The sequence below is a fragment of the Mesorhizobium sp. LSJC269B00 genome, from assembly GCF_000502815.1.
Taxonomy (GTDB): Bacteria; Pseudomonadota; Alphaproteobacteria; order Rhizobiales; family Rhizobiaceae; genus Mesorhizobium.
Genome location: NZ_AYVN01000004.1, coordinates 344,571 through 400,857, shown reverse-complemented (window position 1 = coordinate 400,857; position 56,287 = coordinate 344,571). Strand labels below are relative to the sequence as shown.

Genomic DNA, 56,287 nt, shown 5'->3' with positions numbered 1-56,287 from the left:
CGGAAATGCCGCTGAAAAGCTTCGACGACGATTTCGGTCTGGCGGTCGAAGACACCTGATATCTCGACGCCATAGCCATAGAGCGCCAGCATAGACTGCAGTGCCTCGATCTGGGCGCCGGTATCGCCGGCTTTCAGCACCGCGCCGCGCCGGACCGGCGCCGCAGGCACGAGATGGCCGACCCCGGCCGCAAACAGCGCATTCCAGGGGAATTTCTCGCCCGGGTCGATCTTGCGCCCCGGCGCGATGTCGGAATGGGCAAGCACCCTTTGCGCCGTAATGGAATGGCGTTCGATGATACCAAGGCAAAGCCCGATCACCGCTTCCACCTGCCGCTTGGGAAAGGCCGAATAGCCGAGCGAATGGCCGGGATTGACGATTTCGATGCCGACCGAACAGGAGTTGATGTCGCGACGACCGAACCAGGAACTTGCACCGGCATGCCAGGCGCGGTCGCTTTCGCGCACCATCTGGATGATGCGGCCATCCTCATGGACGAGGTAGTGCGACGAGACTTCGCTTGCGGGGTTGCACAACCAGGCTTCCGCGGCAGCACCAGTCGCCATGCCGGTATAGTGCAGCACGATCATGTCGGGCCTGAGCGTTTCGCGCCGCGGGCCGAAATTCGGCGATACCCTGACCTCCGCGCTTGGCTCGTCGGGCGAGAAGCCGGTCATGCGTGCCTGAGGCCCCGCTCGATCATTTCATAGGCCGCGTTGATCGCCGCGACCCTGGTCGTTGCAATCTTGATGAATTCCTGCGGCAAGCCGCGCGCGATCAGCCGGTCCGGATGATTGTCGGAGACCAGCTTGCGGTATCGTTTCCTGACCTCCTCGAACGGCTTGCCGCGCTCAATGCCGAGCACGATATAGGGATCGCCGGCGCCGAGATTGACGTGCCTGGCCATGATGGCCTCGTAGTGCACCTCGTCGATGCGGAAAATCTCGGCAATACGGTGCAGGAAAATCCCTTCGCGCTCATGCACCAGCCCATCCGCCTTGGCGATATGGAACAGACCGTCGAGTATGTCTTCCAGCATGACGCAGTTCGAATGGCCCGAGCCGCACATCTGCGCCATACTCTCGGCATAGGTCTCGAACCCGGCGACGTCGCGCTTGGCCAGATCGTAAAGCCGCGCCACATTGCGGGTCTGTTCTCGCGGCACCTCGAATATTTCCTGGAACGCGCGAACCTCGTCCTGGGTGACGATGCCATCGGCCTTGGCCATCTTGGCTGACAGCGCAATCATCGCCACAGAGAAGGCAACACGCCGGCGCAGATCAGCGTCACCGGAGAAAACCGTGCGCACGGCCTCAACCACATCGGCTACGCCGGACGTGGCTGAAGATGAAACGCGGGTGATGAAGTCGCCGAGGCGATCCCAAATCGACATGAGCGCTTATTAGGGCCGCCGGCCATTGCTATCAAGCCAAGACAGCGCCGCAGAGTGGACCGAATTTACGCAAGCAACCGACGCGCCAGATCCCAAACCGTAGGAAAGAGCCGGTTCAAGGCCCTTGAGCCCCGAATCGACCTAAACGCAGGAAGGCCGGCGCGAAGCCGGCCTCCTCTCTCGTCACGTCAAAGTGACCGGGACTGCTGCTACTGCGCGGGGGCAGGAGCAGGTGTTGCCGGAGCCGGTTCTGCAGGCTTCGGTGCATCCGGCGTCGCCGGCTTCATGGGCTCGGCGGCTGGCGGATTGGTGCTCTGGGTGGTGGTGTTATCCGTACCGCTGTCGCTGCAGGCGGCAACGCCGAACAGGGCCAGGGCGGAAACGGAAGCAAGAATGAGCTTTTTCATGACATCTCTCCTTCAACACACGCTCACGTTGCGGTGAACGGTCGAAGGCAAAATGCATCAAACGGCCATGAGTTTCGTAACGTTGCGTTTCCTGATGTAACATCCGCGCACTACCGATTGCGGGCCGGGCGATGCCGAACTAACAGTCTGGACCCAAATGCAATGCCGGAGTTCTGCGTGGACAAGAAATGGGATTTTTGGATCGACCGCGGCGGCACCTTTACCGACGTGATCGGACGTGATCCGCAAGGCGGTTTGCATCCCAGGAAATTCCTGTCGGAAAATCCCGAAGCCTATCCCGACGCGGCCATAGCCGGCATCCGCGAGCTTCTGGGGCTGAAATCCGGCACCGCTATTCCTCCGGGCCTGGTCGGTGACGTCAAGATGGGTACCACCGTTGCCACGAATGCGCTGCTGGAGCGCAAGGGCGACCGTGTGCTTTTGCTCATCACCAAGGGCTTTCGCGACGCGCTGAAGATCGCCTATCAGGCGCGGCCGGACATCTTCGCCAAGGAGATCATCCTTCCCGAACAGCTCTACGAGCGAGTCATCGAGATCGACGAGCGTGTGCGCGCCAATGGCGAGGTCGAGCGCTTGCTCGACATCGCCGCCTGCCGGCCCGCCATCGAACAGGCGAAGGCCGACGGCATCGATGCGGTGGCCATCGTCTTCATGCATGCCTGGAAATATCCCGACCACGAGAAGGCGGTGGCGAAAGTCTGCCGCAAGATCGGCTTCAGCCAAGTCTCGGTCAGCCATGAAGTCTCGCCGCTGATCAAACTGGTCGGCCGCGGCGACACCACCGTGGTCGATGCCTATCTGTCGCCGATCCTGTCGCGCTATGTGCAAAGGGTGGCGGGAGAACTGGGCGCGACGCCAATCTCCCCACTTGTGGGGGGTGAGGAGCGGTCGGCCAAAGGCCGAGAAAAAGCCAACGATTTGGCTTTTTCAGCGACGAACGCCCGGAGCCATAGCGAAGGGCAGTCGGCAAAGCCGACAGAGGGGGTTCTCTCAGGAGGCACCACCAAAGCGTCGAGCACTGCCGCGGCGACCCCACCCGGCGGCTTCGCCGCCACCCTCCCCTCGAGGGGGAGGGAGAACCCTCGCCTGATGTTCATGATGTCGTCGGGCGGGCTTACCGCCGCCGACATGTTTCAGGGCAAGGACGCGCTGCTGTCCGGCCCGGCCGGCGGTGTCGTCGGCATGGTCGAGACGGCGAAACTCGCCGGATTCGAGAAAGTCATCGGTTTCGACATGGGCGGCACCTCGACCGACGTCGCCCATTATGACGGCGAGTATGAGCGCGCCTTCGACACCGAGGTCGCCGGCGTGCGCATCCGTGCGCCGATGATGCGCATCCATACCGTCGCTGCCGGCGGCGGCTCGATCCTGCACTACGAAGCCGGCCGTTTCCGCGCCGGCCCGGATTCCGCCGGCGCCAATCCTGGCCCCGCCGCCTACCGGCGCGGCGGCCCGCTGGCCGTCACCGACGCCAATGTCATGCTGGGCAAGCTGCAGCCCGATTTCTTCCCGGCAATTTTCGGCCCAGGCCAGGACCAGCCGCTCGATGTGGCCGCCGTGCGCAAAAAATTCGATGCGCTGGCCGTCGAAATCGGCGATGGCCGCACGCCGGAAGCCGTCGCCGAAGGCTTCGTCACCATCGCGGTGGAAAACATGGCCAATGCCATCAAGAAGATCTCCGTGCAGCGCGGCTATGACGTCACTGAATATCTCTTGAACTGTTTTGGCGGCGCCGGCGGCCAGCATGCCTGCCTGGTTGCCGACGCGCTCGGCATGGAGGCGGTACTGATCCACCCCTTCTCCGGTCTGCTCTCAGCCTATGGTATCGGCCTGTCGTCGGTTTTCGCGTCGCGCCAGCAGGCGCTCCTGAAGCCGCTTGCCGAAGAATCCAGGACCCAGATGGGCAGCCTCATCGGCACGTTGAAAAAAGCCGTCATCGCCGAATTGGTAGCGCAAGGCATCGCCGAGGACAAGATTGCGGCAAAGCCGGTGCTGCACATCCGCTATGACGGCACCGACACCACGCTGCCGGTGAATTTCGAAGGCGACTCGATCTTCCAGGCCAGGCGCGATTTCGAAATCGCCCACAAGGCGCAGTTCGGGTTCGTCTATGATGACAAGCCGATGATCGTCGAGACCGTTGGCGTGGAAGGCGCCGAGATCGTCGAGACCACGGCCGAAGCCGTTGCGCCCGCCGGACCGGCAAGGGTTGAAGCGGGTGCGTCCGGAACGCGGCGCATCTACACCGAGGGCCGCTGGCATGAGGCCGGCATCCATCGTCGCGAAAATCTGCGCCCATCCAACCTGATCGCAGGCCCCGCTTTGATCATCGAGCCGAACCAGACCATCGTCGTCGAGCCGGGCTGGCGGGCCGAAATCACCAACCTCAATCACGTCGTCATCCGCCGCACCGAACGGAAAGTTCGCACGGCTGCCCTCGGTACCGAAGCCGATCCGGTGATGCTGGAGGTCTTCAACAACCTCTTCATGTCGATCGCCGAACAGATGGGCGTTACGCTGCAGAACACCGCCTATTCCGTCAACATCAAGGAAAGGCTGGATTTCTCCTGCGCCGTCTTCGACCGCCACGGCGCGCTGGTCGCCAACGCGCCGCACATGCCGGTGCATCTCGGCTCAATGGATCGCTCAGTCGAAACCATCATCCGGCTGAACTCCGGCGACATCCACCCCGGCGACGTCTTTGCGCTGAACGCACCTTACAATGGCGGCACGCATCTGCCCGACATCACCGTGGTGACGCCGGTGTTTTCCCTCCCCCTTGAGGGGAGGGTGGCCGCGCAGCGGCCGGGTGGGGTCCTCTCAGAAGGCACCACAAGAGCGTCGAGCACTGCCGCAACGACCCCCTCCGGCGGCTCCGCCGCCACCTCCCCCTCAAGGGGGGAGGAAGTAATCTTCTACGTAGCCTCACGCGGCCATCATGCCGATATCGGCGGCACTGCCCCCGGCTCGATGACGCCGCTTGCCACCACGGTCGACGAGGAAGGCGTGCTGTTCGACAATTTCCGCGTCGTCGATCGCGGAAAATTCCGCGAGGCGGAGCTGCAAACGCTGCTCACCGACCACCCCTACCCCGCCCGCAACCCGCACCAGAACATCGCCGACCTAAAGGCGCAGATCGCCGCCAATGAAAAGGGCGTGGCGGAACTGCGCAAAATGGTCTCCCATTTCGGCCTCGATGTCGTCGAGGCCTATATGGGCCATGTCCAGGACAATGCCGCCGAAAGCGTGCGCCGCGTGCTGGAAAGGCTGCCTAACAGCTCGCAGTATGAATACCCGACCGACACCGGCCAGGTGATCAAGGTGAAGATCACGGTCGACCGGCAAAAGAGCGAAGCGACCGTCGACTTCACCGGCACCTCGCCTGTCATGAAGAACAATTTCAACGCGCCCGAGCCCGTCGCCCGCGCCGCCGTGCTCTATGCCTTCCGCGTCATGGTCGAGGACATGATCCCGATGAATGCCGGGTGCCTCAGGCCCATCAACATCATCATCCCCGACGGCTCGATGCTGAAGCCGGCCTACCCCGCAGCAGTCGTCGCCGGCAATGTCGAGACCTCGCAGCATGTCACCAACGCGCTGTTCGGAGCCATGGGCGCCATGGCCAATGCGCAAGGCACGATGAACAACCTGACCTTCGGCAACAAGCAGTACCAGTATTACGAGACGATCTGCTCCGGTTCGCCGGCCGGACAGATGAACTCCGGCCGCGGCTTTGCCGGCACATCCGGCGTCCACACCCACATGACCAATTCGCGCCTGACCGACCCGGAGGTGCTGGAATTGCGCTTTCCCGTGCTGCTCGAGGATTTTCACATTCGCGAAGGCTCCGGCGGCAAAGGCAAATGGGATGCCGGTGACGGCACCAGGCGCACCATCCGTTTCCTCGAAAAGATGGAATGCGCCATCCTGTCCTCGCACCGCAACCGCCCGCCGCAAGGCCTCGACGGCGGCGGTGACGGCGAGGTCGGCTCGACCAAGGTCCGCCGCCAGGACGGCAGCGTCGAGACGCTGAAGGCCTGCGACCAGACCGTGCTCGACGCCGGCGACGCCGTCATCCTGACGACGCCGACACCCGGGGGATTTGGCAAGGCCTGAACTCGCGTCAACAGGCTGTCACCCGCCTGTCATGCCCCTGAGTTACCCGCTTGCGGCAAAGCAAATGGGGAATCACTTTGCCATGACGGACGTCTCCTCGGATCTCGTTTTTCGCCGCGGCAAGGAAGTTGGAAAAGCCGTCTACCAGAACCGCCCGCTGTCGAAGGCCGGCATCTCGGAGCGGCTGTTCGCCCTCTTGTTTTCCGGTCTCGTCTATCCGCAGATCTGGGAAGACCCTGAAGTCGACATGGAGGCCATGCAGCTTGGCCAGGGTCACCGCGTCGTCACCATAGCGTCGGGCGGCTGCAACATCCTCGCCTACCTCACCCGCTCGCCTGAACGCGTCGATGCGGTCGACCTCAACGCCGCCCACATCGCCTTGAACCGGATGAAGCTGGAGGCGGTGCGGCATCTGCCCTCGCAGGGCGATCTGTTCCGTTTCTTCGGCGCCGCCGGCACCAGCCACAATTCGCAAGCCTATGACCGCTTCATCGCGCCGCATCTCGACCCGGTCAGCCGCCACTATTGGGAGCGTCGCAGCTGGCCCGGCCGCCGGCGCATCACCGTCTTCGACCGCAATTTCTACCAGACCGGCCTGCTCGGCCTGTTCATCGCCATGGGCCACCGCATCGCCAAATTCTTCGGCGTCGATCCCGCCGGTATCATGGCGTCGAAGAGCCTCGCCGACCAGCGCCGCTTCTTCAACGAAGAGCTGGCGCCGGTCTTCGACAAGAAGCTGTTGCGCTGGGCTACCTCGCGCAAGGCTTCGCTGTTCGGCCTCGGCATTCCGCCGGCGCAGTACGATTCGCTGATCACCTCGGGCGATGGTTCGATGGCCAGCGTGCTGAAGGCCCGGCTGGAAAAGCTCGCTTGCGATTTTCCGCTGAAGAACAACTACTTCGCTTGGCAAGCCTTCGCCCGTCGCTATCCCAATCCGGGTGAGGCCGCCCTGCCCGCCTATCTAGAAGAGGCCAACTACAAGGCGATCCGCAACAATGTCGATCGCGTCGGCATCCACCACGCCAATCTGATCGAATTTCTGGCCGGCAAGGACGCAGGCACCGTCGACCGTTTCGTCCTGCTCGACGCGCAGGACTGGATGACGAACGACCAGCTCAATGCCCTTTGGTCGGAGATCACCCGCACCGCCTCGGTCGGCGCCCGAGTCATCTTCCGTACCGCCGCCGAGCCCAGCCTGCTGCCGGGCCGCGTCTCGATCTCGCTGCTCGACCAGTGGACCTACAAGGACGAGGCCTCGCGCGACTGTTCGGCCCGCGACCGCTCGGCCATCTATGGCGGCTTCCACCTCTATGTGAAGCGCGCGGCATGAGCGCGAGCGAGCTGCCGGCCGACCATGCCGAACTGATGGACGGCGTCTATCGCTGGCAACGCCATATCTACGACCTGACCCGCAAATACTATCTGCTTGGCCGCGACCAGATGATAGTCGGGCTGGATGTGCCGGCGAATGGCAGAGTGCTCGAACTTGGCTGCGGCACCGGCCGCAACATCGCGCTTGCCGCCCGCCGCTATCCCGACGCCCGCCTCTACGGCCTCGACATCTCGGCCGAGATGCTGGAGACGGCGAGCAAGGCGATCGGCCCCGAAGGCCTGTCCGGCCGCGTCGTGCTGGCGCGCGGCGACGCCACCGATTTCGACGCCAAGACGCTGTTCGGCGTCGAGCGCTTCGACCGCATCTTCGTGTCCTATTCGCTGTCGATGATCCCCGGTTGGGAAAAGACGGTTTCAGCAGCCCTTGCGGCACTCGCGCCCGGCGGCTCGCTGCATGTCGTCGATTTCGGCCAGCAGGAAGGCTTGCCCAACTGGTTCCGGACATTGCTGCGCGGCTGGCTCAAGAAATTCCATGTCACGCCACGTGAATCATTGCGCGAAGTCTTGGAATCGGAATCTCGGCGAACCGGCGCAAGCTTCTGTTTCCGCGCGCTTTATCGCGGCTATGCCTGGCTGGCGGTCGTCAAGATCGCGCACTCTTACCTCCCCCTCGATGGGGGAGGTCGCGCCGAAGGCGCGGGTGGGGGTGAAGTGCCAGGCACCCCGCCCCGACGCTACGCGCCGACCCTCCCCATCAAAGGGAGGGTAAAGAGAGCTAGCGCAGTGCCTTCATCAGCGCGCCGACCATCACCTGCGGCCGGTAGCCGAGCTTGGCCGGCGTCAATCCCAGCCGCACCACCACCAGTTGCTCCGACGGGATGATGGCGACCGTCTGGCCGTCATGGCCCTCCATCCAGTAGGTATCGTTGGGCAGGCCGGCGGCGACGCCGGCGCCGGGATTTCCTTCGTCGCCGGGGGCTTCGATCCAAAGTTGCCCCTTGCCGTAGACTTTCGAGGCCGGTGCCGGTTCGCGCATCCAGTCGACGAAACCGGCCGGCAGGATCTGGTTGCCGTTCCAGAGGCCGCCCTGCAGCAGGAATTGGCCGAACCGCGCCCAGTCATGCCCCGTGGCATAGAGGTAGGATGAGCCGACAAAGGTACCCTCCTCGTCGGTTTCGAGCACCGCGCTTTGCATGCCGAGCGGCCCGAACAGCGCTGTCCTTGGCCACATCAGCGCCTTGTCCTTGTCGCCGATAGCATCCTGCCACAGCCGCGACAGCATCACCGCCGTGCCGCTCGAATAGGAAAAGACCTTGCCGACGTCGCCGGTCAGCGGCTTGGCCTCGGCGAAGCCCGCCATATCGGGTTCGAGGTAGAGCATGCGCGTCACATCGGCGACGTCGCCATAATCCTCGTTGAACTCGAGCCCGCTCGACATCGCCATCATATCGGCAAGGCTGATGGCGGCGCGCCCGTCCGCCTTCCATGAGCCGAACAGGCCCTGATTGGTCACCGCCATCTTGCCGTCCTTGACCAGCGTGCCGACGAGCGCGGCGTTGACTGTCTTGGTCATAGACCAGCCGAGCAGCGGCGTTTTCGCCGAAAAGCCGTCGCCATAACGCTCCGCAACAATGCGGCCATTTTTGACCACCACCACGGCGCGCATGCCGATGCCGGTCATCGCCGCACCGTCGAGGATCTTGTTGATTTCGGGATTTTGCGAGGCATCGACTCGATCTCCCTCGGGCCACAGATCGCCCTTGGTGGCCGCCGACGCCTCGGCAGGGATTGACGTGCGCCGTGCCTTGCCGACGTCGCCATCGGGAACCGAGGCGCAACCCAGGCCGGCGCGCGCAACGGCAACGCTCTTGCCGAGGAAGCCAAGCAGCCCGGCCGAGACGGTCCCCCTGTTCTTGTCGACCGACACCTTCATCAGCCTGAGCAGCGGATGGCCGGGCGCCTGCACGTCGATGGCCAGCACCTCATTGGGATCACGGCCGGCGATAAAAACATTCGAGCAGACAATCTTGGCGGAATAGCCGGAACCGACGCGGATCAGGTCGGGCGGAGCGATGTAGAGCCAGGCAAACAGCGCGGCTATCGCTAGCACGACCAGGCCGAGCAGCCATTTGATGATCTTCACGGCGATCCGCATCTTTCCGTCCCTGCTTTTCGGCTGCCCGTGGCTTGCGGCCCGATTTATGTCATCGATTTGCCGCCATTGCTTCCGCAAAATCGGTGTTCTTGTCGAGCGCCGTCAACCTGTTATCAACCATGATCGGCGATCACTGGTGCATGTCGCCCAAAAGTGCGCAGCGGTTTTGGAACAACGACATGCACAAAAATAGCGTATCAGGCGATGCTGTGGGGCCATCGCCTGAGGGGCACCTGCAACGACAACCCAACAGCGACCGGCTGATTCCGGCTCGGGAAATGCGATGCGCCGTTTCGCGGCCCTCATCACGTTGACGCTGCTGGCCGCCTGCTCGACCGCCGGCGATCTCGTGCCCTCGATGTCGCCATCCAGCAGCCCGACGGTTGCCGTGCGCGCACCGCGTTTCGAAGACTCCAAGCCGCATGAATGGGATAGCGGCGCGCCCTGGAACTATGCCGTTCACGGCACCGACGTCTCCAAATACCAGACCTCGGTCGACTGGCCGACGGCCAAGGCCAGCGGCATCTCCTTCGCCTTCATCAAGGCGACCGAGGGCGGCGACCGTTTCGACGAGTATTTCAACGAGCATTGGTCGCGCACCAAGGCCAATGGCATTCCGCGCGCGGCCTACCATTTCTTCTATTTCTGCACGCCTGCCGCCACCCAGGCGCGCTGGTTCATCCAGAACGTGCCCATCGACCGCTCGGCCATGCCGCCGGTGCTCGACATGGAGTGGAACCCGCAATCGCCGACCTGCCGGCTGCGCCCGGATTCGGCGACGGTGCGGGCCGAAATGACCACCTTTCTCGAGATGATCGAGCGGCACTACGGCAAGAAGCCGATCATCTACACCTCGGTCGACTTCTTCGACGATAACGACCTTTCGACCTTCCGCGGCTATCCCTACTGGCTGCGCTCGGTGGCCGGCCACCCCCGCCAGAAGTACGGCAGCCACCCTTTCACCTTCTGGCAATACACCGGAACCGGTATCGTTCCCGGCATGACCGGCAAGTCCGATATCAACGTCTTCAACGGCACTGAGGCAGCCTGGAAAAAGTGGCTGCGGCAGAACACCCGTTGACACCGGCTCTGCCGCCTGCTTTTCGACGTCCCATGCGCACCTACCTGCAACCACTGGGATATTTACGCCGGAAACGATCGAAGAGCCGCCTGCGCTCCGGGCTGCTCGCGGCTCTGCTGCTCGGCGCTACGGCGATGCCGGCGGGGGCGCAGGAATGCGGCGGCGACTTCGAAACCTGGAAGCAAGGCGTGGCGGCGGAAGCCAAGGCAGCCGGTGTCGGCGCTGTCGGCCTTGACGCGCTGGAAGCCGCCACCATCGACGACAAGGTGCTGGCGCGTGACCGCGCCCAGGGCGTCTTCGCCCAGACTTTCATCCAGTTCTCCAACCGCATGATCTCGGCCTACCGGCTGAAGCAGGGCGCGGCCAACCTGAAGAAATACGCCGAAATCTTTGCGCGCGCCGACCAGCAGTTCGGTGTCCAGGCGCCGATCATCACCGCCTTCTGGGGGCTGGAGACCGATTTCGGCGCCGTACAGGGCGATTTCCACACGCTGAGCGCCTTGGTGACGCTGTCGCATGACTGCCGCCGCCCGCAGCTGTTTCGGCCGCAACTGGTGCCGCTGTTGACGCTGATCGATCGCGGCGTCGTTCCGGCCGACGTCACCGGCGCCTGGGCCGGCGAGATCGGCCAGACCCAGATCCTGCCTTCCGATTATCTCGCGCGCGGAGTCGACGGCGACGGCGACGGCATCGTCGACCTCAGGCGCAGCGTACCCGACGTGATCATGACCACGGCCAACAAGGTGCTGTCGCGCGGCTGGAAACGCGACCAGCCCTGGATCGAGGAAGTGCGCGTGCCCGAGGACATGCCCTGGGAGCAGACCGGCCGCACCAACAAGTTGCCGCTGTCGCAATGGGCCGCCTGGGGCGTCACCAATCCCGATGGCACGCCGCTGATCGACAATGGCCTGAAGGCCGGCCTGGCGCTGCCGATGGGCCGCAAAGGTCCGGCCTTCCTCGCCTACGACAATTTCGACGTCTATCTCGAATGGAACCAGTCCTTCACCTACGCGCTAACCGCCGCCAACTTCGCCAGCCGGCTGGCCGGGGCAAAGCAGTTCGACCCGCGCAATCCCGAAACCGGGCTCAATGGCGACCAGATGAAGGAATTGCAGACTAAGCTCGAAGCCAGGGGCTATGACGTCGGCACCGTCGACGGCATTCTGGGCACCAACACCCGCGAAGCCATCCGCAAGGAACAGATGCGGCTCGGCATGCCGGTAGACGGCTGGCCGACGCCGGAGCTTTTGGGGAAACTGTGAGTAGAATCTGCCCAAGCTGGGTTCCTTATTCCCTACTCCTTGCCCGGAAGAAGTCGATAAATGCCCGCAAAGCCGGGGGGACGTGCCTCGAACTCGGGTGATACAGGAAGAAGCCTGGAAAGCTGGGCGACCAGGGCTCTAGAAATCTCATCAGCCTGCCCGCATCGATCCAGGACTGGACCTGATAGTCGATCATGTAGGCAACGCCTGCTCCACCCAGCGCCGCGTTCAGCATCAGCTCGGTGTCGTTGACAGTCAGGCTGCCCTCGACGGCGATTTCCAGAGACCGTTTGCCGCGCGCGAACTCCCATCGATAGAGGCTGCCGCCACCAGGCCACTGGAATTTTATGCATTGGTGCTGATGCAACTCCTGCGGATGGCGCGGTATGGCCCGATTTTCGAGATAGACGGGAGCGGCCACCGCCGCCATCTGCAAATCCCCGCTCAGTTTCACTGCCACCATGTCCTTCTCCAGCCGCTCGCCAAGCCTGATTCCGGCATCGAACCGTCCTCGAACAATGTCGGTCAGCGTATCGTCGACGATGACGGTCAGCGCGATATCAGGATAGGCGCGTTGGAAGTCGCCAAGGATCGGGCCGATGAACCGCACCGCGGCAACACGCGGCACGTTTATTCGTAGCGAACCCGCCGGTCGATCACGCGCGGCATGAATGTCCGCTACGGCGCCCTCTAGCTCTTCGAACGCAACGGCAAGGCGCGCAAACAGCGTCTCGCCGGCACCAGTGGGTGAAACACTACGCGTCGTGCGATTCAGCAACCTGACGCCGATGCGAGCCTCCAGTTGCCGGATCGACTGGCTGAGCGCCGGCGGGGAAACACGCAGCCGGGCGGCGGCGCGGACGAAACTACGCTCTTCCACGATTGCGGCAAATGCCTTGAGCTCGGCGAATTCAGAACCGCGCATTGTGTATCCCTAGATTAACAAGCTAGTCAGATAATAGGCCATTATCTGATCAGTTTCATGGCCCTATTTCTCGACTAGCGGACCCGTCGGATGAAACCGGCACGGGCCTGAATGATTGAAGGAAACGTATCATGGCCAAGTCCTTGCAAGGCAAAACCGCACTCGTCACCGGCAGTTCGCGCGGCATTGGGCGAGCCATCGCCGAAGGCCTCGCCTCCAAGGGCGCTGCCGTCGTCGTCAACTATGTCGGCAACCACGAAGCCGCTGACGAGGTCGTGGCCGCCATCGCCGGCAAGGGAGGAAAGGCGATCGCCGTCCAGGCCGACATATCAAGCGTCTCGGATATTCATCGCCTGTTTGACGAGGCTGAGAGTGAGTTCGGCGCGATCGACATCGTGGTTGCCAATGTAGGCGTCGCCGTCATCAAGCCTCTGACCGAGGCAACCGAAGCCGATTTCGACCATGTCTTCGGCACCAATGCCAAGGGCACGTTCTTCGTGCTTCAGGAAGCAGCGCGCCGTGTGCGAAACGGCGGCCGCATCATCGCGGTCTCCACCGGCGGCACCAAGATGTTCTTCACGCAAACGGCGCTCTATCTCGGCAGCAAGGGCGCCGTCGAACAATTCGTTCGTGTGCTCTCGCGTGAACTCGGACCGCGCGGCATCACCGTGAATGCGCTGTCGCCTGGCTTCACCGACACGGACCTGCTTCCCGAGCGCGATCGTGCCGTGGCGGCCGGCATGTCTCCATTTGGCAGGATCGGCGCGCCCCGCGACGTTGCCGATGTTGCGGTCTTCCTGGCCAGCGACGAGGCCCGCTGGCTGACCGGCGAGAATATCCAGGCCGGTGGCGGGGTCGCTTAGTCCGCCATCGTCTCCAGGCTGGCGAATCCCTGCGGCGCATCGCCTTCATCGAAGGGTGTCGTCACCTCGACAAATGTGTCGGGATAAAAACCGTTGAAGCGGGTTCTCAGCGACAGCGAATAGGCGCCGATATGGCCGATCTCGATCCAGTCGCCGGTGTCGACGGTTTCCGGCAGCCAGAACGGCCGCGACAGGATGTCTACGGAATCGCAGGTCGCGCCGCAGACCTTGAACGGCACGATGTTCTTCTCCTCGCCATTGCGCGAACGGATCGCCGGATCGGGGATGAAGCGGGCCGGCAGTGTGATCTTGCCGGTCCAAGAATCCGACAGCGACGCCCAGATGCCGTCATTGATGTAGAGCCGCTTGCCCTTGCGCAGCAGCACCCGCACGATCAGCGACAGGCAGCGCGCCACGATCACCCGGCCGGGCTCGGCCACCAACGGGATCTGGTCGAACTGGTATTCCCTCAGGTCGCCCGACAGCCGCGACATGATCTGGCCGAGCGACGGCATCTCGATCTGCTTGCGATTGGGGTCATGGCCGTACTCGGCGGGAAAGCCGCCGCCGACATCGAGCCCCGCAATGTCGAAGGTCAGCCGGTTGCGCACCCAATCGGCGGAGGCCAGCGCCCGTTCATAGGTGTCGGGATCCTCGATCTGGCTGCCGACATGGAAGCACAGGCCGACCTTGTAGCCGGTGCGGTTGAGCCGCTCGGCGAGTTCCACCGCATAGGCCGGCCCGGCGCCGAATTTCTTCGACAGTTCATAGGCCGCCGAACCCTTGGTCTGGATTCGCACGAACACGCTGATGGAGCCCGGATCGATGTCAAGCGCCCGCACCACCCGCGTCAGCTTGGTGATCTCGTCCTCATGGTCGAGCGAAATGACCCGGATGGCGTATTTTTCCAGCGCAAGCTTGATGTCCGACTGCGCCTTGACCGGATGCATGTAGAGCATCTCGGCGTCGGGTGAGACGGCGCGCACTGCGGCGAACTCGCCGGGCGAGGCCACATCGAAGGCGGTGACGCCGGCTTCGACCAGCGCCTTCAGCACGATCTGCTCGCCATTGGTCTTGACTGCGTAGGCGGTCTTGCCGGGAAACATGCCCATGAACTGTTTGGCATCCGCCTTCAGCACCTGCGGGCGAAAGCAGTAGACCTGATCGTCCGGCCGAAGCGCCAGCGCCGCCTCGCGGGCATTCTCGAATCGCTGCATGGACGAATCCCCTGACTTCTCGGCTGCGCACAATTAATCCAAGCTAGCGGCCAAAGAAAACAATTCTGTGTCTGGCGGGCACTGACCCAGCGGCGCATCCTCCTGGCAGCACTGTTGTCAGCAATCAGGTTTCGGGTGGCTCTTGTCGCCGGACCCGATATGCCTTCTGCCTGAGTGGCTGGCATTGATGCCGCGGGGAAGGACGTTCACGATGGCAATAGCCACGACAGCCGTGCAGCGCGGACCGATGACGCTGAGGGACTGGGGACAGCTTCTGCTGCTCGGCGCCATCTGGGGCGGCTCGTTCTTCTTTGCCCGCATCGCCGTTGCCGAAATGCACCCGCTGGTGCTGGTGCTGTTTCGCGTTGCCATTGCGGCCATTGCACTGCAGCTCTATCTCGGCATTCGCGGTCCGTCCTTCCGCCTCGCCTTCCCGCATGCCGGCCTGTTTTTCCTTTTGGCGCTCGCCAACAATGTCGTCCCGTTCTCGCTGATCTTTGCCGGCCAGACCGCGCTTGGCGCCGGCGTCGCCTCGGTGCTCAACGCGACGACGCCGTTCTGGACGCTGATCCTCGCCAACGCGCTGACAGCGGACGAAAAGCTCTCCTGGAACAAGCTTGCCGGCATCGGGCTCGGCATCGCCGGCACCGCTGTCATGATCGGCCCCGGCCTGCTGGCCGGGCTCGGCGGCCCGGTCTGGGCGAAATTCGCGCTGATCGGCGCCTCGCTGTCTTACGCCGTCGCGCTGATGATTGCCCGCCGCTTCAAGGGCGTGCCCTCGCCGGTCATCGCCACCGGACAATTGACGGCGTCGACCATCATCATGATCCCGGTGGTGCTGCTCACCTATGGCCCGGCCGGCCTGTTCTCGGCCTCGCCGCCGGTCTGGACGGCGGTGCTGGCGCTGGCGCTGCTCTCCACCGCCTTCGCCTACATCCTCTATTTCAACCTCGTCGCCTCGGCCGGCGCCACCAACGCCTCGCTGGTCACGCTCATCGTCCCGGCCAGCGCCATCCTGCTCGGCCTCCTGTTCCTCGGCGAGCGGCTCGCTCTGTTCGAGTTCTGCGGCATGGCACTGATCGCGCTTGGCCTGGTGACGATCGACGGGCGGTTGTTTGGTCGGCGCTAATGCCCGTCGACCAAAAGTGCGCAGCGGTTTTGGAACAACGACGCGCTTTAGGTCTGGTAGCGCTGCCATGCCTCGCTTTCGTCACAGCCACGTCACAATTTATTCACAGGCTACCAGCGGGTTTTGCCGAAGAGTTTCAATGCCTAACGCCAGGTGGCAGGTCGCAAATTCCACAATCGCGTCGCATTGCAGCATATTTTCCGCTTGCCTGTGGCACAAATGCCCCTAGACTCCACCCATAGCTCTTGAAGAGGAGACTATGACATGGGACTTACGAGGCCAATCAACGCATTGATGATCTGTGCTGCATTTGCCTTCATTGGCGCCCTTATCATAGGTGTTCTTCCGTAACCGCCGGAGCGGAAGAACAGCAGCAATAGCCCACAAATTCGAAAGGCCGGGTGTTTCGCCCGGCCTTTTGCATTTCAGATTTCATACCACGATGAAGCTCAGGCGGCGGCGGATCCAGCTGCCTCTGTTTCGTGGGAGCGGATGCCGATCATATGGCAGATGGCAAACACCAGGTCGGCCCGGTTCATGGTGTAGAAATGGAAGTCGCTGACGCCGCGCTCGACGAGATCGAGCACCTGCTCGGCCGCCACGGCAGACGCCACGAGCGCATGCGTCTGCGGATCGTTGTGCAGCCCTTCGAAACGCTCGGCCAGCCATGCCGGCACCAGCGCGCCGCAGCGCGCCGAGAAATTGGCGACCTGGGTGAAATTGTGCACCGGCAGGATGCCAGGCACGATCGGGATGTAGATGCCGGCACGGCGCGCCTTCTCGACATAACGCTCGTAGAGATCGTTGTCGAAGAAGAACTGGGTGATCGCCCGCGTCGCGCCATTGTCGGCCTTGCGCTTCAGCATATCGAAGTCGGTGGCAAAGTCCGGACTTTCCGGATGCTTTTCGGGATAGGCCGAGACCGAGATGTCGAAATCGCCGGCGTCCTTCAGCGCTCCGACAAGTTCGGCGCCATTGGCATAGCCATCGGGATGCGGCCGGTAGGCGGTGCCGACGCCGGCCGCCGGATCGCCACGCAAGGCGACGAAGCGCTTCACGCCCATATCGGCGAATTCGCGGACGACGGCGTCGACCTCATGGCGGGCGGCGTCGACGCAGGTCATGTGAGCCGCCGGCGTCAGCGTCGTCTCGTTCAGGATGCGCTTGACCGTGCGCGCCGTGCGCTCCCGCGTCGAGCCGCCGGCGCCATAGGTCACCGAGACGAATCTCGGCTTCAGCGGCTCCAACCTGGTGACGGTGTCCCAGAGCCTGGCTTCCATCTCGTCGGTCTTCGGCGGGAAGAACTCGAAGGAGACGCGGACCTTGTCGCCAATGTCGGGACGGCGGGAAAAGCGGAACTGGTTCATCAGGCGATTTCCCCCATAGGGTACGCTTTGGTGGGTTGGGTGTCATTGGAAGGCTCGGCCATCAGCATGCGGCGGTCGCGGCCGAGCCACAGCTTGACGGTGAGCCTGGCTTCGTTGCCGCCGCGCGGCTCGAATTCCTGGGCATCCTCGAGATCGAGCCCGGCCTCGGCAAACCATTCGGAGATCTGGCGGTCGGAAAAGCCCAGCCTGACATGCGCATGCTGGTCGCGCAGGAATTCCAGCGCATGCGGCGCGAAGTCGACGATCACCAGCCGGCCCGCCGGACGCAGCAGCCGCGCCGCCTCGCGAATGGCGCGTGCCGGATCGTCGAGATAGTGCAGCACCTGATGGATGGTGACGAGGTCGAAGGCGTCGCGCTCGACCGGCGGCGCGAAAATGTCGCCTTGGCGGACCTGCGCATTGGCGATGCCTGCCTTGTCGAGATTGGCCCGCGCCACCGTCAGCATTTCCCGCGACATGTCGATGCCGACGCCGCGCCGGTAGAGCGGCGAAAATATCTCCAGCAGCCGCCCGGTACCGGTGCCGAGGTCGAGCATCGACTGGAATGGCCGCTTGCCGACCAGCTTGAGGAGTGCGGCTTCCACGGCGCGGTCCGGCACATGCAGCGAGCGGATGTGATCCCAGCTGGCGGCGTTCTCGGAGAAATACTCGGCGGCACGGTCCTGCCGCTTGCGCTTGACCGATGCCAACCGCTCGAGATCGCGCTCGACCTGCGGATCGGCGCCGCGAATGCCGGAGACCAGCCCCATGACGAAGTCGCGCGCGGAATCCGTATCCGACAGCCGGAAGAAGGCCCAGGAGCCCTCCTGGTAGCGGCCGATCAACCCGGCCTCCAGCAGCAGCTTCAAATGCCGCGACACCCGCGGTTGCGACTGGCTGAGGATCTCGGTGAGGTCGGACACGGTGAGATCGCCGCGCGACAGCAGCGCCAGGATGCGGAGCCGGCTCGATTCGGCCGCAGCCTTCAACGTATCAACCATCGTATCGAGCGAAACATGCATCGGCGCGTTCTCGTTGAAAAAGATATAAACATATGTTTATGTCAGCTTTGACGACATGGCAAGGCCTATGTCGCTTCCTGACAAGAAAATGCCGCACACATGATCCCCGCCTGAGAGAACCGCTTTTCCCTGACGATCGGCTGGAAACTTGTGCTAGGGCGAAAGCCATGTTCGAGAAGCGCGACGGCGAAAAGCTCCTGCAGGCAGACCCGGCAGACATGCCGGCGGATGGCCATATCGTGTTTATCGGCCGCATCGCCTCGCCATGGACCACGCGCGAAAGCTGCCCGAAGAACATGCGCGCCGCCCGCGAGACCGGACAGGCGGCCACGGTTCTCATCGACCCTGCCTATCGCGACGGCCTGCTTGCGCTGGAGCGGGCCAGCCACATCGTCATCCTGTCCTGGCTGCATCACGCGCCGCGGGCACTGATTGTCCAGAGACCCCGCCATGCGGCTGAGCCGAAAGGCGTTTTCTCGCTGCGCTCCCCTGCCCGGCCGAACCCAGTCGGGCTGCATATCGCCGGCCTGATCGCCGTCGACATCGACCACGGCCGCATCGCCATCGACGCCATCGATGTGCTCGACGGCACCCCGGTGATCGACATCAAGCCCTATTTCGCCTCGACCGACGCCTTTCCCGAGGCGACCATTGCCGGGCGTGACGAAAAATGAGCGCGCCCACCGGCCGCCGCCGCGCTATCGCCAAGGCGCTGACCGCACTGCTGCCCCTGGCGCCCTATGCCGATATGGAGAAAATCCGCACCGAGGCCGGCGCCGTGCACATGAAGACGCTGCCGCCGGGCATCGCGGTCTGGCTGGCGACGATCGCCCATATCAGGCACGGCCATACCGACTATGAAAAGCTGCTGGCCGAGGGCTATGACCGCGACTCGGCGCGGTTCTTCGTCATCGAGCAAACAAACATGGTGCTGACCCGTTGGCGCGCCACGCGCCTGCTCGATGCAGAGGACGAAGAGGAATAACTTCAGCTACCGTCGCTTCAATACGGCAACCGCATTGTAGGGCTGGCCGTCGGCCTGGCCAACCCAGGTCCAGGACAGGTTCCCTTTGAAAAATCGGACGGTGATGCCGCCACCGTCGATGCACTTGTCCTGGCCGTAGCTGATGTTTTCCCGGTATTCCGCCGAACTGTCGTCGCGAGAAATCTGGGTCAACGATCCGCCGCAGCCGAGCGACGGATAGTCGATCGACGCGGCGCCATCGCCGATTGTCATTGCGATCGCCCAATCGGCGCCGGCAGCACCGGCCGGACTTTGATGACCGCTGCCGGTCCAGACGCCGTTGAGCCCCGCCGCGTTGACGACGCAAGGCACGTTCTGAAAGATCGGCGTCAGCTCGCTGCCCGTCTTCTCGCAACGATAGGTCTGGCCGTTCTGGCACAGCGCCTCGCCCTCGCGAGCGCATTGCGCGAAGGCATGGCCAGTGACGAAGACGAGGAAAATTGCAAAGCTGATGGTCCGAAAAGATCTGCCCATTTTGCCCCTCCCGGCCGGATATTTTCAAGCCGGACCATAGGGCATATCGAATGTGCTACCTAGGACAAACAGCGATGGTTGGGTGGCCCTATGCCGCCTGCAGGGGACCACTAACTTGACTCTGCCGTATCAAGCCGAAGGGACCAATCGCCATGAACCGAAGCTCAGCAGCGGGTAGCATCGTGCCATTGCCTTCCATGTCCGACCGCCACATCGATCCGCATTCCTATCCCGACGGCATCGCCTTCCTCGACGGCCAGTATCTGCCGATGTCGCAGGCCAAGATCTCGGTGCTGGATTGGGGCTTTCTGCATTCCGACGCCACCTACGACACCGTGCATGTCTGGGACGGGAGCTTCTTCCGACTCGACCTGCATCTCGACCGCTTCTTCGCCGGCTTGCAAAAACTGCGCATGACGATCCCGTCCGACCGCGATGGCGTGGCCGAGATTCTGCACAATTGCGTGGCGCTGTCGGGCCATCGCGCCGCCTATGTCGAAATGCTGTGCACACGCGGCGCCTCGCCGACCTTCAGCCGCGATCCGCGCCAGGCGGTCAACCGCTTCATGGCCTTCGCAGTTCCCTTCGGCTCGGTCGCCAATGCCGAGCAGTTGCGGCGCGGCCTGCATGTCGCCATTAGCGACAGGGTGCGCATTCCGCCGGTCTCGATCGATCCGGCGATCAAGAACTACCACTGGCTCGACCTCGTGCGCGGCCTCTACGACGCTTATGACCGTGGGGCCGAAACCGCATTGATTCTCGACTTCAATGGCAATGTCGCCGAAGGCCCCGGCTTCAACGTGTTCTGCGTCAAGGACGGCAGGCTGTCGACGCCAGCCGCCGGCGTGCTGCCCGGCATCACCAGGCGCACCGTCTTCGACCTTTGCGCCGAGGCAGGCCTTGTCGCCGCTCCAGTCGATGTCAGCGTCACCGCACTGAAGGGAGCCGACGAAGTCTTCATCACCTCCACCGCCGGCGGCATCATGCCGGTGACAGTGATCGACGGCGCTGCTGTCGCCGACGGCAAGATAGGCGGGATCACAAAGCGCTTGATGGCGCTCTACTGGCAAAAGCATGACGACCCGGCCTGGTCGAGCCCGGTGCGCTATCCCTGACCGGCGAAGGTCCTGCTCCACACGATGTCGTGACCAAAAAGATTCCCCCTCGCCTCTGGAAAATCGCTCGACGCACCGTATATCGCGGAAGCGGAGAAGCCTCCGCTTCCCAGTTCACGGCCCGCATGGGCAAGGATTCCACGTCATGACAAGCAAGGTTTGGTTCATCACCGGATCGTCGAAAGGCTTTGGCCGAGTCTGGGCCGAGGCCGCACTCGCCCGCGGCGACCGTGTCGCCGCAACCGCGCGCGATGCCGGCACGCTCGCCGATCTCGTCGCGAAATACGGCGATAATGTCGCCGCGATCAAGCTCGACGTCACCGACAAGAAGGCTGTCGATGCGGCCATCGCCGAGGCGCACAAGCGCTTTGGCCGGCTCGACGTCGCCATCAACAATGCCGGCTATGGCCATTTCGGCGCCATCGAGGAAGTCAGCGAACAGGAAGCCCGCGACCAGATCGAAACCAATGTGTTCGGCGCGCTCTGGGTCACCCAGGCGGCTTTGCCGATCATGCGGGCGCAGGGCTCCGGCCATATCATCCAGATCTCGTCGATCGGCGGCGTCAACGCCTTTGCGTCGCTCGGCCTTTACCATGCCTCGAAATGGGCGCTCGAAGCCTTCAGCCAGTCGCTCAGCATCGAGGTCGCCGAATTCGGCATCCATGTGACGCTTGTCGAACCGGGAGGCTTCTCCACCGATTGGTCCGGCGCCTCGGCCAAGGTCTCCAAAGCGATCGAGGCTTACGCGCCGGCCCGCGCCAAGATGGCGGAACGCCGCGCCAACTCGGTCGCCGGCGACCCCGAGGCCACCGGACCGGCGATGCTTGAAATCGTCGACGCGGCCGAGCCGCCGCTGCGCGTCTTCTTCGGCGATGGTGGCCTGCCGATGATCAAGCAGGAATACGCCAACCGCATCGCGCTTTGGGAAAAGTGGGACCACCTTTCCGTCGAGGCGCAGGGCGCCAAGAAGAACCGCAAGGCGGCCTGAGCGCGTCTTGAAATTCGGCTGCGTCGCCCCGGCGGCGCAGCCCGTGCCCTAGCCCGGTACTAGCATCGATAAATCCACTGCTCGGGCACGCGCACCGAGATCTCTTCCCCTGTTGTCATACGACCCGGTTTCTCGACCCAGGCAACGAGGCCGCGCAGCCGTTTCGCCGCCTTCGGGAAGGCCAGCGCGCCGGCCTCCCGATCGGCCATCCCGGCGTTTTCGGCGATCGAACGTCCAGCAAGCCGGCAAGGCCCGTTCTGCGCATCAACCTTGATCGTCACGCCACCTCTAAAGAACAGCAGCGTGCCTGACGGCAGCATCGAGAGATGCGGCACGCCTTCGATCAGCAGATTGGCGCCGATCCATNGACGTGTGCTCTTCCGATCTATTCCGGCTTGATCTCGGCCAGCCCCATCCGCTCGGCAACGACGCCGAGTTCATTCGCTGCTACGATTGATATCTGCCGCTCGTTGCGGATTTCGGTGCCGCGCGGATACCAGGGTTCGCGACCGCCGGAACGACGGGTGGCGCCGGCGTGGAAGTCGCCGTCGATGCCTTCGAAACCGAGCTGCAATGCTTCCACCGGGCGCGTCTGGAAGTGATTCGACGGTGCGACGTACAAAGCGGCCACTTTGGCGGACAGCTTCCTGGCGGGGATGATGTCGACCGGCTTCTCAGACTCCGGGAAGAGGTCCAGCATGGCTTCGTTCCTTCTGCAGGATGACGTCGCAAATAGCCGTAGCCGTGGGCTCGGGTCCAGTCGAAAGCGATGATGATTCGATCAAACCGGCTGATAGCGTCCATCGGCATCGTCATGAAGGCAAGGCTGGAGGAACGCTTTCTGCGCGGAGAACTCGGCAACGCCTATGACGATTATGCCCGCAGCGTACCGATGCTGGTGCCGTTCATGCCGGCCTGATTACAGCATCCGCAAAAGCGCGCCGCCGATCGAATAGCCGGCGCCGAAGGCGCACAGCACGCCGAAATCGCCGGGCTTCATGTCGGCGTGGTTTTCCGACAGCGCGATGATGGCGCCAGCGCCGGCGGTGTTGCCGAGCCGCTCCAGCACCATCGGCGCGCGGTCATGGTCGACCTCGTGGCCGAAGGCTAGTTTCAGGATCATGGCGTTCATTCGCGCATTGGCCTGATGCAGCCAGAATCGCCTGATGGCTTGCGGCGTCAGCCCGTGCTCGGCGAGGAATTCGACAATGAATTTGTGGCCGGCGACGGTGACTTCCTTGAACACCTTGTTGCCGACCTGTTTGATCAGATTGCCTTCGAGGTTGATCATGTAAGGATCGTCCTGGGCGGTGCGGGTGTGATAGCCCAGATTGGTGCGGATATTGTTCGACATCTGCGTCCAGGTGCGCGTGTCCAGCACCTCGAAACGCCCCGGCCGCCTCTCGCCCTCGCCCAGCCCCTCGACCACCATCGCCACCGATGCATCGCCGAAGATGAAATGCGTCTGCCGGTCGCGGAAATTGAGATGGCCGGTGATGATCTCCGGCGTGACCACCAGCACGCGTTTGTGCGCACCCGCCCGCACCAGATTGGCCGCAATGTGCAAGGCGGCCGCGGCCGATGAACAACCAAGCCCCATGTCGAAGCCGGCGCCCTTGGTGCCCAGCGCCTCCTGCATTTCGATTGCGATCGCCGGATAGGGCCGTTGCTGGTGCGAGGCCGAGCAGATCACCAGGTCGATGTCGGACGGCTTCAGGCCGGCATGGTCGAGCGCCTTCCGGGCCGCGGCCACTCCAAACTCGGCCTGCAGCGACAGCGCATCATCGGGCCGCGCCGGAATGCGCGGCGCCATGCGGGTCGGATCGAGAATGCCTTCGCGCTCGATCACATGCCGGGTCTGGACGCCCGAGGCATGGACGATGAAGGCGCTGTCGGATTTCTGCAGCAGCGTCTCATCCGTGCCTTGCCGGCGCGCATTCTCCGTGTCGACCCAGGCGTTGAAACTGGCGACCAGTTCTTCATTGGTGATCTTGGCTTCAGGGATTTCAACGCCGATGCCGCTGATGATGACGCGATGCATATCCAGTCCGTCCATGCGCAGGCATTGTCGTTCTCATGTGAACGACGAAGGGGCGCGACACAACACTTTTCTCACCCCGCCGGTTTACGCCGGCTTAAGCCACAGGCTGTGGGCGGATATCCTCGGGTGCAGAGTGCTAGCCGGCCCGCTTGGCGACGATGAAGATACGCGGAAAGCGCAGCAGCACCTTGCCGTTTGCGGTCTTCGGATAGGCCTCGGTGATCTTGGCGGTGTAATTGTCGAGGAATATCTTGCGCTCGCCGGCGTCGAGCGGATCGAGAAACGGCTTCAGCCCCGTCGACTTCACCCATTCGACGATCGCCTCGGCGTCGGTCAGCGGATGATTGTAGGCCGTATGCCAGATATCCACCCGGATGGAGAGCGGCGACAAGAGATCATAATAGAACGACACCGCCGGCAGCGGTCCGCGCGCAGCACCTGCCATCTTGGCGGCGAACGGCATTTCGGCGGCCGTCTCGCGCATCAGCCGATGCGACGGCTCAAGCAGATTTTCGGGCATCTGGACGGCGAGCGCACCGCCCGGCGCGAGAAAGCCCATCAGCCGCTGGAACACTACCGGGTGGGCGGGCAGCCATTGGAACACCGCATTGGCGAAGATGACGTTGACCGGCTCGGCCGGCCGCCATGTCGAGGCATCGGCGAGGTCGAAATTGACGCTGGGCAGGCGCGCCCTCGCCTTCTCGATCATATCGGGAGAGGTGTCGAAGCCGCTCACCTCAGCGTCCGGCCAGCGCTCGACCAGCAGCTCGGTCGAGTTGCCCGGGCCGCAGCCGATGTCGACCACCCGGCGCGGGAAATCCACCGGCACCTGCGCAACAAGATCGCGCGCCGGCCGCGTGCGCTCATCCTCGAATTTCAGATATTGGGCGGCAGACCAGTCGGTCATTCAAGCTTTCCTCGTATCAGTTGAGAAATTCGCCGCCCCGGTTGCTCCCTTACCGTGTCAGCCTCTTATACGTCATCCTGTGCGGGTTGACGGCTTCGGGGCCGAGCCGGCGGATCTTGTCCTGCTCGTAGTCCTCGAAATTGCCCTCGAACCATTCGACATGGCTGTCGCCCTCGAAGGCGAGGATGTGGGTGGCCAGGCGGTCGAGGAACATACGATCGTGCGAGATGATGACGGCGCAGCCACCGAAATTTTCCAGCGCGTCTTCGAGCGCCGCCAGCGTTTCCGTGTCGAGGTCGTTGGTCGGTTCGTCGAGCAGCAGCACATTGCCGCCGGTCTTCAGCATTTTTGCCAGATGCACGCGGTTGCGCTGGCCGCCGGAGAGGTTGCCGACCTTCTGCTGCTGGTCGCCGCCACGGAAGTTGAACGATGCGCAATAGGCGCGGGTGTTGGCTTCGAACTTGCCGAGCTTGACCACTTCGGCGCCGCCCGAGATTTCTTCCCAGACGGTCTTTGACGGATCGAGCGCATCGCGGCTCTGATCGACATAGCCGAGCTTCACCGTTTCGCCGATGCGGACAGAGCCGGCATCCGGCGTTTCCTGGCCGGTGATCATGCGGAACAGCGTCGTCTTGCCGGCGCCGTTCGGGCCGATGACGCCGACGATGCCGCCTGGCGGCAGCTTGAATTCCAGACCCTCGATCAACAGCGTGTCGCCAAAGCCCTTCGACAGGCCTTCCGCCTCGATCACCACATTGCCGAGCCGTTCGCCATGCGGAATGACGATCTGCGTATCGCTCGGACGCCGCTTGTCGGCTGCATCTAGCAGGTCCTGGAACGCCTGGATACGCGCCTTGGACTTGGTCTGGCGAGCTTTCGGGCTGGACTGGATCCACTCGCGTTCGCGACCGATGGCACGCTGGCGGGCGTCGTCCTCGCGGCCTTCCTGCTTGAGGCGCTTGGCTTTGGCTTCGAGGTATTTGGTGTAGTTGCCCTCATAGGGGATGCCGCGGCCGCGATCGAGCTCGAGGATCCATCCGGTGACATTGTCGAGGAAATAGCGATCGTGGGTGATGATCATCACCGCGCCGGGATAGGCGCGCAGGTGTTTTTCCAGCCACGCCGTGGTCTCGGCGTCGAGATGGTTGGTCGGTTCATCGAGCAGCAAGAGGTCGGGCTGACGCAGCAGCAGCTGGCAGAGCGCGACGCGGCGGCGCTCACCGCCCGAAAGCTTGGTGACCTCGGAATCCTTGGGCGGGCAGCCCAGCGCTTCCATCGCCATCTCGACCTGCTGTTCGAGATCCCACAGGTTCAACCGGTCCATCTCGTCCTGGAGCTTGGCCGACTCGTCAGCCGTCTCGTCGGAGTAGTTCATCATCAATTCGTTGTAGCGCTCGATGATGGCGGTCTTGGCGGCGACGCCTTCCATGATGTTCTCGAACACCGTCTTGTTGGCATCGAGCGCCGGCTCCTGCGCGAGATAGCCTACGGTGGCGCCTTCGGCCAGCCAGGCTTCGCCGTTCCACTCCTTGTCGAGCCCGGCCATGATCTTGAGGATCGTCGACTTGCCCGAGCCGTTGGGGCCGAGGATGCCGATCTTGGCGTCGGGATAGAAGGAGAGATGGACATTCTCAAGCACCTTCTTGGTGCCATAGGCCTTGTTGAGGCCGGCCATGTGATAGATGAACTGGCGTGCCACGCGCGCTTTCCTTGATGATTGACCGAAATGTCGGATTGAATGGAGGTTGGCCGCTATGTAGGCGATGCCGGGCCGAACGGCAATCGCTTTTGCCATTTCAAGCCGGGTGTACACCGCACGTTAAGTTTTCCGCCGGTTGTAGGGAGCGTTGAAATCCCCGGTTAACCCTTCAGCGTCAAAACAGGATCGATCGCTGGCCTGTCGCGATCGAAAGTAAAGATCGGACCGAAGGTAGTGCTGAACAGTTTCCTGCTCCTTGCCGAAGCGGTCGTCTACTTCAGCGTCATGGTCACGCTGTTCCGCTTCAGGGATCGCATCGGCCTCGGCGTCTTCGTCTGCGCGCTGGGCGCCATGCATTTCCTCGAAACCTATCTCGCCAGCGTCTTCTATGTCGCCCTGCCCTTCGGCATGGTCTCGCCAGGCTCGGCGGTGCTGTTTTCCGGCAAGCTGGTGATGCTGCTTCTCCTCTACATGAAGGAAGATGCGGCCACGGTGCGCCAGCCGATCTATGGCCTTTTGCTCGGCAACGCCTTGATGATCGGGCTGGTCCTGATCCTGCGCCTGCACGATATTTCAGCCCTTTCCGACGGCAAGCTTCCCGATATCGGCTTCATCGACCAGATGGGCTGGTTGATGGTGTGGGGCACGACGCTGCTCTTCATCGACGCCATCCTGATCATCCTGCTTTACGAAAAGCTCGCGCGTTATCTGCGCAAGGCTCCGTTCTCCCGCATCCTGATTTGCGTCGCCTGCGTGCTCACCTTCGACCAGGCCGGATTTTTCACCGCCCTGCATTTCGTCGCAGGCGCACCGATTGCGGTCTTCTTCGGCGGCTGGTTCGCCAAGATGGGTGCCGCTTTTGCTTACAGCGCCATGCTTGTCGCCTACCTCAGATGGTTCGAAACGCGGCGGGCTACCGCACCGCGCGGATTGTCCGACGTCTTCGACACCTTGACCTATCGCGAGCGCTACGAAGCCCTGGTCGAACATGTCGGCCGCGACGGCCTCACCGGCCTCTTGCACAGGGGACGCTTTGACAGCGACGGCGAACGTCTGGTTGCTGTCAGCCTGCGCACGGCCCAGCCGCTCAGCCTGCTGATCGTCGACGTCGACCATTTCAAGTCGATCAACGATCGCTTCGGCCATGCCGAGGGCGACAGGGTGCTGAGATCGATCGCCCAGGTACTGACCCAGGCGGCCGGCGCGCACGATCAGGTTTTCAGGATCGGCGGCGAGGAGTTCGCCATCCTTTGCTCGCAGCCGCATGCGGTCGCCAGGTTGCTCGGAGAAAACCTCCGCCAGGCCGTCAAGGCGTGCGTAAACCGGTTCGACATCAGCGTCAGCGCCGGCATCGCCACTGTCGACGAGACCGTAGCCTCGCTTGCCGATCTCTTCGCCGTTGCCGACGAGCGTCTCTACAAGGCCAAGTCCACCGGGCGCGACCGCGTCATCGGCGAAGCGCATGACGATGCCGAAGACCTCCGTGCGTGGACACTGCCCACGCGTGGCGTCAGCGGATAACGCTGTCAGCTCCGCTTGCGCTGCTGCAACGCGCCGACCGCAACTGAAACGGCTATCAGCGCGATGGCCAGCCATTTCAGCGTGGTGATGATCGGACTGGCATCGATGTCATAAGCGATGAACAACAGAATGCCGGGCACCAGCAGGCCGCACATGACCAGCATGATGCGGTTGATCTGCCAAGACACTTTTGCTGCCAGCGCTTCGTCACCGGCTTCGCCGACAAGACCGGCGCGCATCTCCCGGGAGATGGCCAACGCGCTCGACAGGCGCATGGAGATCGGCAAGCCGAGCCCGATTATGAGGAAGGCACACGCCGCCAGCAGAGCCGAGAATTTGAGCGCGCTGGTCTCGGCCGGCACCGGAAACAAAAGTGTCGCCAGCGGCAGGAAGACACAGACGATGCCGAGCGCGGCAATGGCGATGAAGATCGCGGCATTGACCCAAGTGAACAGCTGGTAGCGGCCTGCCCCGATCGGCGCGGCAACCACGCGCATGCGCGCCCACTCGGCATCGGTATAGGAAAAGCCCGGCCATTCCATGCGGCCGTCTTTTATGGCTGTCATTCCCCTGGCCCAGAAAGCCAGCCGCGCCAGCGCGCCTGATGTCATGCCACTCATCGCCACCCCCGCCGAATGAAACACATCCAGACCATATCACCGCGTCACTGCCAAGCGGCAGACGGATATCCTACTGGAACCCGGCCGCATCGACCGAGCCCTTCGGACAGCCCGCCTTGGTCGTCGGCGCCGAGGCGAGCATGAGAGTGCCCAGCGAACTGTCGGGGCCGATCGGGCCGGTCAGGCCGAGCGTCAGCTCGCCGATCAGCCGCCTGCCGCTCGACGGATCGACCAGGCAGGAGACACGCACCCGCGCGCCCGACCCGGCGCCGAAGGCGCTGTCGAAGGCGCTGCGGATCTGGTCCGAAGTCAGCTGCTTGCCGACGTTCCTGGTGAAGAGCTCGCGCACCGGCGACGCATTCACCGCCCGCATCAGGTTCAGCGCCTCGGCAAAATACTCCTGCTGGCTCTTGCCGTAGCAGGTGCCGTGCTTGATCCATTCATGCCGTTCGAGCTTGGAGGCGGTGCCAGGCATCACCTGGTCGAGTTCGGCGCGCGTATTGGCATCGAGATCGACCGGCGGCAGGTCGGCCCAATGGGCCGGATTATCATTGGCCTTGTCGCTCGCCGGCACCTGGCAATAGAAATTGCCGTTCGGCTGCGGCCAGAGCCCATGCAAGGTGAAATGCGACGCGTCGAAGCCGCCCGCCGTCTGCGCCTGGCATTCGGGCTTGCTTGCCTTGGTTTCGCAGAAGGCCGGCTGCCAACTCAGCGCAAAGACATATTCGGGCTTTCCCGAAGCCGCAGGCTTGCCCTGATCGGCGGGCGCGGCCGGCTGGGCGGCTGCGCTGCCGCCGGCGACATGACCGCAGCTGATCTTGACCCAGCGACGCTCAGGATCGGCGCCCGGCACGCGGATGAGGTAATGCGTCGGCGCATCCTTGTTGCCGGCCAGGAGGTCGTAGCTCTGTCCAGCCGTTGTCGCGATATTGCCGGGGTTCTTGCCGCTTTTGATTGCCTGCGTCGCCGGGCAAGCCGCATCGGCCACGAAGGAGCCGCCCATCTTCACATCGGCGCGCGCCATGCCGACACCGGCCAGCGCCACCAACACCGCACCCCAAATCGCCGATATCCGCATTCCAGCACTCCTAGCGTTTCATAGCGCAAGCTAGAAACGTGTGACATGTCAGAATTACGATTTCTTTCGTCCGCCGCAAAAAACAATCGCTCGGTCGATCAGACCCCGCCCTCCTCGACCCGCTTCGTCAACATACGCAGCAGATCAAGCGCTGTCTCGAGCGCGCGAGCCTCGATGCCCTCGCTGATGCGGTTGGCCCAGACATGCTGGCGCGTGCCGATATCCCGGATCGCGGCCCGGCCGGCATCGGTCATCGCCAGGAGCTTCGCGCGGCGGTGCGCCGGGTTGTCCGCATAGGCGGCGAGCCCTTCGGCGGCCAGAATGTCGGCAAGGCGCTGCACGCTCTGACGGGCAAGCCCCATGTCGCGGGCAATGTCGGCCACCGATTTTGGCTCCTTCAGCACCGCGCCCAGAACCTGCCAGCGCGCCGCCGTCAACCCGGCAGGCTCCGCCAGCCGGTCGGCCGCGTCGAGAAACCCGCCATTCAGCCGGAACACGGCAAGCACCACTTCGGTGAGCACATCTCCGGCTTCGGTCCTGCTTGTCATTTCTGGCCGGCCTCGATGGTGGAAACGAAAGTGTTGACGGCTTCAGCCACCGCCTCCGGCTTGTCAAGCATCACCCAATGGCCGGAACCGGCGACGGTTCTGTGGCCAATTCCGCTGCGCAGCCGAAACAGGGCCGCCGCATTGTCATTGGCCTCCGTGGCCAGCACGAAGATCGGCCCGTGATAGGCGTCGAGCGTCGGTTCGGGATTCCATTCCGCCAGCGCCTTGCCGACGCCTGCCCGAGCCGCCGGATCGACCACCGCCGCATCGGCGATGACCTGTTTGCGGACATCTGGGTTGGAGCCGGCGATCGAGGTGTAATAAGCGCTCAGGACATCGCCGCCGTTTGGCCCCGCCAGATCGCGCACGAACCCGTCGCGAATCTCTTTGGGCAGGGCGCGCGGATCGGTCGCCGGATCGACCAGCAGGATGCCGGCAACACGGTCGGCATGGCCGGCGGCATAGGCGAGCGCGGCTCCACTGCCGCCGCTATGTGCAACGAGGACAAACCGCTTCAGGCCGAACGCATCGGCCACCGCACCAATATCGTCGGCACGGCCGTCATAGCCGTAGTCGGCATCAGCTGCAGGCGCCGATGCGCCATGGCCGCGAAAATCGAAGGCGACCGCCTCACGGCCACCTGCGGTGAGCTGCATCACCCGGTTCCACTGTGTGGCGCGGCTGCAATCGCCATGCGCGAACAGGATCGGCAGGCCGCCGCCGGATTTGATGTCGTAGCCGGCAAGCTGGCCCTGCGGGCCGGCAATGGTTGAGGTCTTCATGGTCATCTCCCTGGTTTTGCTGGATGCAATGCCGGGCAGGAGCATTGCGGATGACAGGCTCGCCAGCAGAAACGCGCGGCGCGAAACGGTCGAAAAGGTTTTCATGCTCATGCTCCCCATTTTGACAGTATGCTGTCATATAGTCAAATTGACAGCATACTGTCAATAGCCCTCCCCTTGACGCCGGTCACGCCGTCGCCCAACAGTCGCCGACGGGAGCGAGAGATGGCATTTGACGAGCAGACGACGCTGGCCTCACCGACCGGGGCCACGCTCAACCTCTATGTGAAGCACGCGAGCGGCTCTCCACGGGCCGTCGTCCAGATTAACCATGGCTTGGCCGAACACGCCGCGCGCTATGCCCGCTTCGCGGATTACCTCAGCACCCGCGGTTTTCACGTCTACGTCCACGACCATCGCGGCCATGGCGCGACCAAGGCGCCCGATGCCCCGCTCGGCAGGTTCGCCGGCACAAGCGGCCCGGCCAAGGTGATCTCCGATGTCGACGCAGTCCACGATTTGATTGCGAAGGAGCAGCCCGGCCTGCCGGTCATCCTGTTCGGCCATTCGATGGGTGCGTCGGTGGCGCTCAACTACCTGCTGGCGCACTCGCCGCGCGTCCACGCCGCGGCGATCTGGAACGGCAATTTCTCACAAGGCCTGCTTGGTCGGCTTGCACTCGCCATCCTCGCTTATGAGCGCTTCAGGCTCGGCTCCGATGTTCCCTCACGCGTCTTGCCAAGGCTGACCTTCCAGACCTGGGGCAAGGCGGTGCCCAACCACAAGACGCCGTTCGACTGGCTGTCGCGCGACGAGGCTGAAGTGGCCAAGTACATCGCCGACCCGCTGTGCGGCTGGGATGCCTCGATCTCGATGTGGCGCGATGTCGTGGAGATGACGCAGAAAGGCGGCAAGGATTCCGGCTTTGCCGGCATCAGGCGCGACCTGCCCGTCAGCATCGTCGGCGGAGAGAAGGATCCGGCCTCCGACTATGGCAAGGGCATCGATCATCTCGCCAAACGCATGCGCGCGATGGGCTTTTCGAATCTGGTTTCAAAGGTTTACGCCGACACCCGCCACGAAAGCCTGAACGAGGTGAACCGCCATGTCGTCATGGACGATTTCGCTGCCTGGGCCGATAGCGTGCTCAAACGCTGACATCGCTGGCCCACCGCAAGGCCCGTGACAGCGGCATCCCGGGTTGATAGAGGCTGCGGTTCCGACCCGTTTTTGGTGATTTATGGCTGAACCTCCGCTGAAAGGCGTCCGCGTCGTCGAACTCGCCCGCATCCTGGCCGGCCCGTGGGCAGGACAATTGCTGGCCGATCTCGGCGCCGATGTTATCAAGGTCGAGAGCCCCGATGGCGGCGACGATACCCGCAAATGGGGTCCTCCCTTCGTCATGAGCCATGATGGCGAGAACCTGTCGGCCGCCTATTACCACTCCTGCAATCGCGGCAAGCGCTCCATCGCCGTCGATTTCTCGACGCCCGAAGGGGCCGAGACGGTGCGCCGGCTGGTTGCCACGGCCGACATTCTGATCGAGAACTTCAAGCTCGGCGGCCTCAAGAAATACGGGCTCGATTACGAGAGCCTGAAGGCGATCAATCCAAAGCTCGTCTACTGCTCGATCACCGGCTTCGGCCAGGATGGGCCTTACGCACCCCGCGCCGGCTATGATTTCATCATCCAGGCCATGGCCGGCATGATGTCGATCACCGGCGAGGTCGGGCGCGAGCCGCAAAAAGCCGGCGTCGCCATATCGGACATCTTCACCGGCCTCTATTCGGTGATCGCCATCCAGGCAGCGCTTCGCCATGCCGAAAAGACCGGCCAGGGACAGCATATCGATATGGCTCTGTTCGACACGCAGATTTCCGCACTCGGCAACCAGAACCTCAACTATCTCGTCTCCGGCAAGGCGCCGGTGCAGATGGGCAATGCGCATATGAACATTGCGCCCTATGAGGTTGTCCCGGTCAGGGACGGCCATATCATCCTGGCGGTCGGCAATGACGGCCAGTTCGCCAAATTCTGCGCCGCCGTCGGACTCGACCATCTCTCAGCGAATCCCGATTTCGCCACCAATCCGGCCCGCGTCGCCAACCGGGTGAAATTGCGCGAGCACATGATCGAGACGCTGAAGAACTGGGACCGAGACCCGTTGCTGGCCAAGCTCGAAGCGGCAAGCGTGCCGGCGAGCCCGATCAACAATATCGGCCAGATGTTTGCCGACCCGCAGACGATCGCACGCGGCATGCGGCTCGACCTCGACGATGGCCATGGCAATCGTCTGCCCTCGGTGCGCGCGCCGATGGTGATGTCCGGCACACCGCTGGTCTATGAACGCCCTTCGCCACGCCTTGGCGAACATACCGAAGAAATTCTTGCCGAACTGGAGAAGTCTGGACGATGAAGACCGGTGGACAACTGATTGTCGACGCACTCGAGGCGAACGGCACCGACCGCATCTTCTGCGTGCCCGGCGAATCCTATCTCGCGGTGCTCGACGCATTGCATGACTCGCCCATCCGCACCATTGTCTGCCGACAGGAAGGCGGCGCCGCCATGATGGCCGACTGCCAGGGGCGGCTGACCGGCCAGCCCGGCATCTGCTTCGTCACCCGCGGCCCCGGCGCCACCAATGCGTCGGCCGGCATTCACATTGCCATGCAGGATTCGATACCCGTCATCCTGTTCATCGGCCAGGTCGCCAGCCACGCCAAGGAGCGCGAGGCTTTCCAGGAGGTCGACTACAAGCGCTTCTTCGGCGACATCGCCAAATGGGTGGTGGAGATCGACGATGCCGCGCGCATCCCCGAACTCGTCACCCGCGCCTTTGCTGTCGCGACATCGGGCCGCCCCGGCCCCGTCGTCGTCTCGCTGCCGGAGGACATGCTGACCAGTCTTGTCGACGCGCCCGCGGCCTTGCCGCACACGCCGGTCGAAACCCGGCCCGGCGAAGCCGAACTCGATGCTTTGGAAAAGCTTCTGGCCAAAGCCAACCGTCCCTTCGTCATCCTCGGCGGCACACGCTGGGACGAGGAAGCGGTGGCACGTATGCGCACCATTGCCGAGGCCTGGTCGCTGCCGGTCGGCTGCTCCTTCCGCCGACAGATGCTGTTCGACCATCTGCACCCGAACTATGCCGGCGATGTCGGCATCGGCATCAACCCGAAGCTGGCCACCGCCATCAAGCAGGCCGACCTGGTGCTGCTGATCGGCGGCCGCATGGGCGAGATGCCGTCCTCCGACTATACGTTGCTGAAGAGCCCTTACCCCGACCAGACGCTGGTCCATGTCCATGCCGATGCCGGCGAACTCGGCCGCGTCTACCGGCCGACCCTGGCGATCAACGCTTCGCCTTCGGCCTTCGTCGAGGCTTTTGCCAAGCGCAAGCCAACCTCCACGCCAGCCTGGGCGGGTGAGACAGCGAAAGCACACGCTGCCTACCTCGACTGGTCGACGCCGCCTGAGACCGGCCCCGGCCCGGTCCAGATGGGGCCGATCATGAACTATCTGGAAAAGATTTTGCCCGATGACGCCATTTTCACCAACGGCGCCGGCAATTACGCCACCTGGGTGCACCGCTTCCACCGCTTCCGCCGCTTCGCCACCCAAGGCGCGCCGACCTCCGGTTCGATGGGTTACGGCACCCCGGCTGCGGTCGCCGCCAAGGCGCTCCATCCCGACCGCACCGTGATCGCCTTTGCCGGCGACGGCTGCTTCCTGATGAACGGACAGGAATTCGCTACCGCCGTGCAATACGACCTGCCGATCATCGTAATCGTCGTGAACAACGGCATCTACGGCACCATCCGCATGCACCAGGAGCGCGACTATCCCGGCCGTGTCGTCGCCACCGATCTGAAGAACCCTGACTTTGCCGCTCTTGCCCGCGCCTATGGCGGCCACGGCGAGACGGTCGAGAACACGGCAGATTTTGCCCCTGCCTTCGAGCGTGCCCGCGCCAGCGGCAAGCCGGCGATCGTCGAAATCAGGCTCGATCCCGAGGCGATCACGCCGACGCGGACGATGACGCAGATCCGCGACAAGAGCTGAGAAGTTAGCAGCGAAAGCCGAGTTCCGTCACACCCCCCTCTGTCCTGCCGACGCTGCCAAGACGATCGCCCCTTTCCTGATATCTACAAGCGAGCTATCAGACCGCTGCCAGCGCCTNGCAGATCCGCGACAAGAGCTGAGAAGTTAGCAGCGAAAGCCGAGTTCCGTCACACCCCCCTCTGTCCTGCCGGACATCTCCCCCTCAAGGGGGGAGATTGGATGTCATGTCGCCCTTCGCCAATCTGCAGCGTTGCAGACAGGGCGCTATGGTCAGAGCTGCTGATCTCCCCCCTTGAGGGGGAGATGTCCGGCAGGACAGAGGGGGGTGCTGTCCCGCCGACGCTGCCAAGACGATCGCCCCTTTCCTGATATCTACAAGCGAGCTATCAGACCGCTGCCAGCGCCTNGCCGACGCTGCCAAGACGATCGCCCCTTTCCTGATATCTACAAGCGAGCTATCAGACCGCTGCCAGCGCCTGCGTCAGGTCGGCGATAAGATCGTCCGGATGCTCGACGCCGATCGACAGCCTGACCGTGGTCTCCAGCACGCCAATGCGCTGGCGCACGTCGAAGGGAATGCCGGAGTGCGTCATCGCCGCCGGGTGGCTGGCGAGTGACTCCGTGCCGCCGAGGCTCACCGCCAGCTTGAATATTTGCAGCCCGTTGAGAAATGCGAAGGCCGCCTTCTCTCCGCCTTTGATATCGAAAGAAAATGTCGACCCGGCGCCGCTGCATTGCGCCTTGTAGGCCCGTCCCGCTGCCGTATCCTCGCCCAGGAACGGCAGGTAATGCACCTTCTCGACCTTGGCGTGATCGCGCAGGAATTCGGCCACGAGCCGCGCATTGTCGTTGGCGCGCTCCATGCGGATGGACAGCGTCTCCAGCGAGCGGCCGAGCATCCAGCAGGAATGCGGGTCGAGTTGCGTGCCGATGGCGCCGCGCAGCGCCTTGATTGGCTTGGTCACCGCCTTGCTGCCCATCGCCGCACCGGCGATCAGGTCGGAATGGCCGCCGACATATTTGGTCAGCGAATAGACGGAGACATCGGCGCCATGTTCGATCGGCCGCTGGAACACCGGGCCGAGCAGCGTGTTGTCGCAGACGATGATCGGCGTCGATCCTTGGCTTGCGCCGATCTCGTCGGCAAACTTCCGGATCAGTGCGATGTCGACCAGGCTGTTGGTCGGATTTGACGGCGTTTCGATGAGAATGACCGAGACACGCCCCTTCGCCACCGCTGCATCAGCAGCGGCCCGCACCGCCTTCTCGTCGACGCCGTCGGCGAAGCCGACAGCGCCGATGCCGAAGCCGGACAGCGTGCGCGTCAAAAGCGTCTCAGTGCCGCCGTAAAGCGGCTGCGAATGCAAGATGACATCGCCCGGACGGGCATAGGCGAGCAGCGTGGTGGCGATCGCCGACATGCCGGACGAGAACAGGATGCAGGCGTCCGTTCCCTCATAAACCGCCAGCCGGTCCTCGACGATCTCGGAGTTGGGATGATTGAAGCGCGAATAGACCAGGCCGGACGCCGTGCCGCTCGGCGGCTCCTTGCGGCCGGATGTGTAGTCGAAGAAGTCGCGCCCCTCCTCCGCCGATTTGAACACGAAGGTCGAGGTCAGGAACACCGGCGGCTTGACGGCGCCTTCCGACAGTTGCGGATCGAAGCCATAGCTCAACATCAACGTTTCCGGATGGAGCTTGTGGTTGCCGATGTGGGTTTTCGACGGGCGCGGCGCGGTCATGGCTTTTCCTGCGTTCTGGAGGAGTCTCGTCCAGCAATTTATGCGATCCCGGTCCACCAGTCCTTGCTATTTTCGGCCTCGCATGGCTGCATCCCGGCAACAAATTGCCGAGCGAGAGCAAAAGTGCAACAGAAGATAGCCGACGATTTCGACCGCAAGATCCTGCGCGAGCTGCAGGCCGACGCCCGCATCACCAACAATGAGCTTGCGGAGCGCATCGGCCTGTCGCCGTCGCCATGTTTGAGGAGGGTACGCCGGCTGGAGGAGGCCGGCATTATCCGGGGCTATACCACGCTGGTCGACCCGGCCGCCTTCGGCTGGAACATGGTCGCCATCGCCACCGTCCGGCTCAGCCGCCAGAACGAGGACGAGATCGTCATGTTCGAAGACGCCATCCGCGGTTGGGAAGAGGTACTGGAATGCCACCTCGTCACCGGGTCACGCGATTATGTGTTGAAAGTGGTGACCGGCAGCCTCGAACAGTACGAGCGCTTCATCAAGGAAAAGATCGCGCGGCTGAAATGCGTCGCGTCGATCGAGACCAGCTTCGTCATGAACACCATAAAGGAACGGCGCCTCTGACATTTGGTCAAAGGCGCCGCTCTCGAGGTCGAAATTGCCTGGCAAGGCTTATTTGATCGCCTTGTCGGTGATGGCTGTGGTGTAGGCGCCGGTCGGCGCCTTGGTGATGATCTTCTGGTCGAGCAGCGCCTTGGCGGTGCGCTCGTAGGTCGCCGGGTCGAGCTTGCCGTCGGCATTGTCGATCAGCTTGGCGACTTCGCTCATCATCCGCTTCTGGTGGTTTTCGTCCTGGCCACCGCCGTCCATGACAATGCCCGCGGCCTCGTCATTGTTGTCGATGGCATATTTCCAGCCCTTCATCGAGGCGCGCACGAAACGCACCATCTTGTCTTCGAAAGCCGGATCCTTGAGCTTGTCTTCCGAGGCATAGAGCCCGTCCTCAAGCAGGTCGTTGCCCATCGCCGAGTAGTTGAACACGGTCAGTTGATCCGGCTTGTAGCCGGCATCGATCAGCTGCCAGTACTCGTTGTAGGTCATGACCGAAATGCAATCCGCCTGCTTCTGGATCAGCGGCTGCACGTCGAAGCTCTGCTTCAAAACCGTGACGCCGTCCGGGCCGCCTTCGGTCTTCAGGCCGAGCTTGTTCATCCAGGCGTAGAATGGATATTCGTTACCGAAGAACCAGACGCCCAGCGTGTGACCCTTGAAATCGGCTTCGGTCTTGATCGGGCCGTCCTTCGGGCAGACCAGCTCCATACCGGCCTTCTTGAACGGCTGGGCGATGTTGACCAGCGGCACGCCCTTTTCGCGCGCGGCGAGCGCCCCGCCCATCCAGTCGACGATGACGTCGGCGCCACCGCCGGCGATCACCTGCTCGGGTGCGATATCGGGACCGCCCGGCTTGATGTCGACGTCGAGGCCTTCTGCTTCATAAAAACCCTTGGCCTTGGCGACATAGTAGCCGGCAAACTGCGCCTGCGTGACCCATTTCAGCTGCAAGGTCACCTTGTCGGCGGCCATTGCCTGGAACGCGGCCAGCGACATCGCGCCGGCCAGCATCGGAATGATCAGTCTTTTCATGTTTTTACCCTCTGAAGTTAACACCCGAACCCACCGCCCTATCCACCACGGACAGAGGGATGCCAAAACGTGACGGCTCTCTCGACGAGAGCGACCACGCCATAAAAGACCGAACCCGCCAGTGCTGCAACTGCGATTTCGGCCCAGACCATATCGATGTTCATCCGCCCGACCTCGGTCGAGATGCGAAAGCCCATGCCGACCACAGGCGTGCCGAAGAACTCGGCGACGATGGCGCCGATCAGCGCCAGCGTCGAGTTGATCTTCAGCGCGTTGAAGATGAAGGGCGCTGCCGCCGGCAGCCGGAGCTTCAAGAGTGTTGGCCAGTAGCCCGACGCATAGGTGCGCATCAGGTCGCGCTCCATATGGCCGGAGGCGGCAAGACCGGCAACCGTGTTCACCAGCATTGGGAAGAAGGTCATGATGATGACGACCGCGGCCTTGGACGGCCAGTCGAAGCCGAACCACATCACCATGATTGGCGCCACACCGATGATCGGCAGCGCCGAGACCATATTGCCGATCGGCAGCAGACCGCGGCGCAGGAACGGCACGCGGTCGGCCGCAATCGCCACCAGGAAGCCGGCGCCGCTGCCGATGACATAACCGAAGATCACCGCCTTGAAGATGGTCTGCCTGATATCGGCGCCGAGCACCGGCAGGGAACTGGCGATGCGCACACCGATGGCGCTCGGCGGCGGCAAAAGGATGAAGGGAATGCCGGCGCCACGCGTCACCGCTTCCCATATGATCAGGATCCAGGCGCCGAAGATCGCCGGTATGATGAGGCGCAGCGCCATCCGCGCCCCTTTTGCCATCGGGCGAAGCCCCGACAGCACGGCGACGCAGCGCCATGCCAGCAGCCAGGCAGCGGCGAGCAGCAGGAAATACGGCGCCAATGCCATGCCTTCGAACCCTGTAATGCCCGAGATCAGCATCCAGGCGACAAGGTGAGCGCCGATAAACAGCACCGCAGCCTCGGCCACCGCCGAAATCCTGAGCATCGAGATCAGCCCCGCCAGCACGGCCAGGCCGATCATCGGGGTCTTTATACCGAAATAGGGGTAGTCGAAACTTGCCGTCGGGTCTGCAAGGGTGGCCGCTTCCGGCTTCGACATCGCGCCGAGCGACAGGGCTACAAGACACAGCGTAATGGCCAGCACCGCTTGCCAGGAGGGCTTCAGCCAGTTCATGCCGGCCTCCCGCCCATCGCGCGGTCAACGAGGCGCCCGGCTATGCCGACCACCATGACTAGAAGGGCCGCCACCACCGAGCCCGCCACAAGGGCGGACCAGATGTCGATGGACTGGCTGTAATAGGCGCCTGCCAAAAGCTTGGCGCCGATGCCGGCGACAGCACCGGTCGGCAGTTCGCCGACAATGGCGCCGACCAGGCTCGCCGCCACCGCCACCTTCATCGAGGTGAACAGGAACGGCACCGAGGCCGGCACCCGCAGCTTCCAGAAGGTCTGCGAGACACTGGCATTGTAGGTGTGCATCAGGTCGAGATGCATGAGTTCGGGCGAGCGCAGGCCCTTCACCATGCCAACCGTCACCGGGAAGAACGACAGGTAGGTCGAGATCATCGCCTTTGGGATCAGACCGCTGATGCCGATCGCCCCCAGCACGACGATGATCATCGGCGCCACCGCCAGAATGGGAATCGTCTGGGAGGCGATGATCCACGGCATCAGGCTGCGGTCGAGCGTCGCCACATGCACGATGCCAACCGCGATGACGATGCCGAGCGCCGTGCCGAAGGCAAAGCCGAGCAACGTCGACGACAGGGTCACCCAGGCATTGTAGACGAGGCTTCGGCTCGATGTGATGGGCCGCAGGAAGGTGTTCTCGAAGAAGTTCACCGCCACCTGATGCGGCGCCGGCAGCGTCGGCTTGGGCTGCGACAGCGTCTTGCCGATGAATTCGACTGTGCCGTGGGTTTCCCCGGCGCGCCGGTCGAGGTCGCGCTGGAAGGGCGCGTTTAGGATGGCGGCGAAGACATACCAGACCACCACCACGCCCAGGAGGATGGAGGTCACGGGGATGAGTTTTTCGCGGAAGGTGTCCATCTAGCGCGCCTCGCCAGCGGGGCGCCCTCCTCTCCCCAACGGGGAGAGGGTGGCCGGAGCGAAGCGGAGGTCGGGTGAGGGGGTAGAAATCTTTCCGTCGAGACAAGCCAAGATCGTATCCAGGACCGCTCGGCGCTCAGCCAAAACTTCGTGATTCCAGAAGCGCAGAACCGAATAACCTTGTCCGTTCAGCCAGGCTGTCCTGGCGGGATCGGTCAGTGAATCCGCGTGTTGGCTGCCATCAAGTTCGACAATCAGCCCCTGCTCGCGGCAGACGAAGTCCGCGATGAAAGGTCCGAGCGGCACTTGCCGCACAAATTTGTAGCCGTTGAGATGACGTCCTCTCAATTCCCCCCAAAGCCGGTATTCAGCTTCGGTCTCGTCAAACCGCAGCTTTCGGGCGTGAGCGGTTGCCCCGACATTTCTCTTGGTCGGATCCGTCGGCGCCGCCCCCTCACCCGACCTCCGCTTCGCTCCGGCCACCCTCTCCCCGTTGGGGAGAGGAGCCAGCCGGTCGTTCGCCCCCTCAATCATCATAGCTGTGCCCTGCCCTCAAGCCATCGCGCACGCGGGCCGCGATCGCCAAAAATTCCGGCGTCTCGCGGATGTCCAGTGGCCGCTCCTTTGGCAGCGTCGATTCGATGATGTCGGTAACCCGACCTGGGCGCGGCGACATGACGACGATGCGCGTTGACAGATACACCGCCTCGGGGATGGAATGGGTGACGAAGCAGATCGTCTTGTTGGTGCGCGCCCACAATTCCAGAAGCTGTTCATTGAGATGGTCGCGCACGATCTCGTCCAGCGCGCCGAAGGGCTCGTCCATCAGCAACAGGTCGGCGTCGAAGGCGAGCGCGCGGGCGATCGAAGCGCGCTGCTGCATGCCGCCGGAAAGCTGCCAGGGGTATTTCTTCTCGAAGCCGGAGAGGTTGACGAGCTCCATCGTGCGCTTGATGCGCTCGGCCTGCTCCGCTCTCGAAAGGCCGATGATCTCCAGCGGCAGCGCCACGTTACGCTCGATCGTGCGCCACGGGAAAAGGGCTGCCGCCTGGAAGACGTAGCCATAAGCGCGTTTCTCGCGCGCCTGTTCCGGCGTCATGCCGTTGACCGAGATCGTGCCCGATGTCGGTTTTTCCAGATCGGCGATGACGCGCAGCAAGGTGGTCTTGCCGCAGCCCGATGGGCCGATGAAGGAGACGAACTCGCCCTTGCCGATGGTCAGGTCGACATTGGAGAGCGCCTCTACCGGACCGTCATTGGTCTGAAAGGTAAGGCCAAGTCTGCTTGCCGAGACGACGGCTGGCGATTGTCCCGTCATCGCTTGCTGCCTGCCTCTCGCAGCCGCCCAGGATGAAATGCCGTTGCATTCGCGTTGATGTTGCTTTCCACTCGTCCAATCCCACCCAATCGACGCCCGGAGCCTTGCCGATGTCGCCCAAACCAACTTGTCACCTTATCCGTCCTGAAAGCACTTATGAAGGCAAGCAGGGATTGACCTATTTTGCCGGCATTGCAGCCGAGACGGTCGGCTCGTCCGGCATCTGCATGCATCTGCTCACCCTGCCGCCTGGCGCCCGCGCCAAGGCGCATCTGCATGAAAGCCATGAGACGGCGATCTATGTGCTCTCGGGCGAGGTCCACACATGGTATGGCGACAGGCTCGAGAACCACATCGTCGTCAAGGCCGGCGACCTCTTCTACATCCCGGCCGGCGTACCGCATCTGCCGGCCAATCTGAGCAACGCCCCGTCCTCGGCCGTCATCGCCCGCACCGATCCCAATGAACAGGAAAGCGTCGTCCTGTTGCCGGAACTGGATGCGCTGGTGGCCTGACGCTGACGGGACTGCCGTCATTTGCACCGCGCCACTTCGCCCATGACATTGCCGTCGTCGTCGGCGACCGTCAGCTTCTTGGCGTTCTTGGCGCTGCGCTTGATGGTGAATTTGGTCGGCTCCTGTCCTTCTTCGCCTTCCGCCTCGCATGTTGCCGTCACCACCAGCGACCCATCAGCCTGCGCTTGCTTGTCCGTGAAGGTGCAGGCGCTGGCGGCGGTGACCAATGCCTCGTCGGTCAAAAGCAGCATCCGATCGGCGGCGACTTCCTGGCCGTTTCGGTTGATGCAGCCATACTTGTCCCCATAGGGTTTCGTCAGGTCGATGCCTGCCGCAAGGGCCTGACCCGCAGCCAGAACGACTATCATCGCAACAGACGGCCCCAAACCGCGCGCGCTCATTCCCCCAGCTCCAACGTCACGAACACGGTTGCAACGGCCCCATTTCTTCAAGACCGGGAATGGTCACGAAGAACCCACCCTCGCCCTTGTTGGTGACCACAACGGTTTCAGCCGTCGTCCCCGCCTCGCCTTCGGCGGAACAGGTCGCATCAAGCGATTGCGTGCCCGGCGCCCACGTCAATTGCTGCGCGAACCGGCAGCCGCTGCCATAGGTCTCGATGCCTTCGGCGGTCAGCACGATATAATCGTCCCGGCCCTGAAAACCGGCCTTTGCAAAGACACAGCCGGCATCGTTGCCCCAGGAGCCGGCCAGCCTCTCGGCCCCTGTTGCCGGACCAGCGACCACCATCGCCACGACCAGTGAAATGAGCGCCCCCGGGCTCCGCAACGTCAAACGCCTGTCGCCGGAATGCCGGTGCGTTCCACCTTGCGCGGCGCGGTAATGTCCTTCCAGGTCGACAGAGCCCGGTTGACCGCCGCGTTCGGCTCGCGGGCGACGAATTCGCCATGGCCGGGCTTGGCCTTGACCTCCGCTTCCTCGACCGACAATTCGCCGCGCGAAAAGACGAAGCGCGGCAGGCCGGTCACCTCAAAACCTTCGAAGACGTTGTAGTCGATCACCGATTGCTGCTTCTTCGAGGTGATGGTCTTCTTGGCGCTGGGGTCCCACACCACGATGTCGGCGTCCGCGCCTTCGACGATGGCGCCCTTCCTAGGATACATGTTGAGGATCTTGGCGATGTTGGTCGAAGTCACCGCGACGAACTCGTTCATCGTCAGCCGCCCGGTGTTGACGCCCGTCGTCCACAGCACGGGCAAGCGGTCTTCAAGCCCGCCAGTGCCGTTCGGGATCTTGGTGAAATCGCCGAGGCCGTTGCGCTTCTGCTTGGTGGTGAAGGCGCAGTGGTCGGTCGCCACCACCTGCAGCGATCCCGCCTGCAGGCCGGCCCACAGCGAATCCTGGTGCAGCTTGTTGCGGAAGGGCGGACTCATGACGCGGCGCGCCGCATGGTCCCAATCCTTGTCGAAATACTCGCTTTCATCCAGCGTCAGATGCTGGATCAGCGGCTCGCCGAAAACCCGAATGCCCTTCTGGCGGGCGCGGCGGATGGCTTCGTGGCTCTGCTCGCAGGACACATGCACGACATAGAGCGGCACGCCGGCCATGTCGGCGATCATGATGGCGCGGTTGGTCGCCTCGCCCTCCACTTCCGGCGGCCGCGAATAGGCGTGTCCCTCGGGGCCATTATTGCCGGCGGCGAGCAGCTTTTGCGACAGCGCCGCAACCACGTCGCCATTCTCGGCATGAACGAGCGGCAGCGCGCCGAGATCGGCGCAGCGCTGGAACGACGCGTACATCTCGTCGTCGTCCACCATCAGCGCGCCCTTGTAGGCCATGAAATGCTTGAACGAGGTAATGCCTCTGTCGACGACGGTGGCCATCTCGTCGAACACCTGCTTGCCCCACCAGGTGATCGCCATGTGGAAGGAGTAGTCGCAGGCAGCCTTCGAGGTCTTGTTGTCCCACATCTGCAACGCTTCCAGCAGCGATTGCTGCGGTGCCGGCAGGCAGAAATCGACCACCATCGTGGTGCCACCGGAAAGGGCCGCACGCGTCCCGGACTCGAAATCGTCGGCCGAATAGGTGCCCATGAACGGCATTTCGAGATGGGTGTGCGGATCGATACCGCCCGGCATGACGTAACAGCCGCTGGCGTCGAACTCACGGTCGCCATGCAGGTTCGAGCCAATGGCGACGATCTTGCCGTGCTGCATCAGCACATCGGCCTTCCAGGTGCGGTCGGCGGTGACGATGGTGCCGTTTCGGATGACTTTGGTCATTGTCGTGTTCCCTTGTTCTCTTCGCGCTTCTTGTGAGCGTCGTTTTGAATACAGATCTTAGTTCACGCCACGATCCCCGCTGTCTCTACCACCGCATGGAACAGCACGTCGGCGCCGGCGCCGGCCCATTCCTTGGTGATTTCTTCGGCCTCGTTGTGTGACAACCCGTCAACGCAGGGGCACATCACCATGGCGGTCGGCGCGACGCGGTTGATCCAGCAGGCGTCGTGGCCGGCGCCGGAGACGAGGTTGCGGTGGGAATAGCCGAGCCGTTCGGCTGCGTCGCGGATCGCCTTGACGCAGCCGGCATCGAAGGTGACCGGATCGAAAGCGCCGACCTGCTCGACCTTATACTGGATGTCGAGCGCCTCACAGATCGTGTCGATGCCTTCGCGTATGCGCCCATCCATAGCGTCCAGCACTTCCTTCTCGGGCGAACGGATGTCGATGGTGAAGACGGTGCGTCCCGCAATGATGTTGCGCGAGTTCGGAAACACCTCCATGTGGCCGACAGCGCCGACGGCGTCGGGCTGGTAGTCCATGGCGATCTCATGCACCAGCTCGATCACGCGCGCCATGCCTAGACCGGCATTACGGCGCTTGGGCATCGGCGTCGAGCCGGTATGCGCCTCCTTGCCGGTCAGCGTTACCTGCAGCCATTTCAGGCCCTGGCCGTGGGTGACGACGCCAATGTCGATGCCTTCGTCCTCGAGGATCGGCCCCTGCTCGATATGCAGTTCGAAGAAGGCGTGGATCTTGCGATCACCGACCTTCTCGGTGCCTTTCCAGCCAATGCGCTCCAGCTCCTCGCCAAATTTCCTGCCCTGTTTATCAGTGTGCTGATACACGTCCGCCTGATCGAGCACACCGGCGAACACGCCGGACGCCATCATCGCCGGGGCAAAGCGCGAGCCTTCCTCATTGGTCCAGTTGGTGACGACGATCGGATGCCTGGTCTGGATGCCGAGATCGTTAAGTGAGCGGATGATCTCCAGCCCGCCGAGTACGCCGAGCACGCCGTCATACTTGCCGCCGGTCGGCTGCGTGTCGAGATGGCTGCCGACATAAACCGGCGGCAGGCTGGGATCAGCACCTTCCCGCCGGGCAAACATGGTGCCCATCTCGTCCAGGCCCATTTCGAGCCCGGCCGCCTCGCACCAGCGCTTGAACAGATGCCGTCCCTCGCCGTCCTCGTCGGTCACGGTCTGGCGATTGTTGCCGCCGGCAATACCGGGGCCGATCTTCGCCATCTCCATGATGGAATCCCACAAACGGTCTGAATTGATTCGCAGATTCTCGCCTGGGGCGGCCATGCTCTAAAACCTCATCGGTTGCGGGGCGGCGGCGTCCCCCTCCCCCTCGAGGGGAGGGTGGCCGCGAAGCGGTCGGGTGGGGTCGCCCGCGACGCGCGCGACCTTCTCTTTGACCACCTGCGCGACGTGCCAAGCGCTGTTTATGACATCGGGCTCGTCAACACGGAAGACTTCAAATCCGAGCGATCGCAGATAAGCATCGCGAACGGCATCGTGCCGCCTACCCCTGTCGTGTTCGTGCATGTCGCCATCGACCTCAACGATCAGCTTCACCGCCAAGCAGGCAAAATCCACGATGTACGGCCCAATCGGGCACTGACGGCGAAACTTGATGCCGGCTGATTTCAGGTCCCGCAGTTCATACCACAGCAGCGATTCTCCTTTGGTCGCGTGAACTCGAAGCGCTCGCGCCTTTTGGCGCATTTCGAAGCTCACGCGGGTACGGGGCATCAGGAGCGGCCTCGGAACAAAAGAGCGGGTCGGCGTCCGGTCGCACCGACCCCACCCGACCGCTTCGCGGCCACCCTCCCCTCGAGGGGGAGGGATATCCGCGCCCGGTTTGTCAATCGATCGCCCTCAGCACTTCTCTGACATGGTCGATCAATTCGTTGATCTGGCCCTTGGTGATGATCAGTGGCGGCGACAGCGCGATGATGTCGCCGGTGGTGCGGATCAGGGCGCCGCGCTCGAACGCCTTGACGAAGGCCGAGAAGGCCCGCTTGGTCGGGCTGCCTGCGATCGGCGCCAGTTCGATCGCGCCGATCAGGCCGATGTTCCTGATGTCGATGACATGCGGCTCGCCCTTCAGCGAATGCAGCGCATCTTCCCAGTAGGGCGCCAGTTCCTCGCCACGGGTGAGCAGGCCCTCTTCCTTGTAGGTGTCGAGCGTGCCGAGTGCGGCGGCACAGGCGATCGGATTGCCCGAATAGGTGTAGCCGTGGAAGAACTCGATCATGTGCTCGGGGCCGGTCATGAAGGCGTCGTGGATTTCCTTCTTCACGAACACCGCGCCCATCGGGATGACGCCGTTGGAGACGCCCTTGGCGGTGGTCATGATGTCGGGCGTGACGCCGAAATAATCCGCTGCGAACGGCGCGCCGAGACGGCCGAAACCGGTGATGACCTCGTCGAAGATCAGCAAAATGCCGTGCTTGGTGCAGATCTCGCGCAGCTTCTGCAGATAGCCCTTCGGCGGCAGGATGACGCCGGTGGAGCCGGCGACCGGTTCGACGATGACGGCGGCGATGGTCGAGGCGTCATGCAGGGCAACGATGCGCTCCAGCTCGTTGGCGAGTTCGGCGCCATATTCCGGCACGCCCTTGGAGAAGGCGTTCTTTTCCGGCAGATGCGTGTGCGGCATGTGGTCGACGCCGCCGAGCAGCGTGCCGAACATCTTGCGGTTGGTGACGATGCCGCCGACCGAAATGCCGCCGAAATTGACGCCGTGATAGCCGCGTTCGCGGCCGATCAGGCGGGTGCGCGCGCCCTCGCCCTTCACACGGTGATAGGCGATCGCCATCTTCAGCGCGGTTTCCACCGATTCCGAACCGGAATTGGTGAAGAAGACATGGTCCATGCCCTTGGGCGCGAGGTCGACCAGGCGGTTGGCCAGTTCGAACACGATCGGGTGACCCATCTGGAAGGCCGGCGCATAGTCGAGTTCGGCCGCCTGATGCTGGATCGCTTCCGTGATCTTGGGACGGCAATGGCCGGCATTGACGCACCAGAGGCCGGCGGTGCCGTCGAGCACCTTGCGGCCGTCGCTGGTGGTGTAGTGCATGTCCTTGGCGGACACGAACATGCGCGGCGCCTGTTTGAACTGCCGGTTTGCCGTGAACGGCATCCAGAATGCGCTGAGATCGTTCGGCGTGACTTTCAGCCGGTTGGACATGACCAAGACTTCCCCTTGTAACCTGTTTCGGTGCCGCTAACGCTTGGTCTTTCCAAAGCTTGGTCTTTGCTGCGTTTTCATGCTACGCAAATTTTTGACCGATTGGACAAACGTTAGCACCGCCCTGTCGGCGGTCAAGGGATTACTAGCGGAAATGCGGCCTGCGAAGTGCGCTCCACGGGTAAGAGAAAAACTGGTCCAGAGAATTGGTCCAGATGACCCGCTCGGCCAAGGCTTGCAGGGGTGAGCGGCGCCATGGAAGGCTCAGCCCCTCGCCGCACCCGCATCCAGCAGGAAAAGCGCGAACTGATCCTGGAAGCAGCGCTCGAAGTCTTCTCCACCAACGGCTTTCGCGGCTCGACCATTGACCAGATCGCCGAGGCCGCGGGGATGTCGAAGCCGAACCTGCTCTATTATTTCCGCCGCAAGGAAGACATCCACGAAACGCTGATGGAGCGGCTGCTGGCGACGTGGCTGGCGCCGCTACGTGAACTCGACGACATCGGCGACCCCCTGACCGAGCTCAGGAGCTACATCCGGCGCAAACTCGAAATGGCGCGTGATTTTCCCAGGGAGAGCCGGCTGTTCGCCAACGAGATCCTGCAAGGCGCGCCGCGCATCATGCCGCTGCTGGCGGGTGAGCTGAAAACGCTGGTCGACGAGAAGGCCAACGTCATCAAGGGCTGGATGCGCGCAGGGAAAATCGCCCGCACCGATCCCTGGCACCTGATCTTTTCGATCTGGGCGACGACGCAGCACTATGCCGATTTCGATGTCCAGGTCCGCGCGGTGCTTGGGCCCGATCGCGGCGGCGACGGCCGCTTCGAGGATGCGGCGCGGTTTCTGGAGCAGTTGTTCATTGATGGGCTGAAGCCGAAGGGCTGACCTTGGGCGTCAGGCGCTGCGGCGCTCCGCCGGCATCGCCTCAAGCAAATTCTGCAGCTTCTCGATCGAATTCTGTTCGGCCAGCGGCGTGTAGACGATCAGCTTCATGTCCGAGCCGTCGTCGATCGACAGGCTCATATGCTCGAACGTCATGGCGCCGGCGCTCGGATGTCGGACATGTTTCACCCCCGACAATCGGCGTGCCACGTCGCGTTGCGGCCACCAGTCGCGAAACTCCGGACTTGAGCGCGTCATAAGCACGATCAGCCGCTCGAAATCCGCATCGCCCACATAGCGGGCGCTTTCCGCCCGGAACGAGGCCAGCACGGTGCGCGCCAATTGCTCCCAGTCAACCAGCAGGCGCCGGTGATGCGGATTGGTGAACACCATGTGGACGATGTTGCGGGCGTCGCCCTCTAGCAGGCCATAATCACCGAACACCGCTACCGCCGCCGGATTCCAGGCCAGCACATCCCAGCGCCGCCCGACGACATAGGCCGGCTGCATCACCAGGCTCTCCAGCATATGCATTACCATCGACCTTTTCCGGCGCAGCCACGCGGTTCTCCGGTTGCTGGCGGCCTGCCAGGATGAACAGATGCCGCCTTTCAACGGCGTCGAGGCGCAGCGCTTCGCTGAGCGCCGCTAGCACCTCCACCGAGGGTCTGACCTCGCGCCCCTGCTCTAGCCATGTGTACCAGGTGGTGCCGACGCCGGCGATCATCGCCACTTCCTCGCGACGCAAGCCTGGCGTGCGTCTCCGCAGGCCGGTCGCGATGCCGGTGGCGGACGGCGTCAATCTTTCGCGGCGCGAGCGCAGGAAGGCACCAAGCTCGCGCCGGCGGCTGTCTTCAGCGGAGTGCGTGATAGCATCCATGAGAGCTATTATAGCAGTATTGATACCAGGATAAAGTTTGAACTGTTTGGGCTGCGTCAGGCGCCCCATCTTCCATCCAGAGAGATGGAGGCTCTGAATATGGATCTGAAAGACAAGACAATCCTCATCACCGGTTCGACCGATGGCGTCGGCCGTGTCGTCGCGCAAAGGCTGGGCGCCGGCGGCGCGCGCGTGCTGGTGCATGGCCGTGACGCGGCTCGCGGCAAGGCAGCCGTCGCAGAAATCGAATCCGCCGGCGGCAAAGCCGAGTTCCTCGCCGCGGACCTCGCCTCGCTAGCCGAGGTCCGCCGCCTCGCCGAGGCCGTACGCGCAAAAACCGACCGGCTCGACATCCTCATCAACAATGCCGGCATCGGCACGGCCGGCGCCAAGCGACAGCTCAGCGCCGACGGCTTCGAACTGCGCTTTGCGGTCAACTATCTCGCCGGTTTCCTGCTGACCTCGGAACTGCTGCCGCTGCTCAAGGCGAGTTCGCCGGCGCGCATCATCAACGTCGCCTCGGCCGGCCAGCAGGCGATCGATTTCGGCGATGTCATGCTGACACGTTCCTATGACGGCGTGCGCGCCTATTGCCAGAGCAAGCTGGCGCAGATCCTGTTCACCATCGACCTGGCCGGAGAGTTGAAAGGCAGCGGGGTCACCGTGAACGCTCTGCATCCGGCGAGCTACATGAACACCACCATGGTCCGCCAGGCCGGCGTGACGCCATGGAGTTCGGTCGAGACCGGCGCCGACGCCATTCTCAACCTCGCGACATCGCCCGCCCTGGAGGGCCGCAGTGGCCTCTATTTCGATGGCCAAAAGGAATCCCGCGCCAACGCACAAGCCTATGACGCCAAGGCCAGACAGCAATTGCGAACCCTGAGCCTCGACCTCGTCGGCCAAGCCTCCGCAAAATCGAAGGAACAGCATTCATGACCGGCAAGATCGAACACACGGTCGTCATCGGCGGCTCATCCGGCATCGGCTTGGCAACGGCGCGAAAACTGCTGGGCCCAGGCATGAAGGTGACCATCACCGGACGAAACCAGGACAAGCTCACCAGCGCCTGGAAGAGCCTCGGCGGCGCCGCCGAAAAAGCTGCCTTCGATGCTTCGAAGCCGGACGAAGTCCGCCAGTTCTTTGGGGAACTCGGACCGTTCGATCACCTCGTGCTGGCTGCCAGCGGCGGCAAGGGACTTGGGCGGTTCGAAACCCTCGACCTCTCAGACATCGCCGGCGGCGTCGACGAGAAAGTCAGGCCGCAGCTGTCCTGTTTGCAGGCAGCCTTACCGACGCTCAACAGATCGGGATCGGTCACTTTCATCTCGGCGGTGTCGGCACAATTGTCGGCGCCCGGCGTGGCTGGCATTGCCGCCGTCAACGGCATGCTGCTGACGGTGGTGCCGATCCTGGCGGTCGAACTGAAGCCTCTGCGCGTCAACGTCGTGGCGCCCGGCGTCATCGACACGCCATGGTGGGATTTTCTGGCCGAAGACCAGCGGCAGGCGGTGTTCAGCGAATATGCCGGCAAAACCCCGGTGGGCAGGATCGGCCGCGCCGAAGACGTCGCCGGCGCAATCGCCTTTCTCGTCTCCAACGGCTTCATGACCGGCCAGGTGCTGACCTGCGACGGCGGCCTGCGCTACGCGGCGTGACCTTACAGCGACTGCGCGATCAGCGTGAGAAGGCCTCCGGCCAGTGCGACGTTGCCTACGAAACCGTTGATGCGCGACGCCCGGTCCGGGCCCTGATGGTCCCAGAAATTGTGGAACATCGGCGTGGCGACGATGAGAAACAGCAGCAGCACGGCGCAGGCGGTCGCAGTCCACAGGCCGGCCATCAACAGCGCGCCGGCAATGGTCTGCAGGACGATGCCGGCCCACAACGCCAATCTCGCCTGCGGCACGCCGCGCGCGGTCATCAGCCCTGTCAGGAAGGTCTCGTTCTGAACATTGCGCAGGCCGGCGAAAACGAAGGCGCCGCCGAGCAACAGGCGGCCGAGAAACAAAAAGGTCGAAGGCAAATCGACAGGCATGAAATCTTCCCCGTACTTAAGCATGAAACAGGTGGAGCGCCGCCCTTTCGACGGCGCTCCATGACTAACCGGACGGTCAGGCTGCTTTGGCAGCCGGCATCGGGTGAATGGCGTGGAACGGGATGCAGAGCCGGTTCCAGGTGTTGATCATGCCGATCGCGACCGACAGCTTGACCAGTTCCTCTTCCGAGAAGTGCTCGAGCGTGCGGGCATAGAGTTCGTCCGAAACGCCATTGTTGGCGATCAGGGTCGTTGCCTCGGTCCAGGCAAGGGCCGCGCGTTCACGTTCGGAAGACAGCGGCGATTCCTGCCAGGCCGAAACCAGATAGAGCCGTGTCTCGGTTTCGCCGTCGCGCCTTGCCTCGCGGCTGTGCATCTCGACGCAGTAGGAGCAGCCATTGATCTGCGAGGCGCGGAGCTTGATCAAATGCAGCAGGCTCACTTCAAGCCCGCATTCGTCGACCGCCTTGTTGAGCGCTGACACCGCCTTCATGATTTCCGGCGCCTTGGCAAAGAATTGCAGTCTCTGTTTCATCGTCTTTCCTTTCTGTCTGGCGGGGGTTAACTTTGCTTGGCTGCAGCGGGTTTCTGCGGCCGCTGATGGCGCGCGACAAAGGCACAGCTGGCGGCAAACGATCGCGGATCGCCTTCGGCCTTGTAGTCAGCCAGGATGTCGGACAACCGGGTTTCCGCGAGGGCCGCGCGATAGGCGCGCTCGGCCTTCAGCATCGCGGCATTGATGCCGCACGGCTTCACATAGGCCGAAGCATCGATCTTGACCGGGCCGCGCTGGCGGATCTCGCCGCAGCGGAAGGCCGGCTCGCGACCCTCGACCGCAAGCACGATATCGAGCAGCGTGATGCGCTCGGCCGGACGCGCCAGCCGGTAGCCGCCCGCCGGTCCCGGCACCGATTCCAGGATGCGCGCAGCCGTCAGCTGGTTCAGATGTTTCAGCAGATAGCTCGGCGACAGGCCGAAGGACTCTGCCAAAGCAGCACCCGGTATCGTGCTGTTGCCCTCCACGCTGGCCAGTGTGGCCGCGCAATGGATGGCCGCTTCTACACCCTCGCCCAGCTTCACGATGTTGCGCTCCTATTCATGGATATCTTTTATCCTAGATAAATTTTATCTGCAATAGGGAAATGCGGAAATTCACATATAGCAATGGCTTCACAGAACTTGGGCATCCCGGTCTGCGGCCTGCACACATTTCCGGGCGGCTGGTCTGTGGCGATAGCGTGTATGGCGGCTTGGCGCATGCATTGTCTTATATTGCGCTGATCGACCCCCACTCCGTCTCGGCTTCGCCGAGCCACCTCTCCCCCGATCGACGGGGGAGAGGAACGGCGCCAAGTTTTTTGCCGTCCAACGTTCGTCCAGTAAAGCTCCCTTCCTTTCCCTCCGGAGGGAGGAAAGGCGGCGCTGCGAAGCAGCGACGGATTGGGGGAACCACGTGGCAACCAAGCCCTCACGCCGACCAGTCACAGAAGATGAGTGCACAACGTAGACGTCGATCGGGGCGAGGAACCCAAGTCTACTCCGCAGCCACCTTGGCCATCGGGTTGTTCGGGTGTGTCGTCCAATTGGCATAGACCGGCGACACCGGCTTGCCGGTGCGCTGGTCCATCACGCCGGCGGCCAGCGGCTCCATGGTGATGCAGTTCTCGACCGGGCAGACATTGACGCACAGATTGCAGCCGACGCATTCGGCCTCGATCACCTCGAAATGCCTGACGCCGTCGACCATGTTGGTGATTGCCTGGTGCGAAGTGTCCTCGCAGGCGATGTGGCAGCGGCCGCATTTGATGCAGGCGTCCTGATCGATACGCGCCTTGGCGATGTAATTGAGGTTGAGATACTGCCAGTCGGTAACATTGGGCGTGGCGCGGCCGACAATGTCGTTGAGCGAGGCGTGGCCTTTCTCGTCCATCCAGTTTTCGAGACCGGCGATCATCTCCTGCACGATCTTGAAGCCGTATGTCATCGCCGCCGTGCACACCTGCACATTGCCGGCGCCGAGCGCCATGAATTCAGCCGCATCGCGCCAGGTGGTGATGCCGCCAATGCCGGAGATCGGCAGGCCGCGCGTTTCCGGATCGCGGGCGATCTCGGCCACCATGTTCATGGCAATCGGCTTCACCGCCGGGCCGCAATAGCCGCCATGCGAGCCTTTGCCGTCGATGGTCGGCTGCGGCGCGAAACTGTCTAGGTCGACGCCGGTGATCGAGTTGATGGTGTTGATCAGCGACACCGCGTCGGTTCCGCCGGAGAGTGCGGCGCGCGCCGGCTTGCGCACATCTGTGATATTCGGCGTCAGCTTGGTGATGACAGGCATGCGGGTGTTGGCCTTGCACCAGCGCACTACCATTTCGATGTATTCAGGCACCTGGCCGACAGCCGCGCCCATGCCGCGTTCCGACATGCCGTGCGGGCAGCCGAAATTGAGCTCGATGCCGTCGGCTTCGGTCTCCTCGACCACCGGCAGGATCGCCTTCCAGCTTTCCTCGACGCATGGCACCATCAGTGAGACGACGATGGCGCGGTCGGGCCAGTCCTTCTTGACCTGTTTGATCTCGCGCAGATTGACCTGCAAATCGCGGTCGGTGATCAGCTCGATATTGTTGAGGCCGAGCAGGCGCCGGTCGGCCCCCCAAATCGCGCCATAACGCGGGCCGTTGACGTTGACCACCGGCGGACCTTCTTCGCCCAGCGTCTTCCACACGACGCCGCCCCAGCCCGCCTTGAAGGCGCGGATGACATTGTAGGCCTTGTCGGTCGGCGGCGCCGAAGCCAGCCAGAACGGATTGGGCGATTTGATGCCGACGAAATTGTTGCGGATGTCTGCCATGACAGGTCCCTTTCAACCGAGACGAAGGAGCATTTCCACGGGTGCGAGAATGCCGCCTTTAAGCGCGGGGGTGAGATTGGCGATCTTGGTGCCGGCGTTCTCGCCCATGATAAGATTAACGCCAGGCGGCGGCTTTTTTCCTTCCGCCTGCGCCGCAGCCATGCGCGCCCGTATCGTGTCGAAAAATTCGATGGCGAAGGCGCCACGAGGGCGCTCGGCGGTTACAGAGAACCCCGCGGCGGCGGCAGCCGAACGATAGTCGTCGGGCGTGGCAACGAAGGACATGCTCTCGTCGGATGCCCATGGCAGCGGATAGGTCAGCGCACCTGCCTTGAGCCGCATCACATCGTAGACGGCAAAGACGCCGCCCGGCTTGAGCACACGCGCCGCCTCGCTCATCAGCTTTTTCTTGTCGGGAAGATTCATGCCGACATGCAGGATCATGGCCGTATCAAAGCTTTTGTTGCTGAACGGCATGTCGAGCGCGCTGCCCTGCACGAACCGGACTTTGTCGGCCATTCCCACCCGCTTCGACAGGCTGGTCGCGATGTCGACATAGCTTTGCGTCAGATCAATGCCGGTGACATCGGCGCCGGCATTGTTGGCGGCGAAGCGGGCTGGACCACCCACGCCGGAACCAATGTCGAGCAGCCTGGCCCCCGGCTTCAAACCCATCTGGCCGATGAGTTCCCTGGTGGCGGCGATACCGCCAATGTGGAACTCGTCGACCGCTTCGAGATCGCCAGCGCGTAGATGGGCAATTTCCACGCCGGTATCGGCGACCACGGCAAGAATGTGCTGCTCAAGATCCGAGACGTCGTAGTGACGCGCGATGCCTGATTCCACTGAGGCCATGATCTCTATCCCTGTGCCAGACTCCGGTTGATGCTCTCCGCCGCATCGCGGCCTTGCGCGACGGCCGATACCGTCAAATCGTCGCCGCCAAAAATGCAGTCGCCGCCGGCCCAGACATTGGCGAGCGAGGTGCGCCCTTCTGCGCCGACCTTGATGCGGCCGGCTTCGAGTTCGATCGCAGCACCGCTGCCGTTAAGTGCCGCCGGCACAAAGCTCTGGCCGATCGCCTTGAACACCTGGTCGGCGGCCAGCGTCAGCCGCTCGCCGGTGCCGACAAGCGTGTCGCCGTTCATCGCTGTGTATTCGAGCTCGATGCCCGACACTTTGCCACCTTCGACAATGACCCGCTTCGGCTGCAGCCAGTGGCGGATGGTGACGCCGTTGGCGGCTGCCAGATCCTGCTCGAACTCGGAAGCGTTCATGTGTTCCTGGCCGCGCCGGTAGCAGATCGTCACCTCCTCGGCGCCGAGCAGCTTCGACTGCACGGCGGCGTCGATCGCCGTCATGCCGCCGCCGATGACGACGACGCGCCGGCCGACCGGCAGGCTCGCGAGATCGCTGGCCTGGCGTAGCCCGGCGATGAACTCGACCGCATTGACAACGCCATCGGCGTCCTCGCCATCCGCGCGCAACGCATTCACGCCGCCTAGCCCCATGCCGAGGAAGACGGCATCGTAATTCCGGATCAGGTCCGACAGCCGGTAGTCGCGGCCGAGCGCCCTGCCGTTCTGGATATCGATGCCGCCGATCCCCGTGACATAGTCGACTTCGGCCTGGGCGAAATTGTCGATGCTCTTGTAGGCGGCGATGCCGTATTCGTTGAGGCCGCCGGCCTTCGGGCGGGCTTCCAGTATGGTCACCTCGTGGCCATGGCGGGCGAGCCGGTGCGCCGCGGCGAGGCCGGCCGGACCGGCGCCGACCACGGCGACCGACTTGCCGGTCG

At 63.2% G+C, this 56,287-nt stretch carries 54 protein-coding genes and 3 pseudogenes (2 of these 57 only partly in view); 21 read left to right on the top strand and 36 right to left on the bottom strand.

Annotated elements, in window-relative coordinates; genetic code table 11:
• The 3 genes from X771_RS152185 to X771_RS152195 form a co-directional block, all read right to left on the bottom strand.
• Window positions 1-677 carry the 5' portion of an N-acetylmuramoyl-L-alanine amidase gene (locus X771_RS152185; RefSeq protein WP_023682147.1) on the bottom strand. 91 nt of this gene lie to the left of the window's left edge, so the window shows 677 of its 768 coding nt (coding positions 1-677); it begins with the start codon at window positions 675-677; its stop codon lies beyond the left edge, outside the window.
• Window positions 674-1,393 (bottom strand): DnaJ family molecular chaperone, encoded by a 720-nt coding sequence (locus X771_RS152190; protein ID WP_023668261.1) that lies wholly within the window; start codon window positions 1,391-1,393, stop codon window positions 674-676. Before X771_RS152190 ends, X771_RS152185 begins: the two co-directional genes overlap by 4 nt.
• A gap of 209 nt (window positions 1,394-1,602) precedes the next feature.
• Complete coding sequence (locus X771_RS152195) at window positions 1,603-1,800, bottom strand: hypothetical protein (protein WP_023668260.1); 198 nt, start codon at window positions 1,798-1,800, stop codon at window positions 1,603-1,605.
• 177 nt (window positions 1,801-1,977) lie between these two features.
• On the opposite strand from X771_RS152195, the gene X771_RS152200 reads away from it, so the two are divergent.
• From X771_RS152200 to X771_RS1000000166760, 3 genes and pseudogenes are all read left to right on the top strand, one after another.
• Window positions 1,978-5,937: a hydantoinase B/oxoprolinase family protein gene (locus X771_RS152200; protein WP_023688025.1), complete on the top strand. Its 3,960-nt coding sequence runs from the start codon at window positions 1,978-1,980 to the stop codon at window positions 5,935-5,937.
• A 31-nt stretch (window positions 5,938-5,968) separates the two neighbouring features.
• Window positions 5,969-7,267: a DUF3419 family protein gene (locus X771_RS152205; RefSeq protein WP_031202636.1), complete on the top strand. Its 1,299-nt coding sequence runs from the start codon at window positions 5,969-5,971 to the stop codon at window positions 7,265-7,267.
• Window positions 7,264-7,920 (top strand): annotated as a pseudogene (locus X771_RS1000000166760) (methyltransferase domain-containing protein); the annotation flags it as partial. The gene X771_RS152205 and the pseudogene X771_RS1000000166760, both read left to right, overlap by 4 nt.
• Window positions 7,921-8,044: 124 nt before the next feature.
• Here the strand turns inward: X771_RS1000000166760 and X771_RS152210 are convergent.
• Window positions 8,045-9,424: a serine hydrolase gene (locus X771_RS152210; protein ID WP_023688022.1), complete on the bottom strand. Its 1,380-nt coding sequence runs from the start codon at window positions 9,422-9,424 to the stop codon at window positions 8,045-8,047.
• A gap of 358 nt (window positions 9,425-9,782) precedes the next feature.
• On the opposite strand from X771_RS152210, the gene X771_RS152215 reads away from it, so the two are divergent.
• Window positions 9,783-10,505: a glycoside hydrolase family 25 protein gene (locus tag X771_RS152215; RefSeq protein WP_245262600.1), complete on the top strand. Its 723-nt coding sequence runs from the start codon at window positions 9,783-9,785 to the stop codon at window positions 10,503-10,505.
• Window positions 10,506-10,537: 32 nt separating this feature from the next.
• On the top strand, window positions 10,538-11,767 hold the full coding sequence (locus tag X771_RS152220) for a lytic murein transglycosylase (RefSeq protein ID WP_023688020.1): 1,230 nt from the start codon (window positions 10,538-10,540) through the stop codon (window positions 11,765-11,767).
• A gap of 25 nt (window positions 11,768-11,792) precedes the next feature.
• On the opposite strand, the gene X771_RS152225 is transcribed toward X771_RS152220, so the two are convergent.
• The gene (locus tag X771_RS152225; RefSeq protein ID WP_023688019.1) at window positions 11,793-12,692 is read right to left on the bottom strand and encodes a LysR family transcriptional regulator; all 900 of its coding nucleotides are present in this window, start codon (window positions 12,690-12,692) and stop codon (window positions 11,793-11,795) included.
• A gap of 131 nt (window positions 12,693-12,823) precedes the next feature.
• On the opposite strand from X771_RS152225, the gene X771_RS152230 reads away from it, so the two are divergent.
• The gene (locus X771_RS152230; RefSeq protein WP_023688018.1) at window positions 12,824-13,555 is read left to right on the top strand and encodes an SDR family oxidoreductase; all 732 of its coding nucleotides are present in this window, start codon (window positions 12,824-12,826) and stop codon (window positions 13,553-13,555) included.
• On the opposite strand, the gene X771_RS152235 is transcribed toward X771_RS152230, so the two are convergent.
• The gene (locus X771_RS152235; RefSeq protein ID WP_023688017.1) at window positions 13,552-14,772 is read right to left on the bottom strand and encodes an alanine racemase; all 1,221 of its coding nucleotides are present in this window, start codon (window positions 14,770-14,772) and stop codon (window positions 13,552-13,554) included. The two genes, X771_RS152230 and X771_RS152235, sit on opposite strands and share 4 nt — an antisense overlap.
• 211 nt (window positions 14,773-14,983) lie before the next feature.
• On the opposite strand from X771_RS152235, the gene X771_RS152240 reads away from it, so the two are divergent.
• Window positions 14,984-15,901, top strand: coding sequence for a DMT family transporter (locus X771_RS152240; protein WP_023682155.1), 918 nt, complete (start codon window positions 14,984-14,986; stop codon window positions 15,899-15,901).
• A gap of 449 nt (window positions 15,902-16,350) precedes the next feature.
• Here X771_RS152240 and metF read toward each other — a convergent pair whose 3' ends face one another.
• Both metF and X771_RS152250 read right to left on the bottom strand, forming a co-directional pair.
• Window positions 16,351-17,268 (bottom strand): methylenetetrahydrofolate reductase [NAD(P)H], encoded by a 918-nt coding sequence (metF, locus tag X771_RS152245; protein WP_023688016.1) that lies wholly within the window; start codon window positions 17,266-17,268, stop codon window positions 16,351-16,353.
• Entirely contained in the window at window positions 17,268-18,290 is a 1,023-nt protein-coding gene (locus tag X771_RS152250; protein WP_023688015.1) for a metalloregulator ArsR/SmtB family transcription factor, read from the bottom strand. The genes metF and X771_RS152250 overlap by 1 nt, the downstream gene beginning before the upstream one ends.
• Before the next feature lie 167 nt (window positions 18,291-18,457).
• On the opposite strand from X771_RS152250, the gene tsaA reads away from it, so the two are divergent.
• Window positions 18,458-18,964 carry a tRNA (N6-threonylcarbamoyladenosine(37)-N6)-methyltransferase TrmO gene (gene tsaA / locus X771_RS152255; protein ID WP_023688014.1) on the top strand — a complete coding sequence of 169 codons (507 nt, stop codon included), beginning with the start codon at window positions 18,458-18,460 and terminating at the stop codon, window positions 18,962-18,964.
• Window positions 18,961-19,275 (top strand): DUF2293 domain-containing protein, encoded by a 315-nt coding sequence (locus X771_RS152260; protein ID WP_023668245.1) that lies wholly within the window; start codon window positions 18,961-18,963, stop codon window positions 19,273-19,275. The genes tsaA and X771_RS152260 overlap by 4 nt, the downstream gene beginning before the upstream one ends.
• Before the next feature lie 6 nt (window positions 19,276-19,281).
• Here X771_RS152260 and X771_RS152265 read toward each other — a convergent pair whose 3' ends face one another.
• On the bottom strand, window positions 19,282-19,788 hold the full coding sequence (locus X771_RS152265) for a hypothetical protein (protein ID WP_023682159.1): 507 nt from the start codon (window positions 19,786-19,788) through the stop codon (window positions 19,282-19,284).
• A gap of 152 nt (window positions 19,789-19,940) precedes the next feature.
• Between X771_RS152265 and X771_RS152270 the strand changes: the two genes are divergently transcribed.
• Entirely contained in the window at window positions 19,941-20,903 is a 963-nt protein-coding gene (locus X771_RS152270) for an aminotransferase class IV (RefSeq protein ID WP_023688013.1), read from the top strand.
• 145 nt (window positions 20,904-21,048) lie between these two features.
• Complete coding sequence (locus X771_RS152275) at window positions 21,049-21,891, top strand: SDR family oxidoreductase (protein WP_023688012.1); 843 nt, start codon at window positions 21,049-21,051, stop codon at window positions 21,889-21,891.
• A 59-nt stretch (window positions 21,892-21,950) separates the two neighbouring features.
• On the opposite strand, the pseudogene X771_RS01000000164975 reads toward X771_RS152275, so the two are convergent.
• Window positions 21,951-22,591, bottom strand: a pseudogene (locus X771_RS01000000164975) (molybdenum cofactor sulfurase).
• A 72-nt stretch (window positions 22,592-22,663) separates the two neighbouring features.
• Here X771_RS01000000164975 and X771_RS1000000166755 point away from each other — a divergent pair.
• Entirely contained in the window at window positions 22,664-22,810 is a 147-nt protein-coding gene (locus X771_RS1000000166755; RefSeq protein WP_245262584.1) for a hypothetical protein, read from the top strand.
• On the opposite strand, the gene X771_RS152280 is transcribed toward X771_RS1000000166755, so the two are convergent.
• From X771_RS152280 to ettA, 3 genes are all read right to left on the bottom strand, one after another.
• On the bottom strand, window positions 22,811-23,932 hold the full coding sequence (locus tag X771_RS152280) for a beta-ketoacyl-ACP synthase III (RefSeq protein ID WP_023668239.1): 1,122 nt from the start codon (window positions 23,930-23,932) through the stop codon (window positions 22,811-22,813).
• Window positions 23,933-24,068: 136 nt separating this feature from the next.
• On the bottom strand, window positions 24,069-24,839 hold the full coding sequence (gene tam, locus X771_RS152285; RefSeq protein ID WP_023688010.1) for a trans-aconitate 2-methyltransferase: 771 nt from the start codon (window positions 24,837-24,839) through the stop codon (window positions 24,069-24,071).
• Window positions 24,840-24,888: 49 nt separating this feature from the next.
• Window positions 24,889-26,538, bottom strand: coding sequence for an energy-dependent translational throttle protein EttA (gene ettA, locus X771_RS152290; protein ID WP_023688009.1), 1,650 nt, complete (start codon window positions 26,536-26,538; stop codon window positions 24,889-24,891).
• A gap of 234 nt (window positions 26,539-26,772) precedes the next feature.
• On the opposite strand from ettA, the gene X771_RS152295 reads away from it, so the two are divergent.
• On the top strand, window positions 26,773-28,059 hold the full coding sequence (locus tag X771_RS152295) for a GGDEF domain-containing protein (RefSeq protein ID WP_023688008.1): 1,287 nt from the start codon (window positions 26,773-26,775) through the stop codon (window positions 28,057-28,059).
• Between the two features lie 5 nt (window positions 28,060-28,064).
• Here the strand turns inward: X771_RS152295 and X771_RS152300 are convergent, their stop codons facing one another.
• From X771_RS152300 to X771_RS1000000165895, 4 genes are all read right to left on the bottom strand, one after another.
• Window positions 28,065-28,679 carry a hypothetical protein gene (locus X771_RS152300; RefSeq protein WP_023688007.1) on the bottom strand — a complete coding sequence of 205 codons (615 nt, stop codon included), beginning with the start codon at window positions 28,677-28,679 and terminating at the stop codon, window positions 28,065-28,067.
• Window positions 28,680-28,749: 70 nt separating this feature from the next.
• A complete protein-coding gene (locus tag X771_RS152305) occupies window positions 28,750-29,757 on the bottom strand; it encodes a ribonuclease (protein ID WP_023688006.1) in 1,008 nt (335 codons plus the stop codon).
• A 98-nt stretch (window positions 29,758-29,855) separates the two neighbouring features.
• Complete coding sequence (locus X771_RS152310) at window positions 29,856-30,305, bottom strand: MarR family transcriptional regulator (protein WP_023688005.1); 450 nt, start codon at window positions 30,303-30,305, stop codon at window positions 29,856-29,858.
• Window positions 30,302-31,192, bottom strand: coding sequence for an alpha/beta hydrolase (locus X771_RS1000000165895; RefSeq protein WP_050587431.1), 891 nt, complete (start codon window positions 31,190-31,192; stop codon window positions 30,302-30,304). The genes X771_RS152310 and X771_RS1000000165895 overlap by 4 nt, the downstream gene beginning before the upstream one ends.
• A gap of 120 nt (window positions 31,193-31,312) precedes the next feature.
• Between X771_RS1000000165895 and X771_RS152315 the strand changes: the two genes are divergently transcribed.
• From X771_RS152315 to X771_RS152325, 3 genes are all read left to right on the top strand, one after another.
• The gene (locus X771_RS152315; protein WP_023688003.1) at window positions 31,313-32,245 is read left to right on the top strand and encodes an alpha/beta hydrolase; all 933 of its coding nucleotides are present in this window, start codon (window positions 31,313-31,315) and stop codon (window positions 32,243-32,245) included.
• An 82-nt stretch (window positions 32,246-32,327) separates the two neighbouring features.
• Window positions 32,328-33,503 carry a CaiB/BaiF CoA-transferase family protein gene (locus X771_RS152320; protein WP_023668227.1) on the top strand — a complete coding sequence of 392 codons (1,176 nt, stop codon included), beginning with the start codon at window positions 32,328-32,330 and terminating at the stop codon, window positions 33,501-33,503.
• Entirely contained in the window at window positions 33,500-35,149 is a 1,650-nt protein-coding gene (locus tag X771_RS152325) for a thiamine pyrophosphate-binding protein (RefSeq protein ID WP_023688002.1), read from the top strand. Before X771_RS152320 ends, X771_RS152325 begins: the two co-directional genes overlap by 4 nt.
• A 458-nt stretch (window positions 35,150-35,607) precedes the next feature.
• Here the strand turns inward: X771_RS152325 and X771_RS152330 are convergent, their stop codons facing one another.
• Window positions 35,608-36,891: a cystathionine gamma-synthase family protein gene (locus tag X771_RS152330; RefSeq protein WP_023688001.1), complete on the bottom strand. Its 1,284-nt coding sequence runs from the start codon at window positions 36,889-36,891 to the stop codon at window positions 35,608-35,610.
• Window positions 36,892-37,014: 123 nt separating this feature from the next.
• Between X771_RS152330 and X771_RS152335 the strand changes: the two genes are divergently transcribed.
• Window positions 37,015-37,473 carry an Lrp/AsnC family transcriptional regulator gene (locus X771_RS152335; protein WP_023682177.1) on the top strand — a complete coding sequence of 153 codons (459 nt, stop codon included), beginning with the start codon at window positions 37,015-37,017 and terminating at the stop codon, window positions 37,471-37,473.
• 48 nt (window positions 37,474-37,521) lie between these two features.
• Here X771_RS152335 and X771_RS152340 read toward each other — a convergent pair whose 3' ends face one another.
• Genes X771_RS152340 through X771_RS152355 form a run of 5 tightly spaced genes read right to left on the bottom strand, consistent with a single transcriptional unit; the run spans window position 37,522 to window position 41,879 of the window.
• Window positions 37,522-38,493 carry an ABC transporter substrate-binding protein gene (locus X771_RS152340; protein ID WP_023682178.1) on the bottom strand — a complete coding sequence of 324 codons (972 nt, stop codon included), beginning with the start codon at window positions 38,491-38,493 and terminating at the stop codon, window positions 37,522-37,524.
• Window positions 38,494-38,531: 38 nt separating this feature from the next.
• Window positions 38,532-39,686 carry an ABC transporter permease gene (locus X771_RS152345; protein ID WP_023688000.1) on the bottom strand — a complete coding sequence of 385 codons (1,155 nt, stop codon included), beginning with the start codon at window positions 39,684-39,686 and terminating at the stop codon, window positions 38,532-38,534.
• Window positions 39,683-40,561, bottom strand: coding sequence for an ABC transporter permease (locus X771_RS152350; RefSeq protein ID WP_023687999.1), 879 nt, complete (start codon window positions 40,559-40,561; stop codon window positions 39,683-39,685). Before X771_RS152350 ends, X771_RS152345 begins: the two co-directional genes overlap by 4 nt.
• Window positions 40,562-41,044, bottom strand: coding sequence for an endonuclease domain-containing protein (locus X771_RS01000000164970; protein WP_050587436.1), 483 nt, complete (start codon window positions 41,042-41,044; stop codon window positions 40,562-40,564).
• 43 nt (window positions 41,045-41,087) lie between these two features.
• Entirely contained in the window at window positions 41,088-41,879 is a 792-nt protein-coding gene (locus X771_RS152355; RefSeq protein WP_023687997.1) for an ABC transporter ATP-binding protein, read from the bottom strand.
• Window positions 41,880-41,983: 104 nt separating this feature from the next.
• Here X771_RS152355 and X771_RS152360 point away from each other — a divergent pair, with 104 nt between their 5' ends.
• Complete coding sequence (locus X771_RS152360) at window positions 41,984-42,394, top strand: cupin domain-containing protein (RefSeq protein WP_023668218.1); 411 nt, start codon at window positions 41,984-41,986, stop codon at window positions 42,392-42,394.
• A 17-nt stretch (window positions 42,395-42,411) separates the two neighbouring features.
• Here the strand turns inward: X771_RS152360 and X771_RS152365 are convergent, their stop codons facing one another.
• The 6 genes from X771_RS152365 to X771_RS152390 all read right to left on the bottom strand — a co-directional run bounded on the left by X771_RS152365 (window position 42,412) and on the right by X771_RS152390 (window position 47,841).
• Complete coding sequence (locus tag X771_RS152365; RefSeq protein WP_023729378.1) at window positions 42,412-42,795, bottom strand: hypothetical protein; 384 nt, start codon at window positions 42,793-42,795, stop codon at window positions 42,412-42,414.
• Between the two features lie 16 nt (window positions 42,796-42,811).
• Window positions 42,812-43,189, bottom strand: coding sequence for a hypothetical protein (locus tag X771_RS152370; protein ID WP_023668216.1), 378 nt, complete (start codon window positions 43,187-43,189; stop codon window positions 42,812-42,814).
• Window positions 43,186-44,637, bottom strand: a complete 1,452-nt coding sequence (hydA, locus tag X771_RS152375) for a dihydropyrimidinase (RefSeq protein ID WP_023687996.1) — start codon at window positions 44,635-44,637, stop codon at window positions 43,186-43,188. The genes X771_RS152370 and hydA overlap by 4 nt, the downstream gene beginning before the upstream one ends.
• Before the next feature lie 62 nt (window positions 44,638-44,699).
• The gene (locus X771_RS152380; protein ID WP_023687995.1) at window positions 44,700-45,950 is read right to left on the bottom strand and encodes a Zn-dependent hydrolase; all 1,251 of its coding nucleotides are present in this window, start codon (window positions 45,948-45,950) and stop codon (window positions 44,700-44,702) included.
• Between the two features lie 3 nt (window positions 45,951-45,953).
• On the bottom strand, window positions 45,954-46,373 hold the full coding sequence (locus X771_RS152385; RefSeq protein ID WP_245260016.1) for an endonuclease domain-containing protein: 420 nt from the start codon (window positions 46,371-46,373) through the stop codon (window positions 45,954-45,956).
• Between the two features lie 139 nt (window positions 46,374-46,512).
• On the bottom strand, window positions 46,513-47,841 hold the full coding sequence (locus X771_RS152390; RefSeq protein ID WP_023687994.1) for an aspartate aminotransferase family protein: 1,329 nt from the start codon (window positions 47,839-47,841) through the stop codon (window positions 46,513-46,515).
• Window positions 47,842-48,096: 255 nt separating this feature from the next.
• On the opposite strand from X771_RS152390, the gene X771_RS152395 reads away from it, so the two are divergent.
• A complete protein-coding gene (locus tag X771_RS152395) occupies window positions 48,097-48,726 on the top strand; it encodes a TetR family transcriptional regulator C-terminal domain-containing protein (RefSeq protein ID WP_023687993.1) in 630 nt (209 codons plus the stop codon).
• A 9-nt stretch (window positions 48,727-48,735) separates the two neighbouring features.
• Here the strand turns inward: X771_RS152395 and X771_RS01000000164965 are convergent.
• A pseudogene (locus tag X771_RS01000000164965) lies at window positions 48,736-49,603 on the bottom strand (helix-turn-helix transcriptional regulator).
• 99 nt (window positions 49,604-49,702) lie between these two features.
• Here X771_RS01000000164965 and X771_RS152400 point away from each other — a divergent pair.
• On the top strand, window positions 49,703-50,542 hold the full coding sequence (locus tag X771_RS152400) for an SDR family oxidoreductase (protein WP_023687992.1): 840 nt from the start codon (window positions 49,703-49,705) through the stop codon (window positions 50,540-50,542).
• A complete protein-coding gene (locus X771_RS152405; RefSeq protein ID WP_023687991.1) occupies window positions 50,539-51,261 on the top strand; it encodes an SDR family oxidoreductase in 723 nt (240 codons plus the stop codon). Before X771_RS152400 ends, X771_RS152405 begins: the two co-directional genes overlap by 4 nt.
• 2 nt (window positions 51,262-51,263) lie before the next feature.
• Here X771_RS152405 and X771_RS152410 read toward each other — a convergent pair whose 3' ends face one another.
• From X771_RS152410 to X771_RS152435, 6 genes are all read right to left on the bottom strand, one after another.
• Window positions 51,264-51,641: a DoxX family protein gene (locus X771_RS152410; protein ID WP_023687990.1), complete on the bottom strand. Its 378-nt coding sequence runs from the start codon at window positions 51,639-51,641 to the stop codon at window positions 51,264-51,266.
• 76 nt (window positions 51,642-51,717) lie between these two features.
• Entirely contained in the window at window positions 51,718-52,176 is a 459-nt protein-coding gene (locus X771_RS152415) for a carboxymuconolactone decarboxylase family protein (protein WP_023687989.1), read from the bottom strand.
• Between the two features lie 26 nt (window positions 52,177-52,202).
• Window positions 52,203-52,721 (bottom strand): Rrf2 family transcriptional regulator, encoded by a 519-nt coding sequence (locus X771_RS152420; protein ID WP_023687988.1) that lies wholly within the window; start codon window positions 52,719-52,721, stop codon window positions 52,203-52,205.
• A 454-nt stretch (window positions 52,722-53,175) separates the two neighbouring features.
• Window positions 53,176-54,489, bottom strand: coding sequence for an NAD-dependent dihydropyrimidine dehydrogenase subunit PreA (gene preA / locus X771_RS152425; RefSeq protein ID WP_023668204.1), 1,314 nt, complete (start codon window positions 54,487-54,489; stop codon window positions 53,176-53,178).
• A gap of 12 nt (window positions 54,490-54,501) precedes the next feature.
• Window positions 54,502-55,344: a methyltransferase domain-containing protein gene (locus X771_RS152430; protein WP_023687987.1), complete on the bottom strand. Its 843-nt coding sequence runs from the start codon at window positions 55,342-55,344 to the stop codon at window positions 54,502-54,504.
• 5 nt (window positions 55,345-55,349) lie between these two features.
• Window positions 55,350-56,287 carry the 3' portion of an NAD(P)-dependent oxidoreductase gene (locus X771_RS152435; RefSeq protein WP_023687986.1) on the bottom strand. The gene runs 418 nt beyond the window's last position, so the window shows 938 of its 1,356 coding nt (coding positions 419-1,356); its start codon lies off the right edge, out of view — the gene reads right to left on this strand; its stop codon occupies window positions 55,350-55,352.

Excerpts from the sequence above, each read along its gene's own strand:
- X771_RS152190 (WP_023668261.1), bottom strand. The coding sequence starts at position 1,393 with ATGTCGATTTGGGATCGCCTCGGCGACTTCATCACCCGCGTTTCATCT.
- X771_RS152195 (WP_023668260.1), bottom strand. The coding sequence starts at position 1,800 with ATGAAAAAGCTCATTCTTGCTTCCGTTTCCGCCCTGGCCCTGTTCGGC.
- X771_RS152205 (WP_031202636.1), top strand. The coding sequence starts at position 5,969 with ATGCCCCTGAGTTACCCGCTTGCGGCAAAGCAAATGGGGAATCACTTT.
- X771_RS152210 (WP_023688022.1), bottom strand. The coding sequence starts at position 9,424 with ATGCGGATCGCCGTGAAGATCATCAAATGGCTGCTCGGCCTGGTCGTG.
- X771_RS152215 (WP_245262600.1), top strand. The coding sequence starts at position 9,783 with ATGTCGCCATCCAGCAGCCCGACGGTTGCCGTGCGCGCACCGCGTTTC.
- X771_RS152220 (WP_023688020.1), top strand. The coding sequence starts at position 10,538 with ATGCGCACCTACCTGCAACCACTGGGATATTTACGCCGGAAACGATCG.
- X771_RS152225 (WP_023688019.1), bottom strand. The coding sequence starts at position 12,692 with ATGCGCGGTTCTGAATTCGCCGAGCTCAAGGCATTTGCCGCAATCGTG.
- X771_RS152230 (WP_023688018.1), top strand. The coding sequence starts at position 12,824 with ATGGCCAAGTCCTTGCAAGGCAAAACCGCACTCGTCACCGGCAGTTCG.
- X771_RS152235 (WP_023688017.1), bottom strand. The coding sequence starts at position 14,772 with ATGCAGCGATTCGAGAATGCCCGCGAGGCGGCGCTGGCGCTTCGGCCG.
- X771_RS152240 (WP_023682155.1), top strand. The coding sequence starts at position 14,984 with ATGGCAATAGCCACGACAGCCGTGCAGCGCGGACCGATGACGCTGAGG.
- metF (WP_023688016.1), bottom strand. The coding sequence starts at position 17,268 with ATGAACCAGTTCCGCTTTTCCCGCCGTCCCGACATTGGCGACAAGGTC.
- X771_RS152250 (WP_023688015.1), bottom strand. The coding sequence starts at position 18,290 with ATGCATGTTTCGCTCGATACGATGGTTGATACGTTGAAGGCTGCGGCC.
- tsaA (WP_023688014.1), top strand. The coding sequence starts at position 18,458 with ATGTTCGAGAAGCGCGACGGCGAAAAGCTCCTGCAGGCAGACCCGGCA.
- X771_RS152260 (WP_023668245.1), top strand. The coding sequence starts at position 18,961 with ATGAGCGCGCCCACCGGCCGCCGCCGCGCTATCGCCAAGGCGCTGACC.
- X771_RS152265 (WP_023682159.1), bottom strand. The coding sequence starts at position 19,788 with ATGGGCAGATCTTTTCGGACCATCAGCTTTGCAATTTTCCTCGTCTTC.
- X771_RS152270 (WP_023688013.1), top strand. The coding sequence starts at position 19,941 with ATGAACCGAAGCTCAGCAGCGGGTAGCATCGTGCCATTGCCTTCCATG.
- X771_RS152275 (WP_023688012.1), top strand. The coding sequence starts at position 21,049 with ATGACAAGCAAGGTTTGGTTCATCACCGGATCGTCGAAAGGCTTTGGC.
- X771_RS1000000166755 (WP_245262584.1), top strand. The coding sequence starts at position 22,664 with ATGATTCGATCAAACCGGCTGATAGCGTCCATCGGCATCGTCATGAAG.
- X771_RS152280 (WP_023668239.1), bottom strand. The coding sequence starts at position 23,932 with ATGCATCGCGTCATCATCAGCGGCATCGGCGTTGAAATCCCTGAAGCC.
- tam (WP_023688010.1), bottom strand. The coding sequence starts at position 24,839 with ATGACCGACTGGTCTGCCGCCCAATATCTGAAATTCGAGGATGAGCGC.
- X771_RS152300 (WP_023688007.1), bottom strand. The coding sequence starts at position 28,679 with ATGAGTGGCATGACATCAGGCGCGCTGGCGCGGCTGGCTTTCTGGGCC.
- X771_RS152305 (WP_023688006.1), bottom strand. The coding sequence starts at position 29,757 with ATGCGGATATCGGCGATTTGGGGTGCGGTGTTGGTGGCGCTGGCCGGT.
- X771_RS152310 (WP_023688005.1), bottom strand. The coding sequence starts at position 30,305 with ATGACAAGCAGGACCGAAGCCGGAGATGTGCTCACCGAAGTGGTGCTT.
- X771_RS1000000165895 (WP_050587431.1), bottom strand. The coding sequence starts at position 31,192 with ATGAAAACCTTTTCGACCGTTTCGCGCCGCGCGTTTCTGCTGGCGAGC.
- X771_RS152315 (WP_023688003.1), top strand. The coding sequence starts at position 31,313 with ATGGCATTTGACGAGCAGACGACGCTGGCCTCACCGACCGGGGCCACG.
- X771_RS152320 (WP_023668227.1), top strand. The coding sequence starts at position 32,328 with ATGGCTGAACCTCCGCTGAAAGGCGTCCGCGTCGTCGAACTCGCCCGC.
- X771_RS152325 (WP_023688002.1), top strand. The coding sequence starts at position 33,500 with ATGAAGACCGGTGGACAACTGATTGTCGACGCACTCGAGGCGAACGGC.
- X771_RS152330 (WP_023688001.1), bottom strand. The coding sequence starts at position 36,891 with ATGACCGCGCCGCGCCCGTCGAAAACCCACATCGGCAACCACAAGCTC.
- X771_RS152340 (WP_023682178.1), bottom strand. The coding sequence starts at position 38,493 with ATGAAAAGACTGATCATTCCGATGCTGGCCGGCGCGATGTCGCTGGCC.
- X771_RS152345 (WP_023688000.1), bottom strand. The coding sequence starts at position 39,686 with ATGAACTGGCTGAAGCCCTCCTGGCAAGCGGTGCTGGCCATTACGCTG.
- X771_RS152350 (WP_023687999.1), bottom strand. The coding sequence starts at position 40,561 with ATGGACACCTTCCGCGAAAAACTCATCCCCGTGACCTCCATCCTCCTG.
- X771_RS152355 (WP_023687997.1), bottom strand. The coding sequence starts at position 41,879 with ATGACGGGACAATCGCCAGCCGTCGTCTCGGCAAGCAGACTTGGCCTT.
- X771_RS152365 (WP_023729378.1), bottom strand. The coding sequence starts at position 42,795 with ATGAGCGCGCGCGGTTTGGGGCCGTCTGTTGCGATGATAGTCGTTCTG.
- hydA (WP_023687996.1), bottom strand. The coding sequence starts at position 44,637 with ATGACCAAAGTCATCCGAAACGGCACCATCGTCACCGCCGACCGCACC.
- X771_RS152380 (WP_023687995.1), bottom strand. The coding sequence starts at position 45,950 with ATGGCCGCCCCAGGCGAGAATCTGCGAATCAATTCAGACCGTTTGTGG.
- X771_RS152385 (WP_245260016.1), bottom strand. The coding sequence starts at position 46,373 with ATGCGCCAAAAGGCGCGAGCGCTTCGAGTTCACGCGACCAAAGGAGAA.
- X771_RS152390 (WP_023687994.1), bottom strand. The coding sequence starts at position 47,841 with ATGTCCAACCGGCTGAAAGTCACGCCGAACGATCTCAGCGCATTCTGG.
- X771_RS152395 (WP_023687993.1), top strand. The coding sequence starts at position 48,097 with ATGGAAGGCTCAGCCCCTCGCCGCACCCGCATCCAGCAGGAAAAGCGC.
- X771_RS152400 (WP_023687992.1), top strand. The coding sequence starts at position 49,703 with ATGGATCTGAAAGACAAGACAATCCTCATCACCGGTTCGACCGATGGC.
- X771_RS152405 (WP_023687991.1), top strand. The coding sequence starts at position 50,539 with ATGACCGGCAAGATCGAACACACGGTCGTCATCGGCGGCTCATCCGGC.
- X771_RS152410 (WP_023687990.1), bottom strand. The coding sequence starts at position 51,641 with ATGCCTGTCGATTTGCCTTCGACCTTTTTGTTTCTCGGCCGCCTGTTG.
- X771_RS152415 (WP_023687989.1), bottom strand. The coding sequence starts at position 52,176 with ATGAAACAGAGACTGCAATTCTTTGCCAAGGCGCCGGAAATCATGAAG.
- preA (WP_023668204.1), bottom strand. The coding sequence starts at position 54,489 with ATGGCAGACATCCGCAACAATTTCGTCGGCATCAAATCGCCCAATCCG.
- X771_RS152430 (WP_023687987.1), bottom strand. The coding sequence starts at position 55,344 with ATGGCCTCAGTGGAATCAGGCATCGCGCGTCACTACGACGTCTCGGAT.